General features: G+C 71.1%; 48 protein-coding genes, 3 tRNA genes and 1 pseudogene (1 of these 52 running past the window's edge). 19 read left to right on the top strand and 33 right to left on the bottom strand.

Annotated features, from left to right (window positions below; all coding sequences use genetic code 11):
• The 3 genes from AC2CHE_RS16000 to leuC all read right to left on the bottom strand — a co-directional run.
• Nucleotides 1-234 carry the 5' portion of an HU family DNA-binding protein gene (locus tag AC2CHE_RS16000; protein WP_484505675.1) on the bottom strand. It extends 390 nt beyond the left edge of the window, so the window shows 234 of its 624 coding nt (coding positions 1-234); its start codon is at nucleotides 232-234; the stop codon falls past the left edge of the window.
• 173 nt (nucleotides 235-407) lie between these two features.
• A complete protein-coding gene (leuD, locus tag AC2CHE_RS15995; RefSeq protein WP_484505674.1) occupies nucleotides 408-995 on the bottom strand; it encodes a 3-isopropylmalate dehydratase small subunit in 588 nt (195 codons plus the stop codon).
• 13 nt (nucleotides 996-1008) lie between these two features.
• Nucleotides 1009-2454: a 3-isopropylmalate dehydratase large subunit gene (gene leuC / locus AC2CHE_RS15990; protein ID WP_484505673.1), complete on the bottom strand. Its 1446-nt coding sequence runs from the start codon at nucleotides 2452-2454 to the stop codon at nucleotides 1009-1011.
• 49 nt (nucleotides 2455-2503) lie between these two features.
• Here leuC and AC2CHE_RS15985 point away from each other — a divergent pair, with 49 nt between their 5' ends.
• Nucleotides 2504-3190, top strand: a complete 687-nt coding sequence (locus tag AC2CHE_RS15985; protein WP_092373513.1) for an IclR family transcriptional regulator — start codon at nucleotides 2504-2506, stop codon at nucleotides 3188-3190.
• Nucleotides 3191-3310: 120 nt separating this feature from the next.
• On the opposite strand, the gene AC2CHE_RS15980 is transcribed toward AC2CHE_RS15985, so the two are convergent.
• The 4 genes from AC2CHE_RS15980 to AC2CHE_RS15965 form a co-directional block, all read right to left on the bottom strand.
• Nucleotides 3311-3386, bottom strand: a tRNA-Glu gene (locus tag AC2CHE_RS15980).
• A 228-nt stretch (nucleotides 3387-3614) separates the two neighbouring features.
• Nucleotides 3615-3687, bottom strand: a tRNA-Glu gene (locus AC2CHE_RS15975).
• 138 nt (nucleotides 3688-3825) lie between these two features.
• Nucleotides 3826-3897 (bottom strand) — tRNA-Gln (locus AC2CHE_RS15970).
• A 96-nt stretch (nucleotides 3898-3993) separates the two neighbouring features.
• On the bottom strand, nucleotides 3994-4797 hold the full coding sequence (locus AC2CHE_RS15965) for a fumarylacetoacetate hydrolase family protein (protein ID WP_484505672.1): 804 nt from the start codon (nucleotides 4795-4797) through the stop codon (nucleotides 3994-3996).
• A gap of 133 nt (nucleotides 4798-4930) precedes the next feature.
• Here AC2CHE_RS15965 and AC2CHE_RS15960 point away from each other — a divergent pair, with 133 nt between their 5' ends.
• Both AC2CHE_RS15960 and AC2CHE_RS15955 read left to right on the top strand, forming a co-directional pair.
• On the top strand, nucleotides 4931-6235 hold the full coding sequence (locus AC2CHE_RS15960) for a hypothetical protein (protein ID WP_484505671.1): 1305 nt from the start codon (nucleotides 4931-4933) through the stop codon (nucleotides 6233-6235).
• Nucleotides 6236-6271: 36 nt separating this feature from the next.
• Nucleotides 6272-7234 carry a 3-methyladenine DNA glycosylase gene (locus AC2CHE_RS15955; protein WP_484505670.1) on the top strand — a complete coding sequence of 321 codons (963 nt, stop codon included), beginning with the start codon at nucleotides 6272-6274 and terminating at the stop codon, nucleotides 7232-7234.
• A 26-nt stretch (nucleotides 7235-7260) separates the two neighbouring features.
• On the opposite strand, the gene arfB is transcribed toward AC2CHE_RS15955, so the two are convergent.
• The 7 genes from arfB to AC2CHE_RS15920 all read right to left on the bottom strand — a co-directional run bounded on the left by arfB (nucleotide 7261) and on the right by AC2CHE_RS15920 (nucleotide 12755).
• On the bottom strand, nucleotides 7261-7686 hold the full coding sequence (gene arfB, locus AC2CHE_RS15950) for an alternative ribosome rescue aminoacyl-tRNA hydrolase ArfB (protein WP_484505669.1): 426 nt from the start codon (nucleotides 7684-7686) through the stop codon (nucleotides 7261-7263).
• Between the two features lie 68 nt (nucleotides 7687-7754).
• On the bottom strand, nucleotides 7755-8048 hold the full coding sequence (locus tag AC2CHE_RS15945) for a hypothetical protein (protein ID WP_484505668.1): 294 nt from the start codon (nucleotides 8046-8048) through the stop codon (nucleotides 7755-7757).
• 108 nt (nucleotides 8049-8156) lie between these two features.
• Nucleotides 8157-9020: a S1C family serine protease gene (locus AC2CHE_RS15940; protein ID WP_484505667.1), complete on the bottom strand. Its 864-nt coding sequence runs from the start codon at nucleotides 9018-9020 to the stop codon at nucleotides 8157-8159.
• A 60-nt stretch (nucleotides 9021-9080) separates the two neighbouring features.
• A complete protein-coding gene (locus AC2CHE_RS15935; RefSeq protein ID WP_484505666.1) occupies nucleotides 9081-10040 on the bottom strand; it encodes a VWA domain-containing protein in 960 nt (319 codons plus the stop codon).
• The gene (locus AC2CHE_RS15930; protein ID WP_484505683.1) at nucleotides 10037-11026 is read right to left on the bottom strand and encodes a DUF58 domain-containing protein; all 990 of its coding nucleotides are present in this window, start codon (nucleotides 11024-11026) and stop codon (nucleotides 10037-10039) included. Before AC2CHE_RS15930 ends, AC2CHE_RS15935 begins: the two co-directional genes overlap by 4 nt.
• A gap of 26 nt (nucleotides 11027-11052) precedes the next feature.
• Nucleotides 11053-12102 carry an AAA family ATPase gene (locus AC2CHE_RS15925; protein WP_484505665.1) on the bottom strand — a complete coding sequence of 350 codons (1050 nt, stop codon included), beginning with the start codon at nucleotides 12100-12102 and terminating at the stop codon, nucleotides 11053-11055.
• 155 nt (nucleotides 12103-12257) lie between these two features.
• Nucleotides 12258-12755, bottom strand: a complete 498-nt coding sequence (locus AC2CHE_RS15920) for a hypothetical protein (RefSeq protein WP_484505664.1) — start codon at nucleotides 12753-12755, stop codon at nucleotides 12258-12260.
• Nucleotides 12756-13171: 416 nt separating this feature from the next.
• Between AC2CHE_RS15920 and AC2CHE_RS15915 the strand changes: the two genes are divergently transcribed.
• Complete coding sequence (locus AC2CHE_RS15915; protein WP_484505682.1) at nucleotides 13172-14161, top strand: endonuclease/exonuclease/phosphatase family protein; 990 nt, start codon at nucleotides 13172-13174, stop codon at nucleotides 14159-14161.
• Nucleotides 14162-14203: 42 nt separating this feature from the next.
• Here the strand turns inward: AC2CHE_RS15915 and cimA are convergent, their stop codons facing one another.
• On the bottom strand, nucleotides 14204-15787 hold the full coding sequence (gene cimA, locus AC2CHE_RS15910) for a citramalate synthase (protein WP_484505663.1): 1584 nt from the start codon (nucleotides 15785-15787) through the stop codon (nucleotides 14204-14206).
• Nucleotides 15788-16097: 310 nt separating this feature from the next.
• Here cimA and AC2CHE_RS15905 point away from each other — a divergent pair, with 310 nt between their 5' ends.
• Entirely contained in the window at nucleotides 16098-16568 is a 471-nt protein-coding gene (locus tag AC2CHE_RS15905) for a PRC-barrel domain-containing protein (protein ID WP_484505662.1), read from the top strand.
• A gap of 60 nt (nucleotides 16569-16628) precedes the next feature.
• Nucleotides 16629-17369: a tyrosine-protein phosphatase gene (locus AC2CHE_RS15900; RefSeq protein ID WP_484505661.1), complete on the top strand. Its 741-nt coding sequence runs from the start codon at nucleotides 16629-16631 to the stop codon at nucleotides 17367-17369.
• A 102-nt stretch (nucleotides 17370-17471) separates the two neighbouring features.
• On the opposite strand, the gene AC2CHE_RS15895 is transcribed toward AC2CHE_RS15900, so the two are convergent.
• Together AC2CHE_RS15895 and AC2CHE_RS15890 are read right to left on the bottom strand one after the other, a co-directional pair.
• Nucleotides 17472-18572 carry a branched-chain amino acid aminotransferase gene (locus AC2CHE_RS15895; protein WP_484505660.1) on the bottom strand — a complete coding sequence of 367 codons (1101 nt, stop codon included), beginning with the start codon at nucleotides 18570-18572 and terminating at the stop codon, nucleotides 17472-17474.
• 189 nt (nucleotides 18573-18761) lie between these two features.
• Nucleotides 18762-19793, bottom strand: coding sequence for a 3-isopropylmalate dehydrogenase (locus AC2CHE_RS15890; RefSeq protein WP_484505659.1), 1032 nt, complete (start codon nucleotides 19791-19793; stop codon nucleotides 18762-18764).
• A 217-nt stretch (nucleotides 19794-20010) separates the two neighbouring features.
• Between AC2CHE_RS15890 and AC2CHE_RS15885 the strand changes: the two genes are divergently transcribed.
• Together AC2CHE_RS15885 and AC2CHE_RS15880 are read left to right on the top strand one after the other, a co-directional pair.
• Nucleotides 20011-20856, top strand: coding sequence for an FAD:protein FMN transferase (locus AC2CHE_RS15885; protein WP_484505681.1), 846 nt, complete (start codon nucleotides 20011-20013; stop codon nucleotides 20854-20856).
• A gap of 343 nt (nucleotides 20857-21199) precedes the next feature.
• A complete protein-coding gene (locus AC2CHE_RS15880; protein WP_484505658.1) occupies nucleotides 21200-21559 on the top strand; it encodes a hypothetical protein in 360 nt (119 codons plus the stop codon).
• 194 nt (nucleotides 21560-21753) lie between these two features.
• On the opposite strand, the gene serA is transcribed toward AC2CHE_RS15880, so the two are convergent.
• The 5 genes from serA to AC2CHE_RS15855 all read right to left on the bottom strand — a co-directional run bounded on the left by serA (nucleotide 21754) and on the right by AC2CHE_RS15855 (nucleotide 29830).
• Nucleotides 21754-23352 carry a phosphoglycerate dehydrogenase gene (gene serA, locus AC2CHE_RS15875; RefSeq protein ID WP_484505657.1) on the bottom strand — a complete coding sequence of 533 codons (1599 nt, stop codon included), beginning with the start codon at nucleotides 23350-23352 and terminating at the stop codon, nucleotides 21754-21756.
• A gap of 277 nt (nucleotides 23353-23629) precedes the next feature.
• On the bottom strand, nucleotides 23630-24643 hold the full coding sequence (gene ilvC, locus AC2CHE_RS15870) for a ketol-acid reductoisomerase (protein WP_484505656.1): 1014 nt from the start codon (nucleotides 24641-24643) through the stop codon (nucleotides 23630-23632).
• 82 nt (nucleotides 24644-24725) lie between these two features.
• Nucleotides 24726-25241, bottom strand: coding sequence for an acetolactate synthase small subunit (gene ilvN, locus AC2CHE_RS15865; RefSeq protein WP_484505655.1), 516 nt, complete (start codon nucleotides 25239-25241; stop codon nucleotides 24726-24728).
• A 122-nt stretch (nucleotides 25242-25363) separates the two neighbouring features.
• Entirely contained in the window at nucleotides 25364-27235 is a 1872-nt protein-coding gene (locus AC2CHE_RS15860) for an acetolactate synthase large subunit (protein WP_484505654.1), read from the bottom strand.
• A 186-nt stretch (nucleotides 27236-27421) separates the two neighbouring features.
• A complete protein-coding gene (locus tag AC2CHE_RS15855) occupies nucleotides 27422-29830 on the bottom strand; it encodes a putative bifunctional diguanylate cyclase/phosphodiesterase (protein ID WP_484505653.1) in 2409 nt (802 codons plus the stop codon).
• A gap of 110 nt (nucleotides 29831-29940) precedes the next feature.
• Between AC2CHE_RS15855 and ilvD the strand changes: the two genes are divergently transcribed.
• The 4 genes from ilvD to AC2CHE_RS15835 all read left to right on the top strand — a co-directional run bounded on the left by ilvD (nucleotide 29941) and on the right by AC2CHE_RS15835 (nucleotide 34728).
• A complete protein-coding gene (gene ilvD, locus AC2CHE_RS15850) occupies nucleotides 29941-31788 on the top strand; it encodes a dihydroxy-acid dehydratase (protein ID WP_484505652.1) in 1848 nt (615 codons plus the stop codon).
• An 8-nt stretch (nucleotides 31789-31796) separates the two neighbouring features.
• Nucleotides 31797-32273: a hemerythrin domain-containing protein gene (locus AC2CHE_RS15845; protein WP_484505651.1), complete on the top strand. Its 477-nt coding sequence runs from the start codon at nucleotides 31797-31799 to the stop codon at nucleotides 32271-32273.
• Complete coding sequence (locus tag AC2CHE_RS15840) at nucleotides 32270-33379, top strand: DUF4037 domain-containing protein (RefSeq protein WP_484505650.1); 1110 nt, start codon at nucleotides 32270-32272, stop codon at nucleotides 33377-33379. The genes AC2CHE_RS15845 and AC2CHE_RS15840 overlap by 4 nt, the downstream gene beginning before the upstream one ends.
• Nucleotides 33380-33483: 104 nt before the next feature.
• Complete coding sequence (locus AC2CHE_RS15835; protein WP_484505649.1) at nucleotides 33484-34728, top strand: endonuclease/exonuclease/phosphatase family protein; 1245 nt, start codon at nucleotides 33484-33486, stop codon at nucleotides 34726-34728.
• A gap of 72 nt (nucleotides 34729-34800) precedes the next feature.
• Here the strand turns inward: AC2CHE_RS15835 and AC2CHE_RS15830 are convergent, their stop codons facing one another.
• The 8 genes from AC2CHE_RS15830 to AC2CHE_RS15795 all read right to left on the bottom strand — a co-directional run bounded on the left by AC2CHE_RS15830 (nucleotide 34801) and on the right by AC2CHE_RS15795 (nucleotide 48385).
• Nucleotides 34801-35217: a VOC family protein gene (locus tag AC2CHE_RS15830; protein ID WP_484505648.1), complete on the bottom strand. Its 417-nt coding sequence runs from the start codon at nucleotides 35215-35217 to the stop codon at nucleotides 34801-34803.
• A 35-nt stretch (nucleotides 35218-35252) separates the two neighbouring features.
• A complete protein-coding gene (locus AC2CHE_RS15825; RefSeq protein WP_484505647.1) occupies nucleotides 35253-35657 on the bottom strand; it encodes a helix-turn-helix domain-containing protein in 405 nt (134 codons plus the stop codon).
• A gap of 67 nt (nucleotides 35658-35724) precedes the next feature.
• Complete coding sequence (locus AC2CHE_RS15820) at nucleotides 35725-37854, bottom strand: DEAD/DEAH box helicase (protein WP_484505646.1); 2130 nt, start codon at nucleotides 37852-37854, stop codon at nucleotides 35725-35727.
• Nucleotides 37851-39152, bottom strand: coding sequence for a BREX system ATP-binding protein BrxD (gene brxD / locus AC2CHE_RS15815; RefSeq protein WP_484505645.1), 1302 nt, complete (start codon nucleotides 39150-39152; stop codon nucleotides 37851-37853). The genes AC2CHE_RS15820 and brxD overlap by 4 nt, the downstream gene beginning before the upstream one ends.
• Nucleotides 39149-41926 (bottom strand): BREX-2 system phosphatase PglZ, encoded by a 2778-nt coding sequence (gene pglZ / locus AC2CHE_RS15810; RefSeq protein WP_484505644.1) that lies wholly within the window; start codon nucleotides 41924-41926, stop codon nucleotides 39149-39151. Before pglZ ends, brxD begins: the two co-directional genes overlap by 4 nt.
• The gene (locus AC2CHE_RS15805; RefSeq protein ID WP_484505643.1) at nucleotides 41923-45759 is read right to left on the bottom strand and encodes a BREX-2 system ATPase PglY family protein; all 3837 of its coding nucleotides are present in this window, start codon (nucleotides 45757-45759) and stop codon (nucleotides 41923-41925) included. The genes pglZ and AC2CHE_RS15805 overlap by 4 nt, the downstream gene beginning before the upstream one ends.
• Before the next feature lie 365 nt (nucleotides 45760-46124).
• Entirely contained in the window at nucleotides 46125-48137 is a 2013-nt protein-coding gene (locus AC2CHE_RS15800) for a hypothetical protein (RefSeq protein WP_484505642.1), read from the bottom strand.
• On the bottom strand, nucleotides 48134-48385 hold the full coding sequence (locus AC2CHE_RS15795) for a hypothetical protein (RefSeq protein WP_484505641.1): 252 nt from the start codon (nucleotides 48383-48385) through the stop codon (nucleotides 48134-48136). The genes AC2CHE_RS15800 and AC2CHE_RS15795 overlap by 4 nt, the downstream gene beginning before the upstream one ends.
• A gap of 295 nt (nucleotides 48386-48680) precedes the next feature.
• Here AC2CHE_RS15795 and AC2CHE_RS15790 point away from each other — a divergent pair, with 295 nt between their 5' ends.
• From AC2CHE_RS15790 to AC2CHE_RS15760, 7 genes are all read left to right on the top strand, one after another.
• The gene (locus AC2CHE_RS15790) at nucleotides 48681-49562 is read left to right on the top strand and encodes a helix-turn-helix domain-containing protein (protein WP_484505680.1); all 882 of its coding nucleotides are present in this window, start codon (nucleotides 48681-48683) and stop codon (nucleotides 49560-49562) included.
• Nucleotides 49555-49749, top strand: a complete 195-nt coding sequence (locus tag AC2CHE_RS15785; protein WP_484505640.1) for a DUF397 domain-containing protein — start codon at nucleotides 49555-49557, stop codon at nucleotides 49747-49749. Before AC2CHE_RS15790 ends, AC2CHE_RS15785 begins: the two co-directional genes overlap by 8 nt.
• A gap of 179 nt (nucleotides 49750-49928) precedes the next feature.
• Nucleotides 49929-50360 carry a hypothetical protein gene (locus tag AC2CHE_RS15780; RefSeq protein ID WP_484505639.1) on the top strand — a complete coding sequence of 144 codons (432 nt, stop codon included), beginning with the start codon at nucleotides 49929-49931 and terminating at the stop codon, nucleotides 50358-50360.
• 92 nt (nucleotides 50361-50452) lie between these two features.
• Complete coding sequence (locus AC2CHE_RS15775; RefSeq protein WP_484505638.1) at nucleotides 50453-50716, top strand: hypothetical protein; 264 nt, start codon at nucleotides 50453-50455, stop codon at nucleotides 50714-50716.
• Between the two features lie 15 nt (nucleotides 50717-50731).
• Nucleotides 50732-50992, top strand: coding sequence for a hypothetical protein (locus AC2CHE_RS15770; RefSeq protein ID WP_484505637.1), 261 nt, complete (start codon nucleotides 50732-50734; stop codon nucleotides 50990-50992).
• Nucleotides 50989-51642 carry a hypothetical protein gene (locus tag AC2CHE_RS15765; RefSeq protein ID WP_484505636.1) on the top strand — a complete coding sequence of 218 codons (654 nt, stop codon included), beginning with the start codon at nucleotides 50989-50991 and terminating at the stop codon, nucleotides 51640-51642. Before AC2CHE_RS15770 ends, AC2CHE_RS15765 begins: the two co-directional genes overlap by 4 nt.
• A complete protein-coding gene (locus tag AC2CHE_RS15760) occupies nucleotides 51629-52054 on the top strand; it encodes a hypothetical protein (RefSeq protein ID WP_484505635.1) in 426 nt (141 codons plus the stop codon). The genes AC2CHE_RS15765 and AC2CHE_RS15760 overlap by 14 nt, the downstream gene beginning before the upstream one ends.
• A 103-nt stretch (nucleotides 52055-52157) precedes the next feature.
• Here AC2CHE_RS15760 and AC2CHE_RS15755 read toward each other — a convergent pair whose 3' ends face one another.
• The 3 genes and pseudogenes from AC2CHE_RS15755 to AC2CHE_RS15745 all read right to left on the bottom strand — a co-directional run.
• Entirely contained in the window at nucleotides 52158-52964 is an 807-nt protein-coding gene (locus tag AC2CHE_RS15755) for a DUF4352 domain-containing protein (RefSeq protein WP_484505634.1), read from the bottom strand.
• A gap of 301 nt (nucleotides 52965-53265) precedes the next feature.
• A complete protein-coding gene (gene pglX / locus AC2CHE_RS15750) occupies nucleotides 53266-56772 on the bottom strand; it encodes a BREX-2 system adenine-specific DNA-methyltransferase PglX (RefSeq protein WP_484505633.1) in 3507 nt (1168 codons plus the stop codon).
• A pseudogene (locus AC2CHE_RS15745) lies at nucleotides 56769-57671 on the bottom strand (BREX system serine/threonine kinase PglW); the annotation flags it as partial. The gene pglX and the pseudogene AC2CHE_RS15745, both read right to left, overlap by 4 nt.

Genomic DNA, 57671 nt, shown 5'->3' with positions numbered 1-57671 from the left:
GAACGTCGGCACCGAGGTCTTCTTGACCTTCACCGCCTCCCCCGTACGCGGGTTGCGGGCTGTTCGCGCGCCCCGGACACGCTTCTCGAACGCTCCGAAACCGGTGATCGCCACCTTCTCGCCCTTGGTGACCGCCGCCTGGACCTCAGCGAGGACCGCGTCGAGCGCGGCCGTCGCCATTTTCCGGTCCCCCAGGCGAACCGCGAGCGCCTCGATGAGCTCGGCCTTGTTCACGACTTCCTCCTGATTGTGCAACTGACTCGACGCGAGCCATTCTGCGCGCACGGTATGCCCTGTGCTGCCGGGACACAAACATTCGGCGGAAAAAACCCGTTGTGTCGTAACGGATTCGCCCCCGCCGGTGGCACCGGCGGGGGCGGAATCGGCTACGGATCGGGGCCTTCGGGCTACGCGACCCGGGGGAGGAAGGCCGGCCGGCCGGCCTCGAAGACGCTGATCCGGTCCTCGTGGCGGAGGGTGAGTCCAATGTCGTCCAAGCCCTCCATCAGCCGCCACCGGCTGAAGTCGTCGAGCGGGAACGACCAGGTGCCGGTGCCGGCCCGCACCTCGCGCGCGGTCAGGTCGACGGCCACCGGGATGGTCGGATCCTCCTCGACCATGCCCCAGATCTCTTCGACGGCTCTCAATTCCAGCTCCACCGGAAGCAACCCTTCCTTGAGGGCGTTCCCGCGGAAGATGTCACCGAAGCGCGGCGAGATCACCACTCGGAAGCCGAAGTCACGCAACGCCCACACGGCGTGCTCCCGCGATGAACCGGTGCCGAACTCGGGGCCGGCCACCAGAATCGACGCTCCCGAATAAGCCTGATCGTTGAGCACGAATGCCGGATCCTCACGCCACGCGCTGAACAGCCCGTCGGCGAATCCGGTCCGGGTCACCCGCTTGAGGTACACGGCGGGGATGATCTGATCAGTGTCCACGTCGGACCGACGCAGCGGCAGGGCGGTGCCGGTGTGCAGGGTGAACTTGTCCATGTCGCAGCCCTTCTTACAGGTCGGCGGGAGCGGCCAGCCGGCCGACAACGGCGGTGGCGGCGGCCACCGGCGGGCTCACCAGGTGGGTACGCCCACCCCGGCCCTGGCGGCCCTCGAAGTTCCGGTTGGAGGTCGAGGCGGCGCGCTGCCCCGGCGAGAGCGTGTCCGGGTTCATGCCCAGGCACATGGAGCAGCCGGCGAAGCGCCATTCGGCGCCGGCGTCGGTGAAGACCTTGTCCAGCCCCTCCGCCTCGGCGGCCTCCCGCACCGCGGCCGAGCCCGGCACCACCAGCATGCGTAACCCGTCGGCCACCCGGTGGCCGCGCAGCACGTCGGCGGCGGCCCGGAGATCCTCCAGGCGCCCGTTGGTGCACGAACCGACGAAGACCACGTCGACGGAGAGGTCGCGCAGCGCGGTGCCGGGGCGCAGGTCCATGTACGCCAGTGCGCGACGGGCGGCGGCCCGCTCCGGCTCGGTGACGAACTCCTCCGGATCCGGCACGGCCGCGCCCAGCGGCGCGCCCTGCCCGGGGTTGGTGCCCCAGGTGACGAACGGCGTGATCTCGGCGGCGTCCAGCGTCACCTCGGAGTCGAAGGTCGCACCCTCGTCGGTTGGCAGCGTCCGCCAGTACTCCAGCGCCGCGTCCCAGTCGGCGCCGCCGGGCGCGTTGGGGCGCCCCTTCAGGTACGCGAAGGTAATCTCGTCCGGCGCGATCATGCCGGCCTTGGCACCCCACTCGATGGACATGTTGGCGATCGTCATCCGTCCTTCCATGGACAGCGCCCGGATCGCCTCGCCCCGGTACTCCACGATGTGCCCACGCCCGCCGCCGGTGCCGACCTTGGCGATCAGGGCGAGCACCAGGTCCTTGGCGGTGACGCCGGGGCCGAGCTGCCCGTCGACGGTGACCGCCATCGTCTTCGGTCGGGCCTGCGGCAGCGTCTGGGTCGCCAGCACGTGCTCGACCTCGCTGGTGCCGATGCCGAATGCCAGGGCCCCGAACGCGCCGTGCGTGGCCGTGTGCGAGTCGCCGCAGACGATCGTCATGCCGGGCTGGGTGAGGCCGAGCTGTGGACCGATGACGTGCACGATGCCCTGGTTGGCGTCGCCGAGCGGGTGCAGCCGCACACCGAACTCGGCGCAGTTGCGCCGCAGCGTCTCAATCTGCGTACGGGAGGTGGGGTCGGCGATGGTGAGCAGGTCGCCGCGGCGCTGCTGGAACGAGGGATCGGCGTACCCGGTCGGGGTGTTGTGATCCTCGGTGGCCAGCGTGAGGTCGGTACGCCGCACCCGCCGGCCGGCCATGCGCAGCCCGTCGAACGCCTGCGGGCTGGTCACCTCGTGTAGCAGGTGCAGGTCGATGAAGAGCAGATCGGGCTCACCATCGGCGGACCGGACGACGTGCGCGTCCCAGACCTTCTCGGCCAGGGTCCTCGGCTCAGGAGTGACTCCCACCATCTGGACATCCTAAATTCTGGGAGGTAAATTTCGGCTTGTGGGACACAGTATGAGCGGTGTCGGTGTTCTCGACAAGGCGGTGGTCATCCTGGCCGCCTGTGTCGACGGCGCCAGCCTGGCCGAACTCGTTGAACGCACCAAGCTGCCCCGGGCCACCGCGCACCGGTTGGCCCAGGCGCTGGAGATCCACCGGATGCTGGTCCGGGACACCCAGGGTCGCTGGCGTCCCGGTCCACGCCTGGGTGAGCTGGCCAACGCGGCGCCGGATGTGCTGCTGACGGCGGCCGAGCCGCTGCTGGCCGCCCTGCGGGACGCCACCGGTGAGAGCGCCCAGCTCTATCTGCGCCGGGCGGACGAACGGATCTGCGTGGCCGCCGCGGAACGCGCCAGCGGGCTGCGCGACACCGTGCCGGTCGGCTCGGTGCTGCCGATGATCGCCGGATCGGCGGCGCAGATCCTGCTCGCCTGGGAGCCGCCCGAGGCGGTGATGCCGCTGCTGCCCCGGTCGAAGTTCACCGGCCGCACCCTCGCCGAGGTACGCCGCCGAGGCTGGGCACAGAGCGTCGCTGAACGCGAGGCAGGTGTGGCGAGCGTCTCGGCCCCGATCCGGGACCGGACCGGCCGGGTGATCGCCGCGATCAGCATCTCCGGCCCCATCGAGCGCCTCGGCCGCCGTCCCGGCGAACGCCACGCCATGGCCGTCGTCCGAGCCGGCCAACGCCTCTCCGGCCTCTGACCCCACCCAACCCGACCGGTCGACCCGACTTGTTGATCAAGAAGTTTTGGTCGCCGCCCCGCGGCGACCAGGGCGCGAACTTCTTGGTCGACTCCCCCGGAGGGGATAGGGATTTGGGTTTGGTAGCCCCGACCGGATTCGAACCGGCGCTACCGCCTTGAGAGGGCGGCGTCCTGGGCCGCTAGACGACGGGGCCAGGTGATTTCCTGATTCACCGCCCCGGGCGGGCGGTGCGGCAGTAGTCTAGCGGCGCCGTCGCGGCCGGCCCGACAGGGGGTGGCGCGACAGGGGGTGGCGCGACGGCAGACCAGGTAGTACGTCGGCGGACCAGGCAGGACGTCAGCGGGTGGATCACGGTGGTCAGGCTGCCCCGGTGCAGCGAAACGGCCCGCTCCGCAGCAGCGGAACGAGCCGTGAACACCTGTAGCCCCGACCGGATTCGAACCGGCGCTACCGCCTTGAGAGGGCGGCGTCCTGGGCCGCTAGACGACGGGGCCAGAACACATCGCGGCACCACCTTTTCAGGCGGTGCCGCCGAACTCTACCAGATCTCGCTACCGGAGCCCCTCGCGGTGCATCGGTGCCGAACTCCACCAGAATCCAGCGGCCTCGATTCGTGACGAATCTCGGCTGCGCTGGGGTACCAGGACTCGAACCTAGACTAACTGAACCAGAATCAGTCGGGCTGCCAATTACCCCATACCCCATTGGCCCCTTACGGCGCCGGGAACAAACTCTACCCTCCCGGCACCGACAGGCCAAATCGACTTCCCCAAAGTGCCCTTGAACTGCCAAAACGGCGATCAGGCCGCCGACACGACCGGGTTCGTCAGCTCACCGATCCCCTCGATCCGGACGCTCACCGTATCCCCGTCGGAGAGCGGGCTAACCCCAGCCGGCGTACCGGTCAACACGACGTCACCGGGCAGCAGTGTCATCACGTGTGAGACGTACGACACCAGAGCCGGCGCGTCGAAGACCATGTCGCCGGTGCGGCCCAGTTGACGTACCTCCATCTCCTCCGGGTCGCGACCGACCTCGCAGCGGATCTCCAGGTCGGTGACGTCCAGCCCGGTGGTGATCCACGGCCCGATCGGGCAGAACGAGTCGAACCCCTTGGCCCGGGTCCACTGGCTGTCGGAACGCTGGAGATCCCGGGCCGTGACGTCGTTGGCGCAGGTGTAGCCGAAGATGGCCCGTTCCGCCGCGGCCCGGTCCGCCCGGCGGGCGCCCGGCGCGCCGATCACCACCGCCAGCTCGGCCTCGTGCTCGACCTGCTTGCTGAACTCCGGTAGCCGGATCGCGTCCCGGGGACCGATGACCGAGGTCGAGGGCTTCAGGAACAACAGCGGCTCCTTCGGCACCTCCGCGCCGTGTTCGGCGGCGTGCTCGGCGTAGTTACGGCCGACGCAGACCACCTTGCTGGGCAGGATCGGCGAGAGCAGCCGGACGTCGGACAACGCCCAGCGGACCCCGCTGAACGTGATCTGGCCGAACGGGTGGCCGGAGATCTCGGCGATGGTGAGCCCCTGTGGCCCCGCCTCCGGCTCTCCCTCGACGACCCCGAACGACATTCCCTTGGCATGAGCGAAACGAGCGATACGCACCAGGCCAATGTAGTGGGGCCGGCAGACGATCGCCGCAGCTTACCCACGCCGCACACCGCCGAGGCCGGATTCGCCGTTTCGTACCCGCACGACGCGCGCCCGCACCTAGCGTCGGCTGCGGAGGTTCGTTCGTATGCCTGCATCGAGACGACACCACAGGACCCTCGCCGCGATCGTGCACTGCATCGGTCTGCTGACCGCGCTGCCGGTGCTGCCGACCGCCGCCGCCCCGGACGCTCCGGCGAAAACCGCCTCGCCCGCCGCACCGGCCGGGCGGCTCCAGCCGGCAGCGGCCGCAGCCGATCCCAGCATGCCGGCGGCGCCACCGGCGGTACCGACGCCGACCCGGGTCGTTTCGTCGGCCGCCAGGCCGAAGGTGAGCGTACGGGTCGCGCCGGAGCAGAGCGCCACTCCCGGCTACCGGATCGAGGTCCGTAACGCCGGCGGCACCCCGGTGGAGACGACCGTCCGTCAGGAACTGCCACCGGGCGTCTCGGCCACCACCGTCAGCGACGGGGGTCGGGTGGTACGTCCCGGCGGGTCGGCGGCCACCGAGGTGACCTGGCGGCTGAAGCTGCCGCCGGAGAGCACCACCACGCTGGGCACCACGCTCACCACGACCGCCTCCCGACAGCCGGTGACCGCGCCGACCTGTGCCTTCGCCAGGGACGGCGGGCAGCCGTACGACTGCGCGAGCGCCACCTGGACGGCGCCGGGGACGGCGACGTCGCAGGAGGCCACGGGCTGGCGTCGACAGACACCCGCGCTGCTGGTCGCCGGGGCCGCGCTGCTGGTGCTGGGCGTGGTGGGTCTGCTCACCTGGCGACGCCGCCGACGGCCGGTGGCCGCGGCACTGGCCTCGGACGGGCCGGGCACCATCTATCCACGCCCGTCCGCTCCCCGACCGCCGGCCCGACGCCGCAAGCCACCGGTCTGGATCGTGGTGCCGGTCGCCGCGACGGTGCTGGCCAGCACCGTCGGCGCCGCCGCGTGGTCCGCCACCCGCCGGGTCACCGCGATCGACACGGACAGTCAGCCGACCAGCGGTGCCTGGAGGGGCACCGGGGTCAGCGGGAGTTTGGGTAAGCCGCTGCGCGAGGACGCGTTCGAGTTCACCGTCTACCGGATGGCCTGCGAGCCGGGCCGGGGCGCGCGGCAGTGTCAGGCGACCGTCGGGGTCCGCAACCTCACCCCGGAGCACCAGAGCTGGCACGGGAAGCTGCAACGGGTCTATCTGGCCAACGGCAACTGGGTCACCACCGACGAGCCGGCCACCCGCCGGGCGAACCAGGGACGCGACGTATTCGCCGACCCGCTGGCCGCCGGCAGCCGGGTGGTGCTGCCGCTGGTCTTCACGATCAACGGGCGGGAGGCGCCGCAGCGGCTGGAGCTGCGCAGCGGCGTTTTCTCCGCCGGTGTCCGGGTAGACGTGCCCTGACCCGGCGGCCGGGACGGCGGTCGTACCCTTGGTGCCGTGACCGCCGGCCCCGTCCCCGCCCCACCCGCCGTCGTCGGTGCGGTCGGCGGGCCCGCCCGCGCGCCTGTGACCAGCCTTCCCGCCGCCGCCTGGCAACCCCGGCTCGCCGGTCACGAACTGCGCGCCGACGCGCTGACCGCCGGCCACCGGGCCCGGCGGGCCACCGGGCAACGCCACGCCATCGACGATTTCTTGTACGACTACTACGGCACCCGGCCGTCGGTGCTACGACGTTGGCACCCGGGCTTGGGTGTTCGGCTGGAGGCCGGCCCGGACGGTCCGGCACCGCACCACCGGTGGCGCTGGTACGCGACGGACGCGGCCGGCACGGTACGCCTCGACGTGGACGCGTTCCTCGCCGGCCGGGGCGAATCGGTGCGGTTCATCCACCGGCTCCTGACCGCGATCGTGTCCCGCCCGGCCTTCACCGGCTGCTTCGGGCTGCACGAGTGGGCAATGGTGTACCGCCAGCGTGAGCACCGCCACCCACTCCCTCTTCGCCTCGGCCAGCGGGGCACCGACGCGGTGGTCGAGGCGCACCAGATCCGGTGCACGCACTTCGACGCGTACCGCTTCTTCACCCCCGACGCGGTCGAGCGCAACCACCTCCGGCCGACCCGGGCCGGTCAGGTCGACCTCGACCAGCCGGGCTGTCTGCACGCCTCGATGGACTGCCACAAGTGGGCCACGAAGCTGGGCCCGGCCGTCCCCGGTGAGCTGGCGCTCGACTGCTTCGAGCTGGCCGGCGACATTCGGCTGCTCGACATGCAGGCGTCGCCGTACGACTTCTCCTCGTACGGTCAACCGCCGGTGGCCATCGAGACGCCGGAGGGCAAGGCCGAGTACGTGGCACGGCAACGGGAGTTCGCGCGACGGGCCGGTCGGTTGCGGACCCGGCTGATCGAGGTCTGCTCGGCGCTGCTGGAACAGGCCGAACCGGCGGCGCGACCCGAGGCGTGATCCGGGGCGACGTCGGGCACGACCGACTATTCGCCGTCCACTCTGCGGTCGCGCTTGCGCTGCCCGCGACGCTTCTTCTCGGCCAGCCGCCGTTCCTTGGCCGCCCGCGACGGGCGGGTCGGACGGCGTGGTGGCGGTGGCGGGGCGACCGCCTCGCGCAACAGGGACACCAGGCGCTCCCGGGCCGCTTCCCGGTTGGCCAGCTGGGCCCGGTGCTCACTGGCGGCGATCGTCAGCACACCGTCGACCAGCCGTCCGGCGAGCCGGTCCAGGGCCCGGGTGCGCAGCGACTCGGGGATGCTCGGCGAGCCGGCCAGGTCGAAGCTCAGCTCGACCCGGGAGTCGGCGGTGTTGACGCCCTGCCCGCCCGGTCCGGAGGACCGGGAGAACCGCTCGCGCAGCTCACCGGCGGGAACCACCCACCGGCCGGTCACCCGCAGTCCCTCGTCCACGCCCTGAGGCTAGCGCGGGGTGAGAAACGGGTTCGCACCAACGCCGCGAGCACACCTCCGATGCGGTGTCAGCGGGTGGGTCGCTCGTCCGCGCTGCTGCTCGGCGTCGGCACCGGTGCCGGATCGTCGCTGCCACCGACGGCGGCGTACGCGACCGCTCCGACCAGGAGCAGGGCGATGACGCCGACCTTAGTGGTGACGACTTTGATCAGCGTCCAGGCGGCGCGACGCGCTCCGGGCACTGTCTTCTTCGCCGCCTGGTAGTCGTTCCAGCCCCGCCGGGCGCGTGCGTACGACGACCCGACGCCACTTCCGATGATCAGCCCCACCAGCAGGAGGGCCGCGATGATAGGACGCTCCACCCACGCCAGTATTCATACCGAGCGTAATATTTCCATTCTCCGATCATCGTACGCCGGAATCCGACAGTTACCCCGATCTCCCCGTAATCGGACAGTAGCTCTGGGTGATCAGCCTCCCTTTCCGATGATCGTGTCCGCGGTCTGCTGCACCTGCTCGATCGGGATGGCGAACCCGATACCGATGGAACCGTTGCTGTCGATGGTCGCGATCGCGGTGTTCACCCCGACCACCTCGCCCCGGGCGTTGACCAGGGGCCCACCCGAGTTGCCGGGGTTGATCGAGGCGTCGGTCTGCACCGCCCGGTGCCGGTTGTCGCCGAGCCGCACCTGGCGGTCCAGCGCGCTGACGATGCCGGCGGTGACCGTGCCGGGCAGTCCCAGTGGCGACCCGACCGCCAACACCGGTTCGCCGACCCGGGTCGAACCCGGCTTGGCCAGCGGCAGCGACGCGAGGCCGGCCGACGCCGGCACCCTGAGCACCGCGAGATCACTGCCCGGCTCGCGGCCCACCACCTCCGCCGCGAACCGCCGGCCGTCCGGCAGTTCGACGGTCACCGGTCCGCCCCGGCCCTTGGCGATGATGTGGTCGTTGGTGATGATGTGCTGCTCGGCGTCGACCGCGAAGCCCGAGCCACTTGCCGAGCCACTCGCATTTCCGCCCACCAACACCGACACCACGCCAGGCACGGTCTTCTCGGCGGCGGTCACCAACTCGGCCGGGACCGGGGCTGCGGACGCGGCGGCCGGTCCCGCAACACCGTCACGACCGGCCACCCAGCCACCGGCCAGCGCCCCCGACCCGGCGGAGATCGACACCATCGCCAGCCCGGCCAGCAGTCGGCGGCGCCAGCCGCCGAGCAACCGCTCCCGTGCCTGCGACGCCGCGTCGGACCCGCCCCGCCCGTCCGGGTCGAGATCGGGCGAGACGAACCAGGGCCCACGTGGCTCGCCCAGTCCGGTCTGCACTGCCATAGCTACGCTCCTCACGTGTGCCGCCGGCTGCGGCCACTGTCGCGGATCGGGCGGTCGGATTCAGGGCAGGCGGGAGAACCAGCGCATCGAGCCGACCGCCGCGCCCATCGCGAAGACCAACCCGAGCCCGATGAACCGGGCCGAGATGTCCTGGCGCACCTCGCGCCAACCCACCGAGCTGCCGATGTCGTCGTAGACGGCCCGCAGTTCGGCGCTCGTACCGGCCTCGTGGAAACCGCCCCCGGTCTGCTCGGCCACCGCCCGCAGCGTCTCCCCGTCCACCGGCACCTGGATCGGCCGCCCGCCCCGGTCGACGAAGCCGCCCGGGGTACCGAACGAGATGCTGTGCACCGGTACGTCGAGGGCCACCGCCTCGGCGGCGGCCTCCACCGGATCCATGCCCGAGGTGTTCGCCCCGTCGGAGAGCAGGATGATCCGGGCCGGTGGCGGCTCGGTCGCGGCCCGGTCGTCCAACGCCTTCACGGCGCCCAGCGAGGTGCTGATCGCCTCGCCGATCGCGGTGCCCTGCACACCCGTCGTCCCCTCGGCCAGGCGGTCGATCCCGCCGTGCAGCGCTTCCCGGTCGGTGCCCGGTGGCACCAGCACCGCCGCGCTGCCGGCGAACGCGACAAGTCCCACGTTGAACTCCCGGGGCAGGCCGTCGGCGAACCGCCGGGCGGCGCTCTTGGCCGCGCTGAGCCGGTCCGGCTCGACGTCACCGGCGAGCATCGAGGTGGAGACGTCCACCGCCACCATCACGGTGGCGCGTTCCCGGGGCACCCGGACCTCGGCGGTGGGACGGGCGAAACCGACCACGAGCAGGGCCAGCATCGCCAGGAAAAGGCCCGCCGGCAGGTGCCGGCGCCAGGTCGGACGCCGGGGTGCGACCCGGTCGAGCAACCGCAGATTGGTGAAGCGCACCGCGTACCTGCTGCGTCGCCCCTGCGCCACCAGATACGCCGCCGCCAGTGCGAGGACGCCGAGCAGCAGCCAGAGCCGGACGGGTGACTGCCAGATCACGCCGCACCTCCCCGATGCGTCGGTGCCCGTGCGGACGCCAGCCGACGCTGCGCGTGCACGTGCCGAACGATGTCGACGGTCCAGTCCCGGTCGGTACGCAGCGCCAGGTGCGTCGCACCGGCCCGGCGCAGGGCGTGCCGGACCTGGTCACGTTGGGCGGCAGCGGCCGCCGCGTAGCGTTCACGCAGGTGGCGATCGCCGGTCCACACCTCGCGGCGCTCGCCGGTCTCCGGGTCGACCAGGGTGATCAGACCGACGTCCGGCAGCTCCAACTCGCGGGGGTCGGTGACCTCGACCGCGAGCACCTGGTGGCGCACCGTGAGCCGACGTAGCGGACGCTCCCACCCGGCCGGCAGCCGGGCATCGTCGGGCAGGCCGTCGAGGAAATCGGAAACCACCACCACCAGACCACGCCGGTGGGCGACCCGCAGCACCTCGGCGAGCCCGTCAGCCAGCCCGACGGCGGGCGCGGCCACGGGCGCGCCGTCCGGGTGGTCGCCGACCCGAGGCGCGGCCAGCAACGCGCGCAGCAGCCCGAACACGTGGGTACGCCCGCCGCGGGCGGGCACCCGACGCAGCCCGTACGGCGTCAGCACCTGCGCACCGAGCCGGTTACCCGGTCCGGCGGTGAGGAAGCCGATGGTGGCGACCGCGGCCACCGCCAGTTCGCGCTTGTCCAACTCGGCGGTGCCGTACTCCATGCTGGGGCTGGCGTCGACCAATAGCCAGGTGGTCAGCTCCCGGTCGGCGTCCACCTCCCGCACGTGCGGCACCGCGGTGCGGGCCGTCACCGCCCAGTCCATCCGGCGAACCTCGTCCTCGCCCGGCCGGTACTCGCGGCTGCCCGCCGGCTCGCTGCCCGGGCCGGGCAGCAGACCATGCCGCTCGCCGTGCAGCAGTCCGTCGAGGCGCCGGGTCACCGTGAGTTCCAGCCGCCGCAACCGCTGGCCCGGCGTGAGATCGGTGAGCATCGGGTCCGCCGCCACGGGCGGCGGGGGGTTCCGGCGGCCCATCAGGCGACTGCCAGGTCGGTCGCGTACTCCGGCCTGCCGGTGGCCGCCCGGGGCGGCGGAACCGCCTCGACCAGCCGATGGACGACCCAGTCGGCGCTGACCCCGTCGGCGACCGCGTCAAAGGAGAGGACCAGCCGGTGAGACAGTACGTCCACGGCGAGTTCCCGCACGTCGTCGGGCAGGACGTAGCCCCGCCCGCGGAGCAGTGCCTGGGCGCGGGCGGCCGCGACCAGCCCCAGGGTGGCGCGTGGACTGGCACCGTAGGCGAGCAGCCCGGCCATCTCCGGCAACCCGAACCGGCCCGGATCACGGGTGGCGAGGATGAGCCGGACCACGTACTCGGCGATGGCGTGATGGACGAACACCCCCCTGGCCTGACGCTGGAACTCGCGCAGCCGGTCCGGGCCGAGCACCCGGTGCGCCCGGGGACGGTCGGCGCTCATCCGGTAGAGGATGGCCAACTCGTCGGCGACGTCCGGGTAGCCGACGACGATCTTCATGAGAAAGCGGTCCCGCTGCGCCTCCGGCAGCTGGTAGACCCCTTCCGATTCGATGGGATTCTGGGTGGCCAGCACCAGAAACGGCTCCGGTACCGGGTGACTCCGACCGCCGATCGACACCTGACGCTCGGCCATCGCCTCCAGCAACGCCGACTGCACCTTCGCCGGCGCGCGGTTGATCTCGTCCGCCAGCACCAGGTTCGCCATCACCGGGCCCAGCTCGACGTCGAAGGTCTCCTTCGAGGCGCGGTAGATCCGGGTGCCGACGATGTCGGAGGGCACGAGGTCGGGGGTGAACTGGATGCGGGAGAAGCTGCCACCGACCACCGTCGCGAGGGTCTGCGCGGCGAGGGTCTTGGCCACCCCCGGTACGCCCTCCAACAAGGCGTGCCCGTCGGCGAGCAACGCGACCAGAAGGCGCTCGACGAGCCGATCCTGCCCGACGATCACGCGTTTGACCTCGAAGAGCGTCTGGTCCAACTGCGCCGCGGTCTCGTCCGGATCGGCCGGGCTGGGCAGGCCGGCCATGGTGTCCGAGATGTCCGTCACGGTGCTTGCTTCCCGAGGCGACCGGCGGACAAACGTCGGAATTTCCGGCCCTCCGCCACCCAGACCACGTGATCGACGTCGTTACCGGACACCGGCAGGGCGGGCCTGTGTCACCGGCCTGCGTCGTGTGACGCAGGCCGGTGACAGTGGACGGATCAGCGGTGCACGAGGAGGTAGAACGGCAGGTCGGCGGGGACACCTGCGGAGTCGCGGGTCTGGATGAAGACCGCGTTCGGGGTGAGCAGCCGCCGCGCGACCGAGACCTCACCGGCGGGTGGGATGCAGCACGAGTCCGGCCGCCCGATCGTCGCCACGTAGATGCCGTTGGTGACGTTGCTGCCGAACTGCACCTCGTACTGTCCGACGCCGTACTTGATGACGACGCCGGCGCCGCGGGCCTTGATGCCGTTGGCGTTGACCGCCGTGCCGTAGAAGCCGCTGACGGCCTGGGTGCCCATCCCGTCGCCCTTGGCGAGGGTGGCCTTCGCGCTGTTCAGCGAGGCCGTGGTGACGGCCGGCTGCTGGGCGGTGCGGGCAGTGGGTTGCGCAAGCTGAGCGGTCGGCTTCGCCACGGCGATGCCACCGCCGGCCAGGGCGATCGCCAGGGCCGCGATCGCCACCACAGCCGTCTTACGTCGGAATAATCTGGTCATGACGGGTCTCCCTTTTCCAGGCGTGGAGATACGGCCGACCCGTGGCACACGGGACGGTTGTTGCTTTTTCGAGTCGGGCGACAATGAGCGCTTACCGCCTACATGCCCCGTCCAGGAGCGCACCCCGAAGACGTGTCCCGCTCGCCGACTGATGCGTCCCGAGCTGGGAATTCGCGCCAGAACGCAGCCTCCTGAGCAGCTGAAACGTAGCACCGAGAAATGCCGGTGGTCAATAGTGTGAATACTCTCGGCGAGTTGTCGGATCAACGCCAGCAATCGCAAGAAGTGAAGGCGTGAACAATTCGCGAAATCGATTCTGAAGGCCGCTGGCGGATATTTTCGGCCGCGCTCGGGCCGGTGACTCGACGCCGGGGCACACACATCGGGCGAAGTTCAGTAACCTGCGTGCCGTGAAGATCACCATCGGTCACCGGGCCTGGCGGCCGTCGGGTGTCAGCCTGCTCTGCGGGCTGGCCGTCGTGCCGGGTGCCGGGTGGGCGCTGGCGCGGTCGTTCGGTCTGGACCGGGGACCGCTGGTGCAGGCGTTGGCGTTCACGCCGTACGTGACGCTCGGGAGCCTGGCCCCGCTGGTGCTCGCGCTCGCCCTGCGCCGCCGTACCCCGGCGATCGTCGCGGCGCTGACCACCCTGGCCCTGGTCGCGCTGGTGGCGCCCCGCGCCCTGCCCGCGCCACAGCCGAACGCCGCCGGGCCGACCGTGCGGGTGCTCACCGCCAATCTGCTCGCCGGTGCCGCCGATCCGGCGGCGGTGCTGGAGCTGGTGCGCGCCCGGCAGGTCGACCTGCTGCTCGTGCAGGAGTTCACCCCGGCGGTCGAGGCCGAGCTGGACCGGCTCGGCCTCGACCGGTTGCTGGCGTACCGTCAGCTCAACCCGGTCGTCGGCACCCCCGGCTCCGGGCTCTACGCCCGTCACCCGCTCAGCGACGGCGGCATCCGCCAGCTGCGCGGCGCCTGGGGCTTCACACAGGCGTACGCGACCGTCGCGGTGCCCGGCGCACCCCCGGTACGCGTCGAGTCGGCGCACCCTGCGGCCCCGTACGCGATCGATCAGGTGGACGCCTGGCACGCCGACCTGGCCGCCCAGCCGACGGCCGCCCCCGACGGACCGTTGAGCATCCTCGCCGGGGACTTCAACGCCACGCTCGACCACGGTCCGTTGCGCACCCTGATCGACACCGGCTATGTCGATGCCGCCGCATCGGTCGGCGCCGGTCTCACCGGCACCTGGGGGCCGTACGACGGCGACCTCATCCCGCCCGTGGTGATCGACCACGTGCTGGTGGACCGTCGCATCGCCGTGCGAGACGTGACGGTCCACCCGTTGCCCGGCAGCGACCACCGCATGCTCCTCGCCGAGCTGCGGCTACCCACCGCCGAGGGCCGGTAGGGCGCGGGCTCCGCCCCGGCGCGGGCCACCCCCGAGCGCGGGCTACACCCGGGCGCGGTCCAGCCCGTAGGTCAGCGCGTCGACCGTGGCGTGCCAGCTCGCCTCGACCACGTTGGGATGCACGCCGACGGTGGTCCAACCGCCGCCCCGCCCGTCGGCCGTCTCTACCAGCACCCGGGTCACCGCGCCGGTGCCGTGACTGCCCTCCAGGATCCGCACCTTGTAGTCGGCCAACTCGAAGCCCCGCAACTCCGGGTAGTGCCGGCCGAGGCCGACGCGGAGGGCCTCGTCCAACGCGTTCACCGGTCCGTTGCCCTCGGCCGTGGCGATCACCCGTTCCCCGCGCACCCTGATCTTGACGGTCGCCTCGGAGACGACCGCGCCGTCCTCGCGGTGCTCGACCAGCACCCGGTACGACTCCAGCGCGAACGGCCGCACCGGCGCGGCGTCCGGCAGCTCGGAGCGGACCAGCAGCTCGAACGAGGCGTCGGCGGCCTCGAAGGACCACCCGCCGGCCTCCAACTCCTTGACCCGGTTGGTGACCCGGGACAGGGTCTCCGGATGGCCGGCCAGATCCAACCCCAGCTCGCGGCTCTTCAGCTCGATGCTTGCCCGGCCGGCCATCTCGGTGACCAGGATCCGCATGTCGTTGCCGACCACCTCGGGCTCCACGTGGTTGTAGAGCAGCGGATCCACCTTGATCGCGCTCGCGTGCAGACCCGCCTTGTGAGCGAAGGCCGCAGCCCCGGCGTACGCCTGGTGGGTGTCGGGGGCGATGTTGGCGATCTCGGCGATGGCGTGGGAGACCCGCACCATCTGCTCCAGGCAGCCCTCCGGTAGGACCGGCAGCCCGAGCTTGAGTTGGAGGTTCGCGACGACCGCGAAGATGTCGGCGTTGCCGGGCCGCTCGCCGTACCCGTTGGCGGTGCCCTGCACGTGCCGGACCCCGGCCTCGACGGCGGCGATGGTGTTGGCCACCGCGCAGGCGGTGTCGTTCTGGGCGTGCATGCCGAGCAGCTCCGGCGCGACGCCGATCCGATCGGTGAGGTCGACGATGGCGGCGGTCACCTGGGACGGCAGCATCCCACCATTGGTGTCGCAGAGCACGAACCGCTCGGCGCCCGCCGCGAACGCGGTCTCCACCACCGACGCGGTGTACGCCGGGTCGTGGCGGTAGCCGTCGAAGCTGTGTTCGCCGTCGACGAAGACCCGCCGTCCCTCGGCGACCAGGTGGGCCACCGTGTCGTGGATCATCGCCAGGTTCTCCTTGGCGGTGGTGCGCAACGCCCGCTCGACGTGCCGCAGGTCGGCCTTGGCGACCAGGGCGATCGCCGGGGTCTGTGCGTCGAGCAGACCCCGCACCTGCGGGTCGTCGGCGGCCACCGCACCGGCCCGGCGGGTGGCGCCGAACGCGACGAGCACCGCGTGCCTGAGTTCGAGTTCGGTGCGCGCCCGGCGGAAGAACTCGGTGTCCTTCGGCACCGCGCCCGGCCATCCGCCCTCGATGAACCCGACACCGAACTCGTCGAGCAGCCGGGCCACCGCGAGCTTGTCGACCACCGAGTAGCTGAGCCCCTCGCGCTGGGCGCCGTCGCGCAGCGTGGTGTCGTACACCTGAAACGTCATGGTGATCCCTTCGTCAGTCACCGGCCGGCGCAACAAAAAGACCCCCCGCGGCTGCGGGAGGTCTGCGCGCTCGGCGAGGGAAAGGCCGGCGCGCTAGTTGCCAATAATGCGGGCGGTGCTGGTCACGACCGGTACTCTGCCACCTCCGGGTCGCCTTTGGGAGGCACAATCCACATCCCGGGACAGCCGTCAACTCCTGGTTCGGATGACTCTCCTGGTGTAGACCGCCGGGACGGGGGTAGGAGTTTTCGGGACAACGAAACATCTTCCTCCGCGACGGCTCAACCACGGGCCGAGACAGGAGCATCCCATGGACAGGCACGACCCGAACACCCCGAACACCCCCGACGCCACGCCCAACCCGGAGCTGCGCGCCGTCGACCAGAGCGTCGTCGCGGGCGGCGCCCCAGCCGGCGCCTTCGACCCCTGGAGCTACCGGGACGAGGCCGGAGTGGCCGACACGAACCTGGTCGGCTACAAGGTGGAGGCCAGCGACGGCTCGATCGGCAAGATCGACAGTGACAGCACCGAGGTCAACGGCAGCTACCTGGTGGTGGACACCGGGCCGTGGATCTTCGGCAAGAAGGTCATGCTCCCGGCCGGGACGGTGAACCACGTCGACCACGAGGAGCAGAAGGTCTTCGTCGACCGCACCAAGGACCAGATCAAGGCCGCGCCGGAGTACGACGAGACGGCCACCGACCCGGCCTACCGGGACAAGCTCGGCGGCTACTACAACGACACGTACACGGCCACGCCGCCCGGTGGCCCCCTGCGGTAAGGGCACCCGACAACGTGACGGCCGGTGGGACGCTGTTCCACCGGCCGTTACCGTGTCCGGATGGACGCCACTGAGCAGACTCGCAGAATCCCCTTCACCAGGATGTTCAACTTCCGGGACGTGGGCGGCTACCGCGGCCTGGACGGACGGACCGTCCGCACCGGACGGCTCTACCGCTCCGACTCGCTGCACGGGATGGATGAGGCCGACCGGGAGGCGTTCGCCGCACTCGGCGTGCGTACCGTGGTCGACCTGCGCCGACCGCAGGAGGTTGAGCGATACGGCCGGGTGCCCGACTTCGACGGCCTCGCCTACCGGCACATCCACCCGGAGCACGCGCACTGGGAGGAGCAGCCGTACCGGCCCGACACCGATCTCGCCCGCTACCTGGCCGACCGGTACGCCGACCTGGCCCGCACCGGCACCGCCGGGCTCGCCGAGGCGATCGGCCTCATCGCCGACAGCGCGAACGCACCGGTGGTGGTGCACTGCGTCGCGGGCAAGGATCGCACCGGCATCGTCTGCGGCCTGACTCTCGCGGTGCTCGGCGTCGAGGACACCGAGATCGCGGCGGACTACGCGCTGAGCACCGAGGCGTCGCAGCGCTTCGCCGCCTGGGTGGCCACAGCGCATCCCGAGGTGCCCGAGCTGCCCATGCCGTACCTGTCCTCACCGGCCGAGACGATGTCGCTCTTCCTGGCCGAGATCCGGGAGGGGCACGGCTCGGTCGACGACTACCTGCGGCACGCCGGTGTCACCGACGCGCAGCTCGCCGCCCTGCGTGACCACCTGCTGGCCTAGGCCGAGTTGCCCGAAACCGTGCCCGCGCGAGCTTCACCGGCGCGGCATGGGCAGGGGCCCCGGGCCACGCTCGACGTGACGACGGGACCCTCGACGAACCGCTCAGGACACGCGGTGGACCCAGTTGTGCGGGTCCTCCGCCTTGCCCCGCTGAAGATCCACGAGCTGTTGGCGCAGCGCCATGGTGACGGTGCCCGGCTCCCCGCCGGCCACGGCGAACTCCCCGTCCGGGAAGCGCACCTGCCCGATCGGGGTGATCACCGCCGCGGTGCCACAGGCGAATACCTCGCGCAGTCGGCCGCTTGCGGCGTCCGCCCGCCAGTCGTCGAAGGTCACCGGCCGCTCCTCGACCCGGTGCCCGGCCGCCACCGCCAGGGTGAGCAGAGACTCGCGGGTGATACCGGGCAGGATCGTGCCGGTCAGCGGCGGAGTGGCGATCGACCCGTCCTCGTAGACGAAGAAGACGTTCATGCCGCCCAGTTCGTCGACGAACCGGCGCTCCACGGCGTCGAGAAAGACCACCTGGTCGCAGCCGTGTTCGAAGGCCTCGGCCTGAGCGGCCAGCGAGGCTGCGTAGTTGCCGCCGCACTTGGCCGCGCCGGTGCCGCCGGGCGCCGCCCGGGTGTAGTCGGGCGAGACCCAGACCGTCACCGGCTTGACCCCGCCGGAGAAGTACGCCCCGACGGGCGAGGCGATCACCGAGTAGAGGTACTCGTTGGCCGGGCGGACGCCGAGGAACACCTCGCTGGCGAACATGAAGGGCCGCAGGTAGAGGCTGCCGCCGTCCGCGCCGTCGGGAATCCACTCCCGGTCGATCTCGATCAGCCGGTGCAGCGAGTCCACGAAGGTCTGCTCCGGCAGCGCCGGCATGGCCATCCGGGCGGCGGAGGTGTTGAACCGGGCCGCGTTGGCGTACGGGCGGAACATCGTCACTCCACCGTCGGCCGCCCGGTACGCCTTCATGCCCTCGAAGATCTCCTGCGCGTAGTGCAGCACCGCACTCGCGGGATCCATCGGGATCGGCGCCCGCGCCTCGACCCGCGCGTCGTACCAGCCCTTGCCGTCGGCGTAGCGGATGGTGACCATGTGGTCGGTGAACACCCGGCCGAACCCGGGGTTTGCCAGCAGCGCAGCCCGGTCGGTGGCGGATACCGGTGCGGTATTCGGACGGATCTCGAAGTCGATCTTGTCACCACCGCTCATCGCGCTGACCTCCCTGGGGACGACGGCATGCGCCGACCGCACGCCGGAAAACATGGTTGTGCCAGAACCTACCCGAACGGTCGTTCAGCGGATAGGTCCACCGGTGCACAGGGGGCACCTCATCGGCGTCCGCCGCCCCTGCCCGGCCGATCCGGCGGAGCATCGACGGCCGGTGGGACGTCGACCGGTTCAGCCGCCGGCTTGCGCCGCGATCCGGTCGCCCACCTCGGCGGTGCGTACCGTCCCCTCGGGACGCCGGGCGGCCAACTCCGCGCTGACCGCGGCGGTGATCCGGGCGGCGGCGTCGCCGTGCCCGAGCTGGTCGAGCAGCAGCGCCGCCGAGAGCACGGCGGCGACCGGGTCGGCGACGCCGCGGCCGGCGATGTCCGGCGCGGAGCCGTGCACCGGCTCGAACATCGACGGGTACGCCCCGTCGGGATTGATCGAGCCGCTGGCGGCCAAGCCGATGCCACCGGTGACGGCGGCGGCGATGTCGGTCAGGATGTCGCCGAAGAGGTTGTCGGTGACCACCACGTCGTACCGCTGCGGCTGGGTGACCAGGAACATCGCCGCCGCATCGACGTGCTGGTACTCGGTGGCGATGTCCGGGTGCTCGGCGGCGATCGTCTCGAAGGTGCGCGACCACAGCGAGCCGGCATGGGTGAGCACGTTCGTCTTGTGCACCAGGGTCACCTTGCGCCGCTCGCGCCGGGCCGCCCGAGCGAAGGCGTCCCGGATCACCCGCTCCACACCGTGCCGGGTGTTCAGGCTCTCCTCGGTGGCGATCTCGGCCGGAGTGCCCCGGTGCAGCGAGCCGCCGGCACCGGCGTACAGGCCCTCGGTGCCCTCCCGGACGACCACCAGGTCGACCTCACCCGGCTTGACCGCCGCGAGCGGGCTGGTCACCCCCGGCCAGAGTCGCGACGGACGCAGGTTGACGTACTGGTCGAAGGCGAAGCGCAGCTTGAGCAGCAGACCGCGCTCCAGGACGCCGGGCGGCACGGTCGGATCGCCCACCGCGCCGAGCAGGATCGCGTCGTGCCCGGCCAACTCGTCGAGCACCGAATCGGGCAGGACCTCGCCGGTGCGGTGGTAACGTGCCGCTCCGAGGTCGTACTCGGTCACCTCGACACCGGGCAGCACCGCGTCGACGACCTTGCGCGCCTCCGCGACCACCTCGGGGCCGATCCCGTCCCCGGCCACCACCGCGATGCGTGCCACGTCCGTCAGCTCCTTCGTTCGAATGGCTCGACGGTACGCCGCCGTCCCGCCCCCCGGTACGAGTGTTCCATATGTCGGGAATTCGGTGACGCACAGCAGCTTCCCAGGCGGCATTCATGGCTCGGTCATCTCCGCTGCCTAGCGTGAGCGTGACGGGCTGTGGGGCCCGGGCGGGCGCCACGACGGAGCGGTGTCCGCCGAGGAGGGGACGGACGCGATGTGGACCGACGAGCAACCACGAACCCGCTGGGTGGACCCGACGGTCTTCCGCTTCCGCCGGCCCGACCTGCGACTGGGCACCCGGGAGCAACGACCGGACCGGGCCGATCCGGTGGCCGGGAACCGGATCGCCGTCCGGCACACCGTGCACACCTCGACGGCGACGTACACCCTGCTGCTGAACGCCCCCGAGTGGCTGGGCCGGCGCGGCACCGGCGCGGCGCTGCGCGACGCGGTGGCCGAGCTGCGGGCGATCGACCTGACGTACGGCCCGAACCGCCCGGACAGCCTGGTGTCCCGGCTGCGCCGGGGAGAGATCAGCCCCGAGTCGTACCCGCCATTGACCGACCTGGTGGACCGCTGCGCCGCGATGCGCGCGGCCACGGACGGTTGGTTCGACGCCTGGGCGGTGCCCGGCGGCTTCGACCCGGGCGGCCTGCTCGGCGGGTGGGCGGTCGAGCGGGCCGCAGCCCGGTTGCGCCAGGCCGGCATCCACGACTACGCCGTGGTCACCGGTGCCGACCTGGTGGTACGCGGCCAGGCCGCGCACGGTGGCCCGTGGCGGATCGCGGTGCACCACCCCATCGACCGAGGCCGGGCACCGCTGCTGCTGGAGATGACGGCCGGCGCGCTCGGCACCTCCGGCGTGACCGGACGACAGGGCCACGTGGTGGACCCGCACACCGGCGAGCCGGCGGGGCAGTTGGTCGCCGCCACCGTGATCGGCCCCGACCTCGCGGTCGCCGACGCCTACGCCACCGCCCTGTACGCCGCCGGACCGACCGGGCTGGCCTGGTTCCGTCCGGAGTCGGACTACCGGGTGCTCTTCGCCGCACCGCGCTGACCCGCACAGTTTCGGGTGCGCGGCGGAGGTCGGCCGGCCATCCGTGGCAGGAGCAGCGATCGGCCGCCACGGTCGCGGCAACGACCGTGGCGGCCGCTCGCCGACGAGTGCGCGTGGCTCGCACAATCGAGGGGTGCGGGCCGCTCGGCCGGGCGTCGACCTCGCCACCCGAAGACGGGCCGGCGCACGTGCTCGGCAGGTGACCGCATCCGTACGTTATCGAATTGACGCGTTTCGCAGCAAGGGTTCCACAGGGGAGCATATGCGCAAACCTGGTACTCCGGTATTCGCCTGCGGCGGGGCCCTTTCGACAAGGTGAACCGCAGATGGCACGCTGTCCGCCGTGAGTTTCGATCTGAGCGTGTGGGCCCTGGCGGACGGGGCGACGCCCGAGGATGTACGAGCGGCGGTGCAGCAGTGCCGCAGCGGCCGGCACCACGAGCGTCAACCGGACCCACGATGTGTGGCCTTCTACCGGGCGATCACCGCCCGCTACCCCGACCAGCCGGCCGGCCCGAACACTCCCTGGGCGGTGGCGCCACTGCACAAGGCGGCCGACCACATCGAGCTGAACCTGGACCCGGTCTGCCCCGACCAGGTGCTGCTCGACATCGAGCGGCTGGCCGGCGAGCACCGGCTGATGCTGTTCGACGCCCAGGACGGCTCGGTGTACCCGCCACCCGGGGCTCGGCTGCCCGGCTGACCGACCCGCCGTGCCGGACGGCAGACCCGCGACGGCAACCCGGCTGGCCAGATCGGGCGGATCTGCGGTCGATCCGGCAAGCCGCCGCCACGGTGGGCACGACAACCCGACCGTCTGGTCCTCGGCGATCGGATGACGAGGGGCCCGGCCGAAGGCCGGGCCCCGTCGTGGCGTGTCTGGAACGTTCGGGTGGGCTACTCGTCGCGCAGGTCGGCAGCGCTGGCCGAGGTGGCGCCGATCGAGTCGGCGGCCGAGGTGAGCAGGTCGGCACCGAGCGCCTGGTCCACGGTGAGGGTCATCAGCGTCTCACCGCCGGCCTCCCGACGGGCCACCTGCATCGCCGCGATGTTGACGCCGGCCTGACCGAGCAGGGTGCCGACGGTGCCGACCACGCCCGGGCGGTCGGCGTAGCGGAGGAAGAGCAGGATGCCCTCGGCACCGATCTCCACGTCGAAGCCGTCCACCTCGGTCAGCTTGATGACGTCGCGGGTGCCGGCCTGGGTGACGGTGCCGGAAACACTTACCGTGCGGCCGTCGGGCAGCGCGCCGCGCACGGTGACCAGGACGGGGTGGTCGGTGGTCTCGGTCTGGGTGGCCAGTGACACCTCCACCCCGCGCTGCGCGGCCAGGTGCGGCGCATTGACGTAGGTCACCTGCTCCTCGACCACCGAGCTGAACAAACCCTTGGTGGCGGCGAGCTTGAGCACCGACACGTCGTGGTCGACGATCTCGCCGCACACCTCGACCGTGACGCTGGCGGCGACCCCGCCGGCCACCGCGGTGAAGGCGCGGCCGAGCTTCTCGGCAAGCGGCAGCAACGGCCGGACGTCCTCGGCGACCACGCCGCCGGCCTGCACGTTGACCGCGTCCGGCACGAACTCGCCCTGCAGGGCGAGTTTCACGCTCTTGGCGACCGCCAGGCCGGCCTTGTCCTGTGCCTCGGCGGTGGAGGCGCCCAGGTGCGGGGTGGCCACCACGTTGTCGAAGGCGAACAGCGGCGAGGAGGTGCACGGCTCCTTGGCGTAGACGTCCACCCCGGCACCGGCGACCCGACCCTCGGCGAGCGCGTCGGCGAGTGCCTGCTCGTCGATCAGCCCGCCCCGGGCGGCGTTGACGATCCGCACGCCCGGCTTGACGATGGACAGCTCCTTCTCACCGATCAGGCCCACGGTCTCCGGGGTCTTCGGCAGGTGGATCGAGATGAAGTCGCTCTCCCGCAGCAGTTCCTCCAGACCCACCAGGCGTACGCCGAGCTGGGCGGCCCGGGCCGGCTGGATGTACGGGTCGTAGGCGATGAGCCGGGTGCCGAAGGCGGCGATCCGGGAGGCGAAGAGCACGCCGATGCGGCCGAGACCGACCACGCCGACGGTCTTGCCCTGCAACTCCACGCCGGTGTACTTCGACCGCTTCCACTCCCCCGCCTTGAGCGCTGCGCTGGCGCTGGCGGTGTTGCGGGCGACCGCGAGCAGCAGCGCGACGGCCTGCTCGGCGGCGGAGACGATGTTGGAGGTGGGTGCGTTGACGACCATGACGCCCCGCGCGGTGGCCGCCGGCACCTCGACGTTGTCCAGGCCGACACCGGCCCGGGCCACGACCTTGAGTCGGAGGGCGGCGGCGATCGCCTCTGCGTCGATCTGGGTGGCGCTGCGGACGATGACGGCGTCGGCCTCGGAGAGCGCCGAGAGCAGGGCCGGGCGGTCGGTGCCGTCCACGTGCCGGACGTCGAAGTCGTGGGCGAGCACCTCGATGGCGGCGGGGGCTAGTTCTTCGGCGATCAGTACGACAGGAGTCATTGGTCCTCGTAGATGTCGTCAGAGCGGTCGGCCGGGGGCGGGACGCTGCGCTGCGCCCGGCGCGCTCCCGGGCCATGGCCGTCAGGTGCCGCCTGGAGCACCTACCCGCGATCGTAGGGCGCGGGCCACCCGACGCGCGCCGGAGTGTGGGGTGAGCGCCCTCACAAACCGGACGTGACGTGCGTGTTAACGATCGTTTGCCAGGCGGAGACAGTACGGCACCCGACCCCGGCGTCGGGGAGAACGCCGGGGTCGGGTGCCGTACTGGACAGAACTCTCAGGCGGTCTCGGTGATCGGCCGGTCCACCCAGCTCATCATGCCCCGCAGCTTCGCGCCGGTCTCCTCGATCGGGTGCGCCGCGCCCTCGCTGCGCCACTTGTTGTAGTTGGGCCGCCCGGCCTCGTCCTCGGCCACCCACTCGCGGGCGAACTCGCCGTTCTGGATCTCGGTGAGGATCTTGCGCATCTCCTCCTTGACCCGGCCGTCGATGACCCGGGGTCCGCGGGAGAGGTCGCCGTACTCGGCGGTGTCGGAGACGCTGTAGCGCATCCGGGCGATGCCGCCCTCGTACATCAGGTCCACGATCAGCTTCAGCTCGTGCAGGCACTCGAAGTAGGCCACCTCGGGGGCGTAGCCGGCCTCGGTGAGCACCTCGAAGCCGGTCTGCACCAGTGCCGCCGCGCCGCCGCAGAGCACCGCCTGCTCGCCGAAGAGGTCGGTCTCGGTCTCCTCGGTGAAGGTGGTCTTGATCGCGCCGGCCCGGGTGCCGCCGATGCCCTTCGCGTACGACAGGGCCAGCGCGAACGCGCTGCCACTGCCGTCCTGCTCGACGGCGACCAGGCAGGGCACGCCCTTGCCGTCGACGTACTGCCGGCGGACCAGGTGACCGGGGCCCTTCGGGGCGACCATCGCCACGTCCACCCCGGCCGGCGGCTTGATCAGCCCGTACCGGATGTTGAACCCGTGGCCGAAGAACAGCGCCTTGCCCGCGCTGAGGTTCGGCGCGATCGACTCGGCGTAGATGTGACGCTGCGCGGTGTCCGGCGCGAGGACCATGATCACGTCGGCCTCGGCCGCCGCCTCGGCCGGGGTGAGCACCCGCAGCCCCTGCTCCTCGGCCTTCGGCCGGCTCTTCGAGCCCTCCGGCAGACCGATCACCACGTCGACACCGGAGTCGCGCAGCGACAACGCGTGGGCGTGGCCCTGGCTGCCGTATCCGATCACGGCGACCTTCTTCGCCTGGATCAGGCCCAGGTCGGCGTCGTCGTCGTAGTACACCTCAACGCTCATGACTTCCCTTTCGTACGGCGGCCACAGTGGCCCGTCGTGGCTGATGGTCGACCCGGGCACGCGGACCCGGACCGAGGTGGGGTCAGGCGGCCCGCAGGGCGGGGCCGGCGGTGATCGCACGCGAGCCGCGCCCGATCGCCACCAGGCCCGACTGGACCATCTCCTTGATGCCGAAGGGCTCAAGGTCGCGCAGCAGCGCGTCGAGCTTGTCCGGGGTGCCGGTGGCCTCGACGGTGAGGGTGTCGGCGGCCACGTCGACCACCCGGGCCCGGAACAGGTTCACCGTCTCCAGGACCTGGCCACGGGCGCTCCGGTCCGCGCGCACCTTCACCAGCAGCAACTCGCGGGCCACCGAGGTACCCGGATCCAGTTCGACGATCTTGAGTACGTTGACCAGCTTGTTGAGCTGCTTGGTGACCTGTTCCAACGGCGAGGACTCCGCGTTGACCACGATGGTGATCCGCGAGACGTCCGGGTTCTCGGTCTCCCCGACCGCGAGACTGTCGATGTTGAACCCACGACGGGAGAACAGCCCGGAGACCCGGGCCAGCACGCCCGGCTTGTTCTCCACCAGGACGGAGAGGGTGTGAATGGTCATGGCTGTGCCTTCCTTGTCATGTCCTCATGGCCCTCGCTGCGCTCGGTGCAATCGGCCATGACCGTCGCCTTCCTTGTCATGTCCTCATGGCCCTCGCTGCGCTCGGTGCAATCGGCCATGACCTAGATGTCGTCCTCGTCGAAGGCCGGGCGGACGCCGCGGGCGAACATGATCTCGTCGTTGCTGGTGCCGGCCGGGACCATCGGCCAGACCATGGCGTCCTTGCCGACCACGAAGTCGATGACCACCGGCGCGTCGTCGATGGACATGGCCATCTCGATGGTCCGGTCCACCTCCTCGGCGGTCTCGCAGCGCAGCCCGATGCAGCCGAGCGCCTCGGCCAGCTTGACGAAGTCCGGGATGCGGTGCTTGTGGGTGCCAAGCTCGGTGTTGGAGTAACGCTCGTTGTAGAACAGCGTCTGCCACTGCCGGACCATGCCGAGGTTGCCGTTGTTGATCACCGCGATCTTGACCGGGATGCCCTCCAGGGCGCAGGTGGCCAACTCCTGGTTGGTCATCTGGAAGCAGCCGTCGCCGTCGATCGCCCAGACCACCGTGTCCGGCCGGCCCACCTTGGCACCCATCGCCGCCGGCACCGCGTAGCCCATGGTGCCGAGGCCGCCGGAGTTGAGCCAGGTCTGCGGCTTCTCGTACGAGATGAACTGGGAGGCCCACATCTGGTGCTGGCCGACACCGGCAACGTAGATCGTGTCCGGACCGGCGATCTCCCCCAGTCGCTTGATCACGTACTGCGGGGAGAGGGTGCCGTCGGACGGCTCCTCGTAGCCCAGCGGGTAGCGCTCACGCAGGTCGTCGAGCTGCATCCACCAGTCGCCGAGGTCGGTGGCACGGCCCGCCGCGCGCTCGGCGGTGACCGTCGCGACCAGTTCGTCGATGACGTGCCGGGCATCGCCGACGATCGGCACGTCCGCGTGCCGGTTCTTGCCGATCTCGGCCGGATCGATGTCAGCGTGCACGATGGTGGCGTCCGGCGCGAAGGAGTCCAGCTTTCCGGTCACCCGGTCGTCGAACCGGGCGCCCAGCGCCACGATCAGGTCGGCCTTCTGCAGCGCGTAGACCGCCGCGACGGTGCCGTGCATGCCGGGCATGCCCAGGTGCTGCCGGTGCGAGTCGGGGAACGCGCCGAGCGCCATCAACGTGGTGGTCACCGGGATGCCGGTCAGCTCGGCCAGCCGGCGCAGCCCCTCGGTGGCGTCGGCCTTGAGCACGCCGCCGCCGACGTAGAGCACCGGCCGGCGGGCGACGCTGATCAGCCGTGCCGCCTCGCGGATCTGCTTGCCGTGCGGGTGCAGCGTCGGCCGGTAACCGGGCAGGTCTAGGGTGGGCGGCCAGGCGAAGGTCGTCTGCGCCTGAAGGATGTCCTTGGGGACGTCCACCAGGACCGGCCCGGGACGCCCGGTGGAGGCCAGGTGGAACGCCTCGGCCAGCACCCGGGGAATCTCGCTGGCGTCCTGCACCAGGAAGTTGTGCTTGGTGATCGGCAGCGTGATGCCCTGGATGTCCGCCTCCTGGAAGGCGTCCGTGCCGATCGACGGGCGGGCCACCTGACCGGTGATCGCCACCAGCGGCACCGAGTCCATGTACGCGTCGGCGATCGGGGTGACCAGGTTCGTCGCGCCCGGACCGGAGGTGGCGATGCACACCCCGACCCGGCCGGTGGCCTGGGCGTAACCGGTGGCGGCGTGACCGGCGCCCTGCTCGTGCCGGACCAGGATGTGCCGCACGGTGGAGTCGTAGAGCGGGTCGTACGCCGGCAGGATCGCGCCACCCGGGATACCGAAGACGACGTCTACGCCGAGTGCCTCCAGGGAGCGCACAAGTGAACCGGCACCGGACACCTGGGCCGGGGCGGGACGCGCCACCGGAGTGGCCGGCGAGGCGGCGCGGGTGTGGTCGACGTCACCCGGCGCCTCGGCGGCGGTGCGAGCGCGCCGGGCGGAGTGGGCGAGCGTCTCGGGCGTGGGTCTCGTCATGGCGGTTGGCCTTCGGCTGGATTGGGTGGGCTGCTCACACTGTGGAACGCGGGCGGGGGCCGGCGTTCGATTGGTTCGACGGCAAGAAAAAGGCCCACGTGCCAGATGCACGGGGGCCAGCGCACTCTCAGTCAGGGAGAGTGCGCTCAGGTAAGTACTCGCAGCGACCGGTACGACAACATGGGGTCAAGACTGACGCATCTCATGCGATGAGTCAACTGATCCCACATTTTGGTTCACGGACGTCGGTGAGCCGCCGCCCGGCACGCCGATCGGACCGGGCATGACCTGCCCGGAGACGCTTTCACCCCGGCGTTGGACGGGCGGCCCGACGGGTCGCGGAAGCGGGTCGCCCGCGGCGGGACGGGCCGGGCGGGCACCCGGCGACGTGGCCGCGTCCAGCATCGCCTCCAGGTGCTCGGCCGGTACGCCCCAGCCGAACAGCGCGCCCTGGCCGAACCGGCAGCCGGCGGCCACCACCGCGGCCAGCTCGGTGGGAGTGGTGACCCCCTCGGCGATCACCTCAAGGCCGAACTGGTGGCCCAACCGCATCACGATGTCGACCATGGGGGCGAAGGCCGGGCCGTCAAGCCCTTCCGGCTGGACCGGCTCGTGCTCGGCCACCAGCCCGTGGTCGATCTTGAGAATGTCGATCGGGAGCCGGCGGAGTTGGTTGAGCGAGGAGTAGCCGGCGCCGAAGTCGTCCAGGGCGATCCGCACACCGGTCAGCCGCAGCGCGGTCAGCCGCCGGATCAGCTCGTCGAGGTCGGTGGCGACCGCGTGCTCGGTGATCTCCAGCACCAGCCGCTGCGGCGGCACGTGATGGGCGCGCAGCGCCTCGGCGACCTGCACCACGTACTCCGGGGCGTGCAGCTCACGCGGAGAGACGTTTACCGACACCCAGACGTCGTGGCCCTCGGCCAACCAGCGGGACAACTGATAGCAGGCCTGGTGCAGCACCCAGGCCCCGAGCTTCGCGATCATCCCGCTCTCCTCGGCGAGGGGGATGAACTCGTCCGGCCGGACGTTGCCCAGCTCGGGATGACGCCACCGCAGCAGCGCCTCCGCGCCCACCGGGCGCACCGACGGCAGCGAGGCCACCGGCTGGAACACCAGCCGCAACTCGTCGCGCTCGATCGAACCGCGCAGCTCGTGCTCCAGCGTGGTGCGCCGGCGCAGCAGCCGGTCGTACGCGCCGTCGTAGCGCTCGATCCGGTTCTTGCCGCGTTGCTTGGCGTAACGCAGCGCGAGGTCCGCGTGCCGCAGCAGCAACTCGACGTCGGGTTCGTCGGCCCAGCCCGCCAGGCCGATGCTGACCGAGAGGAAGACGGGGGCCTCAGGCTGCTCGTAGGCGATGCCGAGCACCCGCAACAGCCGCTCCGCGACCACCCCGGCCTCCGCCGGGCCACCGTGCATCAGTATCGCGAACTCGTCACCACCGAGTCGGGCCGCGAGATCACCGGGACGCAGATTGCCCCGCAGCCGCCGACCCACCTCGGCCAGCACGGCGTCGCCGACGTCGTGGCCCCGCATGTCGTTGACGTGCTTGAAGCCGTCCAGGTCCAGCCCGAGCAGCACGCACGGCACGCGTTCCTCGGCGCTGCGGTGCAGGGCCCGCAGCAGGCCGCGACGGTTGGCCAGGCCGGTGAGCGCGTCGGTGTGCGCGAGCTGCCGGAAGTGCGCCTCCCGGTCGGCCAGCCGGCGAGCGTAGGCCCGCACGTCGTGCAGGGTGAGGTACTGCCGGGCGGCCAGGGCGAACCCCTCGACGCTGCCGGCGGCGATGGCCAATCCGTCGAACCGGCCGTCCTGGAGGAGGTGGTACATCGCCGACGCGGCCATCGCGCCCATCGGCACGAAGGCGTACTCGCCGTCGCGACGGATCACGTCGATGGCGAGCTGGCCCGGCGGATCGATCCGGTACGCCGCCACCGCGGTGATCAGCAGCCCCACGGCGAGCACCACCGCACCGGCCAGCGCCAGTGCCGGTCCGGCCTGGCAGAGCCCGGCCGCGACACCCAGCCCGCCCACCGACGCGGCGGTGATCCCGGTGCCCAGCACAGCCAGACAGTGTCGGGGCGCGGACGCCCGGAGCACCATGATCGCGGAAAGGCCGGCGCTCAACGCCGCACTGACCGAGGCGAGCAGAATCGACGGACATGCGATCGGCGTCGCGTCGCCGAGCAGTCGGGTCGGCTCGGAGAACAGCACCCAGCCGACGAACCACAGCGCGCTGCCCACGATCACGCCGTCCAGCGCGAGCCGGGCCGCCGAGGGCACCGACCCGGTCACCCCGGGCAGGCGGAGCAGGCCGGAGCAGAACAGCAGGCCGCCGGTGGCCGTACCGAGCGCCACCAGGTTGGCCCAGGCGGTGCGCTGCTGCTGCTCGTGCACCCAGTGCTCGCTCATGGTCAGCGCGACCCCTGCACCGACCAGGGTGGTCACCGCCGCGAACGCGCCGCCGACGGCCAGCACCGCGTACGCCGGACGGTGCGGCGCGACTCGGCGGCGGACGGCGGCGGCAAGCAACACGCCGGCCGTCAGGGCGATCAGCGCGCTCAGCACCGCAGCGCCGATCATGGCCGGGGGTGTGTGCACGACCTCAACTCTGCCGGATCGATGCCTGCTGTGGGGATCGGGTGTGCATCTGTTGGGACACGGCACGACACCCGTGTCCGGGCCGGCTTGCCGCTGTCAGACTGGTACACATGCCTGAGCTGCGGTCGAAGACCTCCACGCACGGTCGGACGATGGCCGGCGCCCGGGCCCTCTGGCGGGCCACCGGGATGACCGACGACGATTTCGGCAAGCCGATCGTCGCCATCGCGAACAGTTTCACCCAGTTCGTGCCGGGCCACGTACACCTCAAGGACATGGGCGGCCTGGTCGCCGACGCGGTGGCCGAGGCCGGCGGGGTGGGCCGGGAGTTCAACACCATCGCGGTCGACGACGGCATCGCCATGGGCCACGGCGGCATGCTCTACTCCCTGCCCAGCCGGGAGCTGATCGCCGACGCGGTCGAGTACATGGTCAACGCGCACTGCGCGGACGCCCTGGTCTGCATCTCCAACTGCGACAAGATCACTCCGGGCATGCTGCTGGCCGCGCTGCGGCTGAACATCCCGACCGTGTTCGTCTCCGGCGGTCCGATGGAGGCCGGCAAGACGGTGGCGATCGAGGGGATCGTGCACAGCAAGATCGACCTGATCGACGCGATGATCGCGTCCTCGAACGAGGCCGTCACCGACGAACAGCTCGGCGAGATCGAGCGGTCCGCCTGCCCCACCTGCGGCTCCTGCTCCGGCATGTTCACCGCCAACTCGATGAACTGCCTCACCGAGGCGATCGGGCTGGCGCTGCCGGGCAACGGCTCGACGCTTGCCACCCACGCCGCCCGCCGGTCGCTCTTCGTCGAGGCCGGCCGCACCGCGGTGGAGATCGCCAAGCGGTGGTACGACGGCGACGACGCCTCGGTGCTGCCCCGCGAGGTGGCCTCCCGGGCCGCGTTCGAGAACGCCGTCGCCCTGGACGTGGCGATGGGTGGGTCGACGAACACGATCCTGCATCTGCTCGCCGCCGCCCGCGAGGCAGAGCTGGACTTCTCCGTGGCCGACATCGACGCGATCTCCCGCCGGGTGCCGTGCCTGGCGAAGGTGGCGCCGAACTCGCCGCAGTACCACATGGAGGACGTGCACCGCGCCGGTGGCATCCCGGCCATCCTCGGCGAACTCGACCGCGCCGGCCTGCTGCGCCAGGATGTGCACGCGGTGCACTCCCCCGATCTGGCAGGTTGGCTCGCCGACTGGGACGTGCGTGGCGGGTCCGCCCACCCCGAGGCGATCGAGCTGTTCCACGCCGCGCCGGGCGGGGTGCGCACCACCGAGCCGTTCTCCACCACCAACCGCTGGTCGTCGCTGGACACCGACGCGGCCGGCGGCTGCATCCGGGACCGCGAGCACGCGTACAGCGCCGACGGCGGGTTGGCCATCCTGTCCGGCAACCTCGCGCCGGAGGGCTGCGTGGTGAAGACCGCCGGGGTGCCCGAGGAGTGCCTCACCTTCCGTGGCCCGGCGAAGGTCTACGAGTCCCAGGACGACGCGGTGACCGCCATCCTCGCCAAGGAGATCGTCGCCGGGGACGTGGTGGTCATCCGCTACGAGGGGCCGAAGGGCGGCCCCGGCATGCAGGAGATGCTCTACCCCACCTCGTTCCTCAAGGGCCGAGGGCTGGGCCGGGCCTGCGCGCTGCTCACCGACGGTCGCTTCTCCGGCGGCACCTCCGGGCTCTCCATCGGGCACGCCTCCCCCGAGGCCGCCTCCGGCGGGTTGATCGCGCTTGTCGAGCCGGGCGACGAAATCGTCATCGACATCCCGGCCCGCTCGATCGAGCTGAACGTGCCGGCCGACGTGCTGGACGCCCGCCGGGTGGCCCAGGAGAAGCGGGACCGCCCGTACACCCCGGTCGACCGGCAGCGCCCGGTGTCGGCGGCGCTGCGCGCGTACGCCTCGATGGCCACCTCGGCCAGCGACGGCGCCTACCGCCGCGTCCCCGAGTGACCGGCCGGATGGCCCGGTCTGAGGGCGAGAAGACCAGGCTCGTCGCCTGGAGCCGCGAACTCCGCAGCGTGCACGATCGGCTGCGCGAGGCCCTGCACCTGACCCGCAGCACACTCGCCGGTGGCGAGGCGGCGGAACCCTCCACCCGTGACCTGCTGCTGTTCTGCCACGGCTTCTGTGCCGCGCTGACCGGGCACCACGAGGGTGAGGATCGCGAACTGTTCCCCGCGATCGCCGCCGCCCATCCGGAGCTGCGCGACACCCTGCGCCAACTGAAACAGGACCACTCGATGATCGCGCACCTGCTCGCGGGCCTACAGGCCGCCGTGGACCGGGCCGCCTCCCCGGCCGAACTCGACCGCCACGTCGAGGGCATCGCCGCCATCATGGAGAGCCACTTCCGTTACGAGGAACGCCAACTACTGGCGGTACTCGACACGCTCGCCCTGAACGCGGACCCGCACGACGTGCTGGGGCCACTGTGAACGTGCCGACGTTCGTACCCGGCCTGTCGCTGGCCGCCAGCACGTACCACGAGGCGGTGCGGCCGATCCTCGACGCCAGTTTCCCCCGGTTGGCACACTCGGCGGCGCTGCTCGGTCCCGGTTCTGAGGTGCTCGGCTTCGACACCGCCCGCTCGACCGATCACGACTGGGGGCCACGGCTGCTGCTATTCCTCCGGCCGGCCGACGCCCGCCGGCATGCCCGCGACCTCAGCAGCCTGCTCGGCGAGCGGATGCCCGCCTTGGTGCAGGGCTGGAGCACGAACTTCAGCCCACCCGGACCCGGACGACCACGCACCCTGCGGCCCGCTGCCGACACCCCGATCGAACATCGCGTCGAAGTGCTCGACCTCGACGCCTGGCTGACCGCCCGCCTCGGCGTCGACCCGCGCAACGGCATGCACGCCCGCGACTGGCTGGCCATCCCGACCCAGCTACTGCTGGAGGTCACCGCCGGAGCTGTCTTCCACGACGGGCTCGGTCAGCTCGGTCCCATCCGCACCGCGCTGGCCTGGTATCCCGACGACGTCTGGCGCTACCTGCTGGCCTGCCAGTGGCGGCGCGTCGCCCAGGAGGAAGCTTTCCCTGGCCGCTGCGCGGAGAACGGCGACGAACTCGGCTCCCGGCTGGTCACCGCCCGACTGGTCCGGGACCTTATGCGTCTGGCGATGCTGATCGAGCGTCGATACCCGCCCTACAGCAAGTGGTTGGGTACCGCGTTCGCAAAACTGCGCTGCGCCGCGACGCTGCAACCACTGCTCGCCGACGCCCTCGCTGCCGCCGACTGGCCGCGCCGCCAGGATGCGCTCTGCGCCGCGTACGAACATCTCGCCCGCGCCCACAACGACCTCGGGCTGAGCGAGCCGGTCGAGCCCACCGTGCGCCCGTATCACGACCGCCCGTTCCGGGTGCTGGCTGCGGACAGGTTCGGCGACGACATGCGCCGGGCGGTCACGGACCCGCAGGTGTCGACGCTGCCACCACATATCGGCGGCGTCGACCAGTTCGTGGACAGCACCGACGTGCTCAGCGCAGCCGACCGAGCCCGCGCCGTAACCACCGCGCTGCACCTGCTCCGTCCGGACTGAACACAGCCGTGCGGGCGCAGCCGATCGTCGATCAGGATTCACCCTGACGTCATGCCCGCTCCCGGTAGCGTGGCGATCGTTGATCGTGGATCGGGAGGGTGTCGATGGGTGCGAGGCGGACGGTCTGCGCTGGGTTCACGGCGGCGCTGCTCGCCGCGACAGTAGCGGTCGTGGTGGCGTCACCGGCGAGTGCGGGTAAGGGTCACCCGGGCACGCTGCGGGTGGCGACGTTCAACGCCTCGCTGAACCGGGGCGTCGCCGGTGGGCTGGTCGCCGACCTGTCCGGGCGGGACGACGCGCAGGCCGGCAACGTCGCCGAGGTGATCCAGCGGGTACGCCCGGACGTGCTGCTGATCAACGAGTTCGACTACGACCCGGCCGGGCGGGCGTTGGCGTTGTTCCAGGACAACTACCTCTCCGTGCCGCGCAACGGCACCCGGGCGATCCGCTACCCGTACCGTTACGCGGCACCGTCGAACACCGGGTTGCCCTCCGGACACGATCTCAACAACGACGGGACCGTCGGTGGGCCCGACGACGCGTACGGTTTCGGTCTCTTCCCCGGCCAGTACGGCATGGCGGTCTACTCGGCCTACCCGATCGACCGGGCCAGGGTGCGCACCTTCCAGACGTTCCGCTGGCGGGACCTGCCCGGCGCGCTGCTGCCCGACGACCCGGCCACCCCCGCACCTGCCGACTGGTACTCCCCGGCAGAACTGGCGGACGTGCGGCTGTCCTCCAAGAGCCACTGGGACCTGCCGATCCGGCTGCCCGGCCGTACCGTGCACCTGCTGGCCAGCCACCCCACGCCGCCGGTCTTCGACGGGCCGGAGGACCGCAACGGCCGCCGCAACCACGACGAGATCCGCTTCTGGGCCGACTACGTCTCGCCGGGGCGGGCCGGCTACATCTACGACGACGCCGGGCGGCGCGGCGGGCTGCGGCCGGGGGCGGCCTTCGTGATCGCCGGGGACCTCAACTCCGACCCGTACGACGGTGACAGCCTGCCCGGCGCGGCGCAGCAACTGCTCGACCATCCCCGGATCAACGACCGGGTCGTGCCGGCAAGCGCGGGCGGCACCGCCGCCGCTCGACGCCAGGGCGGGGCCAACCTCGACCACCGCGGCGCTCCGCGTTTCGACACCGCCGACTTCGCCGACACCAGCCCCGGCAACCTGCGGGTCGACTACCTGCTGCCGAGCCGAGGGCTGCCGGTCCGTGCCACCGGAGTCTTCTGGCCGGTGCCGGGTGACCCGCTGTTCCGGCTGGTCGGCGACTACGACCCGGCCCTGCCGGGCGGCTTCCCCACCTCCGACCACCGGCTGGTCTGGCTCGACCTTCGGCGCTGAGGCGTCGCCGGCCCCGGCGTCGGTGCCCGGGGCCGGGGCCGGGGCCGGGGCCGGACTTCAACGGTGCCCGGCCTACCGGTCGAACATCTGCCCGATGCGGATCCGGTTGCCGAACGGGTCGCGGATGCCGAAGTCGATGCCGTACGGCCGTTCCATCGGCTCGTCGGTGATGTCGACACCCTTGGCGACCAGTTCCTCGTACGTCTTGTGGGCATCGTCGGTGGTCATGAAGAGGAAGCCACCGGCGGCGCCCTTGGTGAGCAGTTCGCGGACCTGCTCGGCGGTGGCCGGGTCGAGGTTCGGCGGGCCCGGCTTCTCCAGCAGGATCTCCCGCTGCCGGTCACCGGGAATGTTGACCGTGAGCCAACGCATGAAGCCGAGATCCTGATCCGTGTTCAACTCCAGGCCGAGCTTGCCGATGTAGAAGTCGAGCGCCTCGTCCTGGTCCAGGACGTAGATCTGGGAGCGGCTGATCGCGTTCATCGTCATGACCGGAACGCTAGTGCAACGCCGTGACCTGCTGCTTATCCAAAACTGCTCGGTCTGGTCCACGCCTTCGTGAAGCAGCTCGGCACCGGTGCGGCGGGCACCGTCCGCCGCGTACGGTAGTCGGTGGGTGACTCACCGACGATCTGCCGGAAGGTACGACTGAACGTGCCGAGACTGCCGAATCCGACCGCCGTGCAGATCTCCGTCACCTCCTGGTCGCTGTGCACCAGCAGGTACATGGCCCGCTCCACCCGACGCCGTTGCAGGTAGCGGTGCGGGGTCTCACCCAAGGTGGCCCGGAAGGTACGGATGAAGTGCGCCTCGGAGACGTGCGCGATCCGCGCCAGGGTCGGGATGTCGAGCGGTCGATCGTACGCCCGGTCCATGGCGTCCCGGGCGCGCAACATCGCCCGGTTCGTCTCCTCGACCGCCCTGCTCACCCGCCCACCGTGCCACACCGTCACCCTCGGAGCAGCAGGGGTGCCGACCCTCGACGGTGAGGGCCGGTCAGTCGACGACCTCGACGAAGCGGACCGGCTCCGTCAGGGTGGCGGCTGCCCCGGGCAGATCGGCCAGGCGGGCGGCCAGGGTGGCGACCGCGAGCCGCTCGGGCAGCGCAGCCCCGAACTTGAGACCGGCGAGCGCCCGGCGATCGACTTCCGGCAGGCAGAGACGTTCTGCGGCATCAGCCACCAGAGCCCGCCACTCGGCGCGGGTCACGTTGTCGCGCAGCCGAAGGGCGTGGTCATCGAAACGCCGCACCGGATCGACGACCTCACTGAGAGTTGCGGTCAGGGTGGCGTTCGCCCGCAGACCGGCCCAGGTCCACCACCACAGGTCGCCGCTCGGGGCCCGGACGATGCAGGTGCCGCCCGGATGCACCAGCGCCGAGCGTTCCTCCCGCAGCTCGGCGAGCCGGCCGGCCGCTCGCTTGGTGATCCGTACCGGTGGATCCTGGCCGAGCAGGACATCGCGTACGGCACGGGTCAGCCGGTAGCCCGATCCGGTCCAGCCCAGCGACGTCCATCGGGCCCGCCCCCCGCCGTCCGCCGGCTCGACGAAGCAGCGCCGCCGACGCCAGTCGACGTAGGTGACCCGCCAGCTCCGGCCGCCCAACAGCAGCCGACGATCGCCGGGTACCTCCTCGGTGAGCAGGCTCGGATCGATCCTGCCCAACTCGGTGCGTCCGTGCAGGACGGTGAATTCGGGCGGCCCGGTGAAGACCGCGGTCATCTCCATGAAGTGTCGCCGCCCGAACCGGCGTTCCGCCTCGGGGCCGATGAACAGCAGCCCGCCATCGCTGTCGAGGTAGCCGTGCCCGGTGAGGTGATGCACGATCGGCCGGGCGCCCGCGTCGAAGGGTGCCAGCCCGTTCCACGCCTGCGCCCACAGCCGGTCGCCGACCCGCCCCTGTTGCAGGCAGAGCGCCAGCACCTGCTGGGCGACGATGTGCCGCGGCTGTGGCGGTGGGAGGACCGGCTCCACCCAGCCCTGCCCCCACAACAGCAGCAGGGCCGCGGCTCTGGTCAGCTCCGGCCCGCTCCGGCAGAGGAACAGACAGTTGCGGACACTGCCCGGCCGACGTCCGGTCCGGCCCAGCCGTTGCAGGAACGACGCCACCGTCGCGGGCGCGTCGATCTGGATCACCCGGTCGAGGTCACCGACGTCGATGCCGAGTTCCAGGGTGCTGGTGGAGACGATGACGCAGTCCCGCGCCTCGGCGAACGCCTGTTCCGCCCGGCGGCGTTCGTCCGCCGAGAGGGAGGCGTGGGACAGGAAGGTGGTGACCCCCCGCTCGCGGAGCAGTTGGGCGAGTTCCTCGACGGTCTGCCGGGCCTCGCAGAAGACGAGCCGTTTCTCGCCCCGGTGCAACGCGGCGATGACGGTGGCGGCGTTGGTCAGCGAGCCGACGTAGTCGAGTTCGACCTCTCCGGGGGGCAGCGGATCACCGGCGGGCCGTGGCCGCGCGCCGCTGGACGCCGTCGACGAGACGAGCACACCCGGACGGGTGCCGGCTCCGGCGCCCTGCAACCAGCCGAGGAGTTGCTCCGGGTTGCCGACGGTCGCGGAGAGGCCCACCCGTTGCAGCGGTCGGTCGACCAGCCGGGTCAGCCGTTCCAGCAGGGCCAGCAGGTGCCAACCCCGGTCGTCCCCGGCGAAGGCGTGCACCTCGTCGACCACCACCGCACGCAGACCGGTGAAGAAGAGCCGATGATCGACGTTGGCACTGACCAGCATGGACTCCAACGACTCCGGGGTGGTCAGCAGGATGTCGGGACGTTGCCACAGCACCGCCCGACGCGCCGAGGACGGCACGTCGCCGTGCCACAGCGCCACCGTCCGGCCCAGCCAGCCCGCGTACCGCTCGATCCTCGGGTGGAGGTTGTTGAGCAGGGCCTTCAGCGGGCACAGGTAGAGCAGCGAGGTGCCGGTCCACCGCTCCCGTGTCATCCGGGACAGCAGCGCAAAGACCGCCGCTTCGGTCTTGCCGCCGGCCGTCGCGGCGAGCAGCAGGGCGTCGTCACCGCGGGTCAGCGGCGGTACCGCAGCCCGTTGCAGGGGCCGCAGATCCGACCAGCCGAGACTGTTGACGACATGGTGCAGCAGCACCGGGTCCAGCGGGTCCGGCTCGCTCACGTCGACAGGTCGACGTCGTCGGCCGAGGCGAGGTTGCGTTCCACCTCGTTCAACTCGTCGGTCCGCAGGGTCAGGGCGTAGTGCCGCCGAGGGTCCCAGTCGGGGAACTGGTCGACCCGGTCGAAGACGTCGGCGACCAGCTTCTTGAGGTAGACCCGGGGAGCCACGCCAACCTGGCCGCCCAGCCGTCCGGCCACCGCGCGGGCCAGCTCACCCAGGTATCCGTCGTCGACGCGTACGGCGAGCCGGTCGTTGCCGTAGATCTCCCGGGCCCGTACGCCGAGGCGGACGAGGGCTTCCTCGGTGAAGCCCGGCAGCCGCAGCTGGGGCGCACGGGGGTTGTCCCAGCGCGGCTCCGACCCGAAATCGGTGGCGAGGCGCTGGGCCAGCGGGGCGAGGCGCTGCACACCCTGCTGCCCGTCGAAGAACGCCGGTGTTCCGGTGACCATCAGGAACAGCCCGGGGAAGCGGTCGGCGTAGATGTCGTCGACGAGCTGGCGCAGCGCGTTGAGCGCCTTGTCCCGGGCGTCGGAGCGTACCCGTTGCAGGGTCTCGACCTCGTCCAGCACCAGCAGCAGGCCGGGGTGGCCGCTGTCGCGCAGCACGGTCAGCAGGCCGCGCAGGAAGGTCAGCGCCCCGAAGTGGTCCAGGTCGCCCTTGATCCCGGCCGCCCGGCGGGTCGCCGCCGCGACGTGCGGCTGCCCACCCAGCCAGGCAGCGAGCCCACCGGCGGTCACCTGGTCCCCGGCGGCCACCGCGGTGCGGTAGCCACGCAGCGCCGCCGCGAAGGCGGGTGTGCTGCGGGAGATCTCCGCGAGCCGGGTCTCCAGCAGCTCGCCGACCGCCCGGTCGAGCGCTCCGGCGTCCGCCTCGGTGGCCGTGCCGGCCGACAGGACGTCCTCCTCCAGCGCGAAGATCCAGTTGTCGAGTACGGGTCGCAGGGCGCTCGGCGCGAACTGCTCGGTGGACAACTGCTCGACCAGTCGCCGGTAGACGGTCTCCATCCGGTGCAGCGGCGTCTCCGACTCGGAGACCTGCACCTCGGCAACGGCGAAGCCCCGACGCTTGGCCCGTTCCCCGAGCCAGCGGGTGAAGAAGGTCTTGCCGGCGCCGTACTCGCCCCGGACGGCCTTGAACACGCTGCCCGCGCCGGTGACCCGATCGAGGTCGTCGTCGAGCGCGGCGGTGAAGCGGTCGAGACCGACCGCGAGCGCGTCCAGACCGTTGGACGGGACCACGCCCCGGCGCAGGGCGTCGATGATGTCGCGCCGGCGGCGAGCGCTCACCTGCACAGTCATGACGCGGACAGCCCGAACTGCTCGGTCATCAGGGCGATGTCCAGCTTCGCGGTCCGCCCGTCGGGGTCGAGGCTGAGCACCGGGTAGCCCTCGACCTGGAGCAGCCGCCGCAGCGCCGTGAAGGTGCCGGTGATCCGGTGCAGCGGTACGTCCGCCCGGGTGGCCAGCGTCTCCAGGGTCGCCCGGCCGTTGCCCGCGATCAGCGCGGCAACCATCGCGGCCACCCGGTCGTCGGCGACGGGCGCCCGGCTGTCGCGACGGTCGGCGTACACCGGGCTGGCGAGCAGCGCGTCGACGAGCGTGGCCACCGGATCCGCCGTAGCCGGCGGCGGTGGCGGGGCCGCCGTGGGCGGCGGCGGTGGCGGGGCCGCCGTGGGCGGCGGCAGGTCGAACAGTCCCTCGTCCTGTGCGGCGGGGCGCGGTCGCCGACCCGGCCGGGAAACCGGCGCGGGCCGGGGGGACGGTACGGGTGCGGGCCGCTGGTCCACGACGGCGGATGCCGCGTGGCCCGCCGACCGCAACGGTTCGCGCCACCACTCGGGACTGGCGACCGGCGCTCCCGCCCAGCCCGGCACGGCCGCCTCGTCCCCGACGGCGAACAGCAGCAGTGGAATGACCGCTTCGGCCGCGCTCGCACCGCCGTGGTAGCCGGCCTTGCGCGGACCGTACCGCAGCTCCTCCCGCCAGGGCAGGATCACCCGACCGCCGCCGAGCGCCACCCGGCTGCCCTGGAAGAGCAGCTCACCGTCGCCCGGCTCGCCGGTCGCCGCCCGCCACCGGTTCTCGTTGCTCTCCGCCGGCCGCAGCACGGCCTCCGCGCCTCGGTCGACGACGTGCCCGTGGTCGGAGACCAGCACCACGACCCGGCCGTGGGCCACCGAGAGCAGGTCCCGCAGCCCTTTGACGGTCTCGGTGTTCCACTCGACCGAACCCGGGTCGCTGCGGTCCAGCGCGTCGTCGATGCTGTTGATGACGGCGGCGACCAGCGGGACCGCCGGGTCCTCGATCGCGGCGGCCACCTCCGGGTCGACCGCCAGCCCGGCCGGGGTCCGCAGGTCGGCCTTGTGCAGCAGCACGCTGTCGGGGAGCCGGCCGGAGAGCGCCTTCACCTCGTCGTAGCGGTCACCGACGGCGATCCGGCCGCTGAACAGGCTGCACCGGTTGACGGCGGTGACCGTCGGCAGGGCGGCGAGAAGTCCGGTACGCGCCCCGCCGCGCGGCGTCAGCTCGGTCCAGGCACCACTGCGCCCGAGCGACTCGGCGATCTCGATTCCGGCCGCGGCGCTCATGCCGTCGAGGAGCAGCAGCAGGACCCGCCGGCCGTTGTCGAGGATCGGCTGCACCACCCGGCCCAGCAGGTCCTCCACCCGCAGCAACGCCCCGGGCTCCCGTTCCGCGCCGGTGGTGTCCTGCAACAGCTCGGCGAACTCGCGGTCGTGCCGGGTCCGGCGGGCGTCCACCGCCGTGTGCAGCGCCCGGTACGCCTCGGCGACCTGCGGATCGACGTCACCGGTGAAGATGTCGAGTCGCGCCCGGTCCACCCATCCGTCGGCGCGGATCTGCCGGAGCACGGCGTCGAGCATGGTGGCCGGCGGGCCGGCGTCCGGGCTGGCCAGCCAGCGCAGCAGCCGGACGGCCATCCGGGCGGTCTCCACCCGGGTGCGGTCCGCCGAGCGGTGTGCCTCGACCTCGGCCAGCCGGTCCTGGGCCCGTTCGATCAGGTCACTCGCGGGCCTGGCCGGGCCGGTGACCGGCAGGGCGAGCCGGACGGCGGTGCCGAAGGCCCGCATCCGCTGGCTGAATCCGGCCGGCAGCAGCGCCGAGGCCGCCAGCCGGCCGGTCACGTCGATCTCGGCCGCGATCTCCTCCGCCCGGCGCAACATGCGGTGCGCGTCGTGGCGGACCGTGTCGTCGTCGAGGGCCCGGTAGACCCATGCCTCGGCCGCCTCGGTGAAGGCCGTCGCCGCCGCGTCGGTGATCCGGGTGCCGCCGAGCCGTGGTTCCAGCCGGGTCCGCGCCACCGCGATCTCGACGTCCGCCCCCGGCCCGGGGTCGCGGGGCCAGAGCACCCCGGCCAGCAGGCCGAGCGGGATGGCGTCGACGCCGTGCCCCGCGCGTACGGCGGCGAGCACCGGTCCGGCGACCGGCCCGGCCGCCTCCAGCAGGAAGTCCCCGATCCCGTCGGCCCATTCGGGTGGCAGCTCGACGAAGCGCATCTGGGCGGTGGCGGCGGTGCTCCACTGCAACAGCCCGGCACCGTCCAACTCGTCAGGTTCGAGCCCCAGCACGGTCCCGGCGAGATGCCGCATCGCGTGGTCACGGGTGAGGATGGTGCCCGCCGGTGGCGGCCATCCGTCAGCCGGTGCCAGCTCGGTGAGCGCGTCCGCAACCCATCGACCGGTACGCACCAGCGTGGAGTCGGGCCGCACCTGACCCCCGAACGCCTGGCTGACCAGATCCCAGGGGTCGACGCTACGACCGGTCTGGAGGCTGACGTGCGCCAGCAGCCCGTCGCCGAGTTCGGTGTCGGTCAGGTCGGTCAGCAGCACGAGTTTCTCGTCCGCCGACCGGTCGGCGAGCGCGGCCCGCGCCGCCATGGGGGTCCGGCAGGGTACGACCCGCACGACCGTGCCGGCGACGGTGAGCACCGGCTCGTCGGCCCAGTGCGGCTGGGCGAGCAGCACGATGGCGTCCGCGTGGTCGCCCTCGCCGAGCCACGACTCGACTTTGCGGCGCACGGCGGCGGGGCGCACCGCGGCTCGGGCAATGCTCACGCCGACCGCTCCGACTCGTCGACGTGCTCCCCGGCCGGCCCGTCGACGCCCTCGTCCACCTGCCAGGCGACAGTGATCCGTCGACCAGCGGCGATCTCCACCTGCATCGCCGCGATGAGCTTGCGCAGCCCTGCCTCGTTCTCGACGGCCGTCCGGCGGAAGTCCGGCTGCCGAGGCTCCACCACGCTGTCGTCGCCGGTCCGCGGCGCGGGAATCGCCGGCTCGACCGGGACCGACGGGTCGGCGGCACCCGACGACCCCGGGTCAGCCGGCGACACCGTCGCCTCGGGCGGGAGCACGACCGGCGGCGGCGCCACGGGCTTCTCCTGGGCCAGCACCGCCACCGACGCGGCGACCGCCTCCCGCAGCGCCGTCGCCAGGTCCACCGCGTGCTGCTCGTCGCGGGCGGCGGCGTGCAGCCGGTCCACGATGCCGAGGGCGCGGGCGTCGGACCCGGCGCGGAGCGTGATCGCGTCGAGCACCGGCCACTGCGCGGTGTCCAGTGCGGTGACCAGTTGCTCCGCCCGCTTGAACACCTGGCTCGCGGCCTGACCATCCAGGCCGCCGAGACGCTGCTCGCCCTCGGCGACGACGGCGACCAGCACCACATCGTCCCGCTCCTGCGCGACGTCGGCGAGCAGGCCGGCGACGCGCCGTGCGGTGGCCAGCCGGCCGGCTTCGGCGCTCGGGTCCAGCCCGAGCGGGCCGGCGTGCGCCACCAACTGTTCGACGAGCTTGCCGGCGGGGCCGGCGTACGTCTTGGCGACCTTGCGCATCGTCCCGGCGAGAGTGCCCAGGTTGGCCGGGTTGCGGAAGAGCGGCAGCACCTCGCCGAAGAAGGGCTGCCCGAACCGTACGGCGGTCTTCCACGTCTCGTCGTCCGGCATCGGCGGGTGGCGCAGCTCGAAGCGGTCCTCCACTCCGCCCACCGCCGCGACGCTGATCTTGCCACCGTTGTCGTACCAGCTGAGCTGCTGTTCGAAGGCGAAGACCGCGATGATCAGGTTTTGCAGTTCCCGGTCGAAGCCCCGGGCCTTCGGCACGTCGAGCAGTTTGCGCAGCGCGTGCACCGGCCAGCGGTCCCGGTAGTCCTGCCGGGCCGCCTCCTGCAACAGGTGCCGGCTCCAGAAGCAGGCGCTGATGTCGAGCACGTACCGGTGGTCGACCACCTCGCCGAGTTGGAGCGGGTTGCAGATCCGGCGCAGGATCTTCTGGTCCGCCGGTGAGTCGACGGCCACGCCGTGGGTGGGGTCGGCGGCGGCCCGTCTCGCGTAGTCGAAGACCTTGGCCAGGTCGGCGCGGGCGAGCGGCTTCTCGTCCACGGGCAGGGCGGGGGTGCCCGGGTACGACCACTCCAGCAGTTCGCCGGTGAGGTTGCGGAACGCGTCGGCGAGGGTGCCGCCCCGGGGGTCGCCGATGCGCAGCCCGTCGGCGAGGGTGTGCAGCACCCCGACGGCGTCGGGCTCCACGTCGGAGGGTTGCGGGTTGGCCGCGCCGTACGCCTGCTTCAGCGCGGTGATCAGGCCGTCACGGAGCTGGGTCTGCCGCTGGAGCAGGTAGACCCGGCCCTGCTGGCGGTCGGCCTTGGGCCAGTCGGCGGCGAGGGTGTTGAGCCGCTCCCCCGCGCCACCGACACCGAGCAGATAGTTGATCTTCGCAAGCTGGGCGACGCGGCTCATCATGTCGTCGGTCAGGTACAGCGGCAGCCAGAACACGGTGTTGGAGCCGCGCGGCAGTTCGCCGATCCGGGCCCGGTCGGCGTTGCGCGGTAAGCCCTGCGGGTCGAACGGGTAGTCGATGACGATCCGCCAGGACTCGCCCGGGGCGATCAGCGCGGCGACCGGCATGGTGTGCGGGTCGCGTACGTTGCCGAACTTGACCTGGACGATGTGCCGTCGCCCCCGCCACTCGCGCGGGTGCTGCACCTCGCCGTGGCTGCCCTCGCTGCCGGTCAGCCCCATCTCCGCGCTGATCAGTTCGCGGAGTAGTTGCTGGCGTACTCCGGCCGAGGTTTCGTTGTGCGGCACCAGGTCGAGCAGCTTGTCGAAGTCGACGGTGTGCAGCTTCAGCGACACGACCGGGTCGTGGTCGTCGGTGAGGTGCAGCTCGCCGGCATCCTGCGCGATCTTGCGGAGCCGGGTGAGCACCATGCTGTTCTCGTAGCCGGGGATCGGCGAGGCGATCGAGCCGAAGTTCAGCGCGTGCAGCTTGGCGGCGGTCAGGTTGTGCAGGGCCGGCACCTCGGGCACCAGGGCGCCGAGCAGGATCGTCTTGACCAGCTTGTCGTCGAGCTGGAACTGGGTGTGCCCGGCTGCCCGCTCCTCGTCGATGCCGTTGAGGCCGAACAGCAGCGGGCGCAGCTTGCGCAGGTAGAGGCCACGGGCGGCGTCGAACTGCTGACGCAGCTTCGGCCGGTCGGGCAGTTCGCCGTGCAGCACCAGCGGGTCGAACAGCGCGGCCACCCCGATCAGGTCGTTGACCCGCAGGGTGTCCCGCCGCTCGACCAGCAGCTCGGTCATCACCTTCAACGCGGTCCGTTCGCGCTGAAGCGCCTGCGACAACGCGACCAGGGTGGCCACCAGGGCCGGTGAGAAGGGGTAGAGCTGCCGGAAGGCGGTGGCATCGGAGCCGATGCCGGCGTCGCCGTACTGCGCGCCGAGCAGCAGGGTGTCCCACACCTCACGGTTGTGCCGCACCGCGGCGAACGCGTTGTCGATGGTGGCCCGCGCCGTTTCGTCGTTCGGGTGCAGCAGTCGCTTCTCGGTGATCTCGGGCAGGTTGGTGTCGGCGAGGACGATCTCACCGAGCCGGCCCTGGACGCTGCGCATCACATGGGCGAGGGCCTCCCGCTCGGTGCCGCCGACCTGCGGACCGAGGAACTCCTCCAGGTTGCGCTGTCGGGCCACGAACGAGACCAGCGGCAGCGGCCGGGCCGCGTCGGCGGACTCGACAAGCTTGTTGAGCTTGGCGCCCTCGGTGTTGACGAAGATGTAGTCGGCGATCCGGCCGGAGAGCCAGAGGATCAGCTCGTCGAGGAAGAGGACTATCGCGTCGTACCCGAGGGACTTCGCGTGCCGGGTGATGACGGCGAGGCCGGTGTCCAGATCGAGGTATTCGGCGCTGTGCACCGCACCGCGGTAGAAGGTCTGGGTCAGCGCGCTGACCAGGGCGTCGCGGTCCTTCGTGCCCGGTGGCTGCGCGGCGGCCTCCGCGTACCGCTGCGGGGTCCAGCCCTCGGCCTGGGCGCGCAGCGCCGCCAGACTCATGCCGCCCGCGCCGGGGGCGGCGCTACCGCCGCGCAACTTCTCGAAGAACGTGTCGTCACCGAGCGTCCGCCGCAGGTCGGCCGCGCCGTCCAGCAGCGCATCCGACCGGTGTACGGCGGGCACGGGCGCCTCCGGGTGCGCGGCGGTGATCTGGCGCAGGTAGCCCTCCAGAATGGCCTGCTCCACCGAGCGCGCGTCGAGCATGTGCAGGGTGAGGCTGAGGAACCGGCGGCCGGGCAGCCAGGAGTCGGCCCCGACCACCACACTCTCCAGGCCCCTGATCTTCCGGGCGTCGGGGTGGTGCGCCAGGATCTCCCGCAGCACCGCCATGAAGTGCGACTTGCCGGAGCCGAACGAGCCGTGCAGGAACATCGCCTGCGAGCGGCCGGTGGTGACGGCGTGCCCGATCCGCTGGAGCGCGCTGCCGAAGTTCTCCCGCAGCTGGTCGGTGACGACGTACCGCCCCAGGTCGGCGCCCTCGGCCGCCTTCACCACGAAGTCGCCCTCGCCGACCGAGGTCGGAATGTCGATCAGGTCGCGCAGCAGCGTCACCGGTATTGCCTCCAAGCCTGCCCAGGGTGCCCGACACGCTACCCAGAGGCATGGATGTCCGGGTACCACCCCGGTTGGCACTTTCCGTCCACGAGCACCGGCCACGATGGACCGACGACGGAGCAGGCGGCCGTTCGTCGGAGAAGTCGCAGATCAGCCCGGCGTCGACGAATCGACCGCGACCGCCAGGAGCAGCCGCGCGAGGAAGTCAAGTTCCCGACAAATCCACGCCCATCACTCGATCAGTCCGCGCGGACAGGTGCACCCGCACGCGCCAAGACCCCACCCAGTCGACAACATCGGGGAAACTGCTGCCTCAGACCCCGCCGAGGCGACAACATCGGGGAAACTGCCGTCCGAGGGAGTCCCGGCAGGTCACGTCAGTTCATGGTGTGCAGATGCGGCGCTTCGGCGAGCAGGCGTACGCCGTCGTCGTCGTGGAGGTGGACGGCACAGCCGGCACGGGTGAGGCGCACGGTCAGGGTCTGCCCGGCGTGCCGGGCGGCCAGTCGCAGCAGCGTCGGCACCGGATCGGCGATCAGGTCGTTCGGCTGGGCGGCGGGCACCGGGATCGGCACCACCGGGTCGGCCGGAACGGCGTCGGCGACGGTGTCGTCCAGGCACTCGACGCACCAGGCCAGCGCCGCTTCGAGGGTCGGCCGGTGCGGCCACTCGTCGGGGCGGACCGGGGCGGCTCGCCTGCGCAGGTGGACCGACCAGCGCAGCCCGTCCAGGCGCAGCGGGTCACCGGCGTGGTGCCGCAGGTCGCAGACGCTGACCTCCAGCGCCAGGTCCAGGCCGAGCGCGAGCCGGATCAGTTCGGCCAGCGTCGGGGCGTCGGGGCGTACCGCCGTCACGATCAGCCGGCCTGCGGGCTGGCCCCGCCCGGCGGCACGCACCTGTTCGGCGACCGGGTCGGCCCCGGCCCAGGTCAGGGTGACGTAACCGCCGCGCAGGTCGTGGTCGATCTCGTGGCCGCCGTCGGCCTCGGCGAGGTCCTCCGGTCGTACGCCGAGGATGGGTGCCCACGATCCGAGCCGGTAGCGGTCGGGAAGCTGGACCACCGGCTTGCCTCCGGGCTGCGTGGCGACCAGCGTGGCCTCCTCCGTCGCGCCGGACTGCCAGGCCAGGTGTACCACCCGGTGCCGCAGGTCGGTCAGGGTGACCAGCACCGTCTCGGGCAACCGGTGGGTGCCGCAGCAGGTCGGGCAGGTCAACGCGGACGGCCGCAGCCCGACGCCGCCGCAGTGCGCGCAGTCGACGTCGACGGGTCGGCCGCCGAGGCGGCAGTCGCAGCTGCGCAGCCGGCTGCCGGGAACGCAGTCGGGGCAGCGCCGCCAGCCGACCGGCTCGCCGAGCCACGGCGGGTCGGGTGGTGGGCAGCCCCGCCGCAGCGGCACCCGCACCCGGCGGACGACCTGCCCGGTGGGCTGCTCCACCAGGTGCTCGACCGGTTGGCCGCCCCGCAGGCTGGTGTGCCACCAGCGGCCGTCGCGCCAGATCGCCTGCGCGCCGGGCAGCTCGACGCCGCTCCCCGGGTCGACGCAGTCGGCGAGGATGCGGCGTTCGAGCTGGTCCACGTCGACGGCCGGCACGGCGGGCGGGCGCGGCCCGTCGAGGCGCAGCATCCGGGCGGGGGCGCTGCGGCCACGCTCGGTGAGCCCGGCGAGCGCGTCGGCCACGTCGGTCCCGGCCAGGGCCGCCGGCAGGTCGGCGTGCCCGAGCCAGATCTTCGGCACCGGCGAGCCGGGCACCTCGTAGCGGACGTCCCAGTCGACCCGCGCGCCCTGCCGACGGGCCTCGATCACCAGGTCGAGCAGGAGCAGGTCGGCCAGCGCGCGGAGCCGGGCCAGCCGGCCGGCCGGCTCGACCGGCGGCGCGGCGACCGACCGGCCGACGATCAGCCGCCAGGGCAGGTGATCCAGGCCCACGATCGCCTGGGCCTCCAGCTCGTGTCGCCGTGCGGCCGGCAGGTCGGGCCGCCACTGCGCCGGCAACCACAGCGTCAGCGCCTGGTCGGTGATGCTCGCACCGACGCTGGCGGCCAGCTCGCGTACCTTCCGGCCCAGGTCGACCGCCCAGCCGCCGGGCTCCGGTTGCGGGTCCAGGCTGCCGGGCGTCACGCGGTGGGAGGCGACCGCGCCGGTGTCCAGGTTGGCCACGCTGAGCACCAGCTGCGCCCGCCGCCGCCCGCGCCGCCGGCAGCGGTGACAGGGGTACGCGACACTGCCCGCCCCCCGGCACTGCTCACAGTCGCGGTACGCCTCACGCTGGACCAGCGTCGCCGCCTCGTCGGCGAGGAACCGGTCACCGAAGCTGGTGCACCCGCACGGCAGCAGCGTGAACGTCGTGCCGTCGCAGTCGGGGCAGACGATGGTGGTCGCCCCGGTCACCGTGGTGCCCGCCGCGCGCAGGTCCCGGCGTGACCGGCCCGGCGCCCGCACCGCCGGCCGTGCGGCAACGCCAGATCGCAGAAGACCCGATGGCGTACGCCCTGATCGTCCTCGGCGGAGACGGTCGTCTCGCCCGCGTCCACCTCGGAGAGGAAACTCAGCGAGCGGGCCAGGGTGCCGGCGAACTGCCGGGCGGCGGGCAGGTCGGCGGCGGTGAACGGCAGGTGCGCCACCCAGCGGCGGGTCACCGGCGGGCCGCCTGCGCCTCGCGGGCCAGCTTCGCCGCCGGCCGGGCAGGCTCGGCCCGACAATGCCGAAGAAACGCACGCACGACAGCACCACCTCTACTCGGTGACAGATTGTCTCGACAATTCACGGCGACGGGAATGCCACGCTAATCGCCTTTGTCGGCTCCATCTTGTAGGGTCATGGACAGCATGGCAACGAATGTTCCGTCATACCGTTCCGCTATTCGTGGGCAACGTTTCCACGTTGCAGAACGGCCGCCGGGATGTTGCAAAATTCGACCGGAGGGAGAGCCGGGTGGCCGATGACATGGGGTCGACGGTGCCCCGCCGCCAACTGGGCCGGGCCCTGCGTGACCTGCGCACCGAAGCCGGGGTGACCCTCGACGCCGCCGCCGAGGCCCTGGAGTGCAGCCGGCAGAAGGTGTGGCGGATCGAGAGCGGCCTCGGCTCGGTGCGCGGCGTCGACGTCCGGGCCATGTGCGAGCTGTACGCCGCACGCGGCGAACTGACCCGGGCGTTGACCGCCCTGGCCGGCGAGACAAGGGCGAAAGGCTGGTGGCACGCCTACGGCGACGCGATCCCCGACTGGTTCGAGCTGTACGTCGGCCTCGAATCCGCCGCATGCCGAATTCGAAGGTATGACGAAGCCCTGATCCCAGGACTGTTACAGACCCGTAGCTACGCGCTGGCCGTCTACCAACATCGCGCAGAGGTGACGGATGACGAGCGTGAGCGTCTGGTTCAGGTGCGACTTCAGCGACAGTCACTGCTGGTACGTCGCCTGCCGGCAGCACCCGAGATGGACGTCGTCATCTCGGAGGGCGCGCTGCTACGGATCGTCGGCGACCGGCCGACGATGGTCGAGCAGCTACGACACCTGCTCGACGTCGGCGAGCGGGACAACGTGCATATTCGAGTTCTGCCGCTGTCAGCAGGTCTGCACAGGGGTGTCGAGGCTGGCACCTTCGTCATGCTGGAGTTCCCGCTTCGGAATCGGGCAACGCCGGAACCCTCTGTGATCTACAGCGAGTCGTGGACTGGCGCGCTCTATCTCGATCGACCGGAAGAGTTCGCTGCCTACGAGAAGGTCTGGAAGAGCCTGGATCAGCTCGCCTTCGATGAAGGACAATCGAGGCACCTCATCAACAAGATCATCGGAGAGGTCCACCATGGCTGATCTGACCGGCGCCCGTTGGCGCAAGAGCACCCGCAGCGGCAGCAACGGCGGCGACTGCGTCGAGGTCGCCGACAATATGCCCGGCGTCGTCGCCGTACGCGACAGCAAGGACCCGGACGGTCCCGCCCTCACCTTCACCCCCACCGCCTGGACCACCTTCGTCGCCACCACCCGCAACCACCGCTGATCGCTCCGCCCGCAGCACGTCGAGATCTTGGACAGTTCCCGTTTCTCGCTAACGACAACTGTCCAAGATTGACGGTTGCCGGCCTGCTGCGTCACGGTGACTGCGCGAGCGAGTGGGAGCCGGGTCTGGACAGAGCTTCCGGCTGATCACTTTTCAGGCGGCGCGTGGTTAACCAGTCCGTGAGCGTACGGACCGAGTTCAGCGACCTGATCCGCGCGATGGCACGCCGTGACTGGGGCACGGTAGACCAGATCCTGGACGGCCTGGAGACCACCGGTTGGCGCGGTGGCAGCCAGGTGATCGGTGCGGCATTCGCCATCGCGGTCAACGAGCGCTTCGCCGCTGGCCACTCTCCGACCGACGTTGCTCGCTTCGTAGCCGAGACGCGGTCGCAGTTCCCCGACGCGCAGTCGCTTCCCGCGCTGGAGATGGAAGGACTCGTCCGGGCGGCGCTCGGCGAGGTCGGTCTGATCGAGAACCTCAACCCCGAGACGGCCCTCCAGATGCAGATCGTCTTCCTTGGCAAGTTGCTACAGGACCGGGACCACAGCGAAGCACAGCTTGAAGCGTTCATTGTCGATGTGGAACGCACCGCAGCCGACTACCTGTAGCTACCGGGCTGCAAGCCGAGGCCATCTCCGATAGTGTCCGCGCGACTACGCAAACGTGATCTACGCTCGCGGGCGGCAGACGGAGGGACAGCATGGCCAGCATCGAAGAGGTCAAGGCGGCGCTGATGCAGGCAGCCGAGCAGGGCAACGTCACGATCAACCAGATCCGCGCCGCCGCCGAGAACACCGAGCAGATGCTGACCCGACTACGTGCCGTCGCCGCCGGCACCGGCCACCCGACGATCGCCGAGGCCATCGCCCGAGGTGAGCAGAGCAAGCAACGCCTGGCCGAGGCCATGACGCTGGTGCAGGGCAGCTCGGAGGCCGCTCGCCGCTACGTCGGCGTCCTCGGCTGAGCACCGACCGCCACCATGAGTGTCGGTGAGGTCAAGGCGGCCCTCCGCGCCGCCGTCGACAACGCGCGCCAGGGACGACGGGTGTTCGACATGGCCGTCTCCGAGGCCGATGCGGCGGCCCGAACGGCGAACGCCGCGCTGAGCGGCAGCCAACACGCGCACGTGACCGACACTCGTCAGGCACTCGCCGCCGCCAAGGCAGAGGTCGAACCGACTCGCCGCCGATTCGACCACACCGCCGAACACGCAAGCGACTACCTCACCCGACTCGGATGAGCGGCAGCATCGCCGAGCTGGTCGCGCAGCTTCTCGCCGTACGCGGAAAGCTTGATGCCGCAGCGGTCACCGCGCTGCGCGCCCGGACGGACGCCGAAGTGGCCTTGGCGCGGCTGATCGAGGTGCAGCGCGGTAGCGACGACAATCGGTTACGCGCCGCCGTCGTGGACGCCGAGGTGGCCCGGGACAAAGCCGGCCGGTACGCCCGCCTCCTGGCTGAGGCCGCCGACCACATCACCGAGTACGTCAACACGATCGCCCCCGGCTCCGCGCCCACCGAACCAGACGATGCGGCTTCGCCGTCCGGGGACCGCTTGGTGACCGAGGCTGAGGGACGCGGACGGCGTGCCGACATCGCCTGGCGCAAGCAGGTCCGGAAAGCCGATGACACCGAGGACAGCCTGAAGGACACCGAGACCAGTGTCCGCGACGTGCTCAAGTTCCTCAAGCAACACGGCGAGGGACAAGGCGGAACCACTAGTGGGACGACGAGCCCTGTGCCCACGCCCGGACAGGATCGACCGCATGTCGACAATCCGGTGACCGCTGCGGTGATGGCGGCTGGCGCGTTGGCGGTGACCGTGAAAGCGATATGGAACCATGGCAAAGCGCGACGAGCGAGGAAGCGAGACGAGCATGATCAAGCCTGAGCTGCCCGAGTACATCCGCACCATGGTCCGTGGCGACCATGCCGCCAACGACGCGGTCGAGGCCAAGCTTGACGCCGAGGGCTGGGACGGCCTTCCGCGCTACCTCGCGGCGGTCTTCTTCCTCGCCGTCGACCGCCGCTTCGGCGAGACCGCCAGCCGTGCCGAGGTGATCACCTTCGTCGGTGAGTTACGCGCCGGGTTCGCCAACGGTGGCCCCGAGATCAACGCCGAGGCCGCCGAGCAGCTCATCCTGTCCATCATCGACCCGTCGCTCGACTACTCGATGAGCCAGGAGATGATCGGCCGCGTCCAGGCGGCCACCGTGCAGAAGATCCTCACCGAGGAGAACCTGTCGGACGACGAGTTGGACGCCCTCCTTGCGGAGGCCGTCAGCCTGGCCTCCCGCCCTTGAGCCCCAAGGGCGGGAGCTGACCGTTGCGGCCGCCGCGCCGCCGGGAGAGCCCCGCACCTCCATCAACCGACTACGGCGCGACTCCCCGAAACCCATCGGCCGGTCACAGGACGACGACGGCGTCCTCAGCAAAGGTGAACAGGCCGGCGTCGAGCGTGATGGTCTTGAGCTTGGTGCCCTTCGGTACATCGAAGTACACGTTCGCGGTCACCGAATTACCCGGATTGATCTTGTCGAGGAATCCTTGCCCGTCGCTGTTGCCGTACATCCCGGCCACTCCGTCGACCTCGAACTCTCGCTCGTTGGCGTCCTGAGCGGTGAGGATGCTGTCGGCATGGAACGTGTGCGCGGTCTTGGTGACGTTCTTCACGGTCACGCCGACCTTACAGAACGCGCCTTGCGCCTTGGCGTTGAGGAACTCGCTGCCCACCTGGGAAATGCCGCACTTCACGCTATTGACGGTGAACTCGAAATCACCGCCGCGTACCTTGTCGCCGATGCCGGGGGCCTTCGACTTCGTAGGCGCCGGAGCCGCAGTCGTCTTCTTCGGCACGGGTGCCGCCGCGCTCGTGGCCGGTGCCGCCGCGCTCGCCGACTCGCTGCTCACGGCAGCGGGAACGTCGCTGGTGGCGGAGGTCGCCGAGGTATTCTCGTCGCCGCTGACCAAGCCGATCACGAGCGTACCGCCACAGCACAGCATCACGAACGCGCCCACGCCGATGAGGGTGGGCAACAGCCAAGCGGCACGCTTCTTGGGTGCGGCCGGTGGAACGGGCATCGACGGAGGAAACTGACCCGCCGGGGGCGGCGGGTACTGACCGGCGGACCCCTGCGGGAATGCAACGCTCGGCGGCATCGGCGGCTGGCCGGCGGGCGTCGGGTTCTGGTCAGGCCCGTATTGTTCCGTCATTGAGTCATGTCTCCTGGATCGCGGTTCACACTTACGCGTTGTGCGCAAGGCAACAACACGATGCCACAGTCAATCGCAAATAATAGTCGTCCTGCCGTCTCGGACCGCACGACAAGTTGTTCGCCAAAAACAGACCGAATTGATGACTCGGCCTCAGGCATCGAGTCAATCCATAAGCCTGTGGCTCATCTGCCCGGCAGGAACCGCCGCACCAGTGCCAATTCTGTCAGATATCCGCCAACAGCTCTCGTTGATAGTTTCGGACCGAGCAGAAAATCCTCGCCGGGACGCCTCGTTCCCCCTAACTGCCGGTCAGTCCGCGCAACTCGGTCAGGGCTGCCCGGTCGGCGGCGAGTTGGGACAGTTCGGTGTCGATGAGGTCGGTGAAGAACTGGGCGGGTGAGCCGGGGAAGTCAGGGCGTTCGTCGGCGTACCACTGGTGCAGCCACGGTTCCAGCTCGGCGATGCCGGCCAGCAGCGGCAGCAGCCGTTCCACCGGCCAGGCCGCCTGGAGCTTGCGGTCCAGGTAGGCGGTGGCCAGCGCCTGCGCCTGGGCGAGGTGATCCCACCCGGCCCAACCGAGCAGCTCGGTGCCGTCGCCGTCGCGGCCCGCCTTCGGGTACGAGATGAAACGTTCCTTCGGCACGTCGAGCTTGCCGCGCGCCCGCCAGTACGACGGCTTGGCGAAGTCCGCCGAGGTGTACTTCGGTGGCACCTTGATGTCGACGTCCTCGCCCGCGTCCTCCAGCCGCTGCTGCGCCCAGACCCGCTCCCACTGCGCCCGCTTGCGCAGCCCGGAAGGCTTGTAGCGGTACGCCGGCAGGTACGGCACGTGCTCGTCGGTGACGAGCTTCGCCAGGGTTTTCGTCAGGTCGTGGTCGTCGCGGCCGACCCACAACTCCAACACTGACCGAAAGTCCTCGTCGTGGCGTACCCGGTCGGCGAGCTGCGCCACCGACTGCGGCGTCGGACGGTCGCCCCACAGCTCGGGTGCCTCCAACCGGTCGAGCAGCCACTCCCGCAGCGCCTTGGCCCGCATGGCGTCCCAACCCTCGGTGGCCCACCGCCGCTTGCACTCCGGCCGCTCGATCAGCGCGATGTTGCGATCCGACTCGATGATCTCGATCCGCCGCTGCACCAGCCGGCGATAGTCCTCCGGCCAGTGCGCCGGCAGCTCCGTGATCGGCGTCGACCCGTGCCGCGCGAACCACTGCGTCTCCACCTCGCCGGCCGCCATCCTCCGGGCCAGCACGATCTCGAAGGCCCGCTCCCCCAGCTTGACCTCCGGCGGCTCGGCGCAGGTCAGCTCCTCGCCACACAGCCCGTAGAGCCGGTAGACCTCCCAGTCCAACTCCTCCTGCGCCGCGATCATCCGCGCCCGCGTCGCGTCGTGGTCGGCCCGCGCCGCCACCAGCCGCTCCCGGGTCGGCACGCCACCCTCCGCGACCGCCGCCGGGCTCAGGCCGGCGAGCCGCTGCGCCAACGAGTCGAGCAGCCGCGCCCTCTCCAACGGGTACGCCCCCGGCAACGGAAACTCCTGAAGCTTCGTCCCGGTGAACTCGTAAAACCGCTCCCATTCTTGGGACTTGAAGCCCTCGTTGACGCCCTGGCTCCCTTTGTTGTGGCTGACCTGCTTGAGCCAGAAGCAGGCGGTCGAGCTGTTCAACACCCCGAGCAGCCGCAGGTGATCGTCCTCCGTCGCCCCCTCCGCCAACTTGATCACCGGCGCCGTACTATTGAACAGTCGACCCTCTCGGTCAAGGGTGAAGTGGTTGTGTGTTGCTACGAAGGCGAACGTCAGCCCAAGCTTCGCGTGTAACTTGCTTGAGTAATTTTCCAGATGCGCGAACCAGGGTCGCCCGCTGGCAATAACCGACTTTCCGAAAATCAGCCGAGAGGCGAGGCCGCTCCGGAAAGGCCACAAACTCCTCGCCACCAAGAAGTCAGACTCAGGCAGATAGTTGGCGTTTGCGCTGTCAGAGTAGGGCGAACGCACATAGATAACCGCTCGGAGGCCGAAGTCTCGAACGACGTCGCCTATAATCAACTCGCGGACCCGCCGAACCTCCCCAGCACGAACCACCACCGTCTGTGGCATGAAGTAAACCTCGTCGGCCCCAGTTTTGGTTGTCCTACCAATCGACTGCACCAGCGACGAGAGGCGCGATGCTTCTCCCTCCAAACGGGCGACCAACTGCGCAGCACCGCCACCAGAAAGACTCCATGGATACACGGAAATCCGATCGCGAGCGAGATCAACCACACCTACCCACAACGATTCTGACCCGGGGGCATCAATCTGCTGCTGTATCGCGTTCCAAACGAGACCAGACCCAGGTTCAGCCGGCTGCGATGGTTCACCTCGGATACCCAACACCACGCGTACATCTTGCTTACGCCTACGTGGGTTCGAACGGCCAACGAGGATGACGGTTGGGGTGCCGTGGCCGGGGATGTAGGCGCCGGAGGTGTCGATGACCTCGGTCAACTCGACCTGGTGGGCGAAGTAGTCTTCGATGAGTTTCTTGCCGAATTCGCGCTTCATGAAGGCGTTGCCGGTGATCTGGCCGACGTGGCCGGCACCTTCGCCGTGCTCGTCGCCGCGCCTGGCCAGGTCGAAGAAGCGCTTGGCGAATGGCACCGTCAGCGCGTACTGCCGGTGGCAGACGTCGGGGTAGATCTCGCGGTAGAGCTTGTTGCGGGCCGAGTCGGCGACGGTGATGTAGGGCGGGTTGCCGACGACCACCGCGTACTGTCCCTCGTCCAGGTAGTCGGCGAGCACGTCGGCGTCCTCGGTGGCGTACGCGAAAGCTTCCCGGCCCTCCAACTGCGCCATCAGGTCGCCCTGGTGGCGGGAGGTGCGGCCCCAGTGCAGGAGGGAGTCGCCGGTGGCGACCCGGACCTGCCAGTGCGGGGTGCGTTCCAGGGAGCGTAGGCCGCATTCCTTCATCGCGGCGATCAGCAGCCGGAAGCGGGCGATGGCCACCGCGAACGGGTTGATGTCGACGCCGGTCACCTGGCCGAGGGCCCGCTCGACCAGCACCCGGATGTCCGTGCCAGGCTCGCGTCGCCGCCAGCGTCCCACCAGGCGGCCGAACGCGCCGAGCAGGAAGTGGCCCGAGCCGCAGGTGGGGTCGATGACGGTGGTTTCCGGCAGGCCGAATTCGCGTACCGCCGGCTCGAAGGTGCGGTCGAGGATGAACTCTTCGACGAACTCCGGCGTCTGGAGCAGGGCGTACGTCTTCTTGGCGTGGGTCGACAGGTCCTGGTAGAGGTCGCCCAGGAAACGGGTGTCCAGATTCTCTACCCGCAGCGACACCAGGCCCGGCCCGCGCCGGAAGAACTCCGACAGCGCCTCGGCCGCCGCGCCGGAGATGGGGAACCGCCACACCGGGTTGTGCTCATCGAAGATCTTGCCGGTGGCCTTCAGCGTGCGCAGGTAGCCGAACGCCTCGCGTAGCCACTCGCGGTCGTTGTGCCGGGGGTTGTCGATCAGGTGCTGTTGGCGGTGCTGCATGCCCCGGCCGACCGGTGCGGTCGGTTCCGGTCCGCCGATCCAGAGCGGTTCGACCAGGTCGTTGTCCTCGCAGAAGCGGACGAAGACGCAGCCGAGCACCCAGGCCACCGCCGCCTGGTCGATGATGTCCTCCAGCCACGTCTCGAAGGTGCCGGCCGTACGCCGGGCGTCGGCCGCCTGGGCGTGCTCCTTGCGCAGCGAGGATTCCAACTCGGAATCGTGGGCCACCTGCCCGCGCAGGTCGTCGGTGAGGGCGGTGACCTGGTTTTGCAGCGCCTTCAGCGGGATCATCGGGGCGCGTTCCTCTCCAGGGCGGGGGTGTCCCAGTCGTCCGGCAGCCACAGCGACTGGGTGGCCGGCGCGGTGAGCGGCAGTTGCTGGCCGTCGAGCAGCACCGGCTCGGTGCGGCGTACCGGCACCAGCAGCAGCCGGGCGGCGGGGCGAGGTCGGGTGGGGTCGGCCAGTTGCTGAATGAGGTGGAGTTGCTGGTAGCGGGCCAGCGGTGCGGCCTCGGTGATCAGCACCGGGCGGTCGGTGTCGGTGAGCGCCGTCTCGATCGCCGGCAGCACCTCGTGTTGGAAGATCTCCACCAGGGAGCGGAAGTCGGCGTCGGTCGGCACGCCGGTGTCGGCGGCGACGATGGCCTCCCAGGGGAAGGCGAGTGCCCGCAGCCGCGCCAGCATGATGGCGGTGACGTCGACCTCGGTGAGGTCGTACCGCGCCAGCAGGGCACGACGGCTGCGGGCCGGACGACGGATCGAGGTGAGCGCGACCAGGAAGCCGCGCCGTTCGATCACCTCGGCGATCCGGCGGCGGGCGCGGGCGGCTGCGTCCGGTTCCAGGATCGGTCCGCCGGTGCTGCCGGAACGGGTGCCGGTCACCGACCGGGTGCTCTGCGGCGGGACGTAACAGCCCAGGGTCGCCTCCCAGAACAGCGGGATCTCCCGCAGCAGCTCGTCGAGCCTCGGCCGGGGCGGCAGCTCCTGGGCGCGCGGGAACCGGGCGCGCACTCGGGCGCGTACCGTCTCGGGGTCGAGGTGCTGGCCGACCAGCGCGCCCGCGGCCAGCCGCAGCGCGCGCTCGGCGGGCATCCGCTCTGCCGGGTACAGCTGGCCCTGGGCGTTGACCGCGGCCTCGCGGGCGCTGCCGGCGGCGGCGAGTTGGAGCAACCGGGCGTCGCTCAGCGGCGG

Source organism: Micromonospora sp. ATLC16 (assembly GCF_057196645.1).
The sequence above is the reverse complement of the archived record's forward strand: the minus strand, read 5'-3'. Positions and strand labels throughout refer to the sequence as shown.

What these genes read in the sequence shown, in the direction of transcription:
- AC2CHE_RS15900 (WP_484505661.1), top strand. Translation starts at nt 16,629, where the DNA reads ATGGACGCCACTGAGCAGACTCGCAGAATCCCCTTCACCAGGATGTTC.
- AC2CHE_RS15775 (WP_484505638.1), top strand. Translation starts at nt 50,453, where the DNA reads ATGGCCAGCATCGAAGAGGTCAAGGCGGCGCTGATGCAGGCAGCCGAG.
- serA (WP_484505657.1), bottom strand. Translation starts at nt 23,352, where the DNA reads ATGACTCCTGTCGTACTGATCGCCGAAGAACTAGCCCCCGCCGCCATC.
- pglX (WP_484505633.1), bottom strand. Translation starts at nt 56,772, where the DNA reads ATGATCCCGCTGAAGGCGCTGCAAAACCAGGTCACCGCCCTCACCGAC.
- AC2CHE_RS15785 (WP_484505640.1), top strand. Translation starts at nt 49,555, where the DNA reads ATGGCTGATCTGACCGGCGCCCGTTGGCGCAAGAGCACCCGCAGCGGC.
- ilvD (WP_484505652.1), top strand. Translation starts at nt 29,941, where the DNA reads ATGCCTGAGCTGCGGTCGAAGACCTCCACGCACGGTCGGACGATGGCC.
- ilvC (WP_484505656.1), bottom strand. Translation starts at nt 24,643, where the DNA reads ATGAGCGTTGAGGTGTACTACGACGACGACGCCGACCTGGGCCTGATC.
- brxD (WP_484505645.1), bottom strand. Translation starts at nt 39,152, where the DNA reads ATGACTGTGCAGGTGAGCGCTCGCCGCCGGCGCGACATCATCGACGCC.
- AC2CHE_RS15985 (WP_092373513.1), top strand. Translation starts at nt 2,504, where the DNA reads ATGAGCGGTGTCGGTGTTCTCGACAAGGCGGTGGTCATCCTGGCCGCC.
- leuD (WP_484505674.1), bottom strand. Translation starts at nt 995, where the DNA reads ATGGACAAGTTCACCCTGCACACCGGCACCGCCCTGCCGCTGCGTCGG.
- AC2CHE_RS15920 (WP_484505664.1), bottom strand. Translation starts at nt 12,755, where the DNA reads ATGACCAGATTATTCCGACGTAAGACGGCTGTGGTGGCGATCGCGGCC.
- AC2CHE_RS15960 (WP_484505671.1), top strand. Translation starts at nt 4,931, where the DNA reads ATGCCTGCATCGAGACGACACCACAGGACCCTCGCCGCGATCGTGCAC.
- leuC (WP_484505673.1), bottom strand. Translation starts at nt 2,454, where the DNA reads ATGGTGGGAGTCACTCCTGAGCCGAGGACCCTGGCCGAGAAGGTCTGG.
- AC2CHE_RS15835 (WP_484505649.1), top strand. Translation starts at nt 33,484, where the DNA reads ATGGGTGCGAGGCGGACGGTCTGCGCTGGGTTCACGGCGGCGCTGCTC.
- AC2CHE_RS15895 (WP_484505660.1), bottom strand. Translation starts at nt 18,572, where the DNA reads ATGAGCGGTGGTGACAAGATCGACTTCGAGATCCGTCCGAATACCGCA.
- AC2CHE_RS15755 (WP_484505634.1), bottom strand. Translation starts at nt 52,964, where the DNA reads ATGACGGAACAATACGGGCCTGACCAGAACCCGACGCCCGCCGGCCAG.
- cimA (WP_484505663.1), bottom strand. Translation starts at nt 15,787, where the DNA reads ATGACGTTTCAGGTGTACGACACCACGCTGCGCGACGGCGCCCAGCGC.
- AC2CHE_RS15905 (WP_484505662.1), top strand. Translation starts at nt 16,098, where the DNA reads ATGGACAGGCACGACCCGAACACCCCGAACACCCCCGACGCCACGCCC.
- AC2CHE_RS15845 (WP_484505651.1), top strand. Translation starts at nt 31,797, where the DNA reads ATGGCCCGGTCTGAGGGCGAGAAGACCAGGCTCGTCGCCTGGAGCCGC.
- AC2CHE_RS15830 (WP_484505648.1), bottom strand. Translation starts at nt 35,217, where the DNA reads ATGACGATGAACGCGATCAGCCGCTCCCAGATCTACGTCCTGGACCAG.
- AC2CHE_RS15940 (WP_484505667.1), bottom strand. Translation starts at nt 9,020, where the DNA reads ATGGCAGTGCAGACCGGACTGGGCGAGCCACGTGGGCCCTGGTTCGTC.
- AC2CHE_RS15885 (WP_484505681.1), top strand. Translation starts at nt 20,011, where the DNA reads ATGTGGACCGACGAGCAACCACGAACCCGCTGGGTGGACCCGACGGTC.
- AC2CHE_RS15770 (WP_484505637.1), top strand. Translation starts at nt 50,732, where the DNA reads ATGAGTGTCGGTGAGGTCAAGGCGGCCCTCCGCGCCGCCGTCGACAAC.
- AC2CHE_RS15760 (WP_484505635.1), top strand. Translation starts at nt 51,629, where the DNA reads ATGATCAAGCCTGAGCTGCCCGAGTACATCCGCACCATGGTCCGTGGC.
- ilvN (WP_484505655.1), bottom strand. Translation starts at nt 25,241, where the DNA reads ATGACCATTCACACCCTCTCCGTCCTGGTGGAGAACAAGCCGGGCGTG.
- AC2CHE_RS15860 (WP_484505654.1), bottom strand. Translation starts at nt 27,235, where the DNA reads ATGACGAGACCCACGCCCGAGACGCTCGCCCACTCCGCCCGGCGCGCT.
- AC2CHE_RS15765 (WP_484505636.1), top strand. Translation starts at nt 50,989, where the DNA reads ATGAGCGGCAGCATCGCCGAGCTGGTCGCGCAGCTTCTCGCCGTACGC.